The organism is Streptomyces sp. NPDC002926 (assembly GCF_053591755.1).
Genome location: NZ_JBSFUK010000004.1, coordinates 1 through 55,990 on the forward strand (window position 1 = coordinate 1; position 55,990 = coordinate 55,990).

At 69.3% G+C, this 55,990-nt stretch carries 54 protein-coding genes (1 of these 54 cut by a window edge); 19 read left to right on the top strand and 35 right to left on the bottom strand.

Going from position 1 to position 55,990, the window contains the following annotated elements; genetic code table 11:
* Positions 1-158: 158 nt before the first annotated feature.
* The gene (locus ACWDZ6_RS09080; protein WP_389178056.1) at positions 159-1,136 is read right to left on the bottom strand and encodes a tetratricopeptide repeat protein; all 978 of its coding nucleotides are present in this window, start codon (positions 1,134-1,136) and stop codon (positions 159-161) included.
* A gap of 220 nt (positions 1,137-1,356) precedes the next feature.
* Here ACWDZ6_RS09080 and ACWDZ6_RS09085 point away from each other — a divergent pair, with 220 nt between their 5' ends.
* On the top strand, positions 1,357-2,004 hold the full coding sequence (locus ACWDZ6_RS09085; protein WP_406733745.1) for a TetR/AcrR family transcriptional regulator: 648 nt from the start codon (positions 1,357-1,359) through the stop codon (positions 2,002-2,004).
* Positions 2,005-2,053: 49 nt separating this feature from the next.
* Here the strand turns inward: ACWDZ6_RS09085 and ACWDZ6_RS09090 are convergent, their stop codons facing one another.
* The 4 genes from ACWDZ6_RS09090 to ACWDZ6_RS09105 all read right to left on the bottom strand — a co-directional run bounded on the left by ACWDZ6_RS09090 (position 2,054) and on the right by ACWDZ6_RS09105 (position 6,092).
* Positions 2,054-3,754, bottom strand: coding sequence for an acyl-CoA mutase large subunit family protein (locus ACWDZ6_RS09090; RefSeq protein WP_451502355.1), 1,701 nt, complete (start codon positions 3,752-3,754; stop codon positions 2,054-2,056).
* 86 nt (positions 3,755-3,840) lie between these two features.
* Positions 3,841-4,167, bottom strand: a complete 327-nt coding sequence (locus tag ACWDZ6_RS09095) for a DUF3817 domain-containing protein (RefSeq protein ID WP_326652673.1) — start codon at positions 4,165-4,167, stop codon at positions 3,841-3,843.
* A gap of 64 nt (positions 4,168-4,231) precedes the next feature.
* Positions 4,232-4,741: a MarR family winged helix-turn-helix transcriptional regulator gene (locus ACWDZ6_RS09100; protein WP_451502356.1), complete on the bottom strand. Its 510-nt coding sequence runs from the start codon at positions 4,739-4,741 to the stop codon at positions 4,232-4,234.
* A 10-nt stretch (positions 4,742-4,751) separates the two neighbouring features.
* On the bottom strand, positions 4,752-6,092 hold the full coding sequence (locus tag ACWDZ6_RS09105) for an MFS transporter (protein WP_451502677.1): 1,341 nt from the start codon (positions 6,090-6,092) through the stop codon (positions 4,752-4,754).
* A gap of 317 nt (positions 6,093-6,409) precedes the next feature.
* On the opposite strand from ACWDZ6_RS09105, the gene ACWDZ6_RS09110 reads away from it, so the two are divergent.
* Entirely contained in the window at positions 6,410-7,405 is a 996-nt protein-coding gene (locus ACWDZ6_RS09110) for a DUF5937 family protein (protein WP_451502357.1), read from the top strand.
* A gap of 26 nt (positions 7,406-7,431) precedes the next feature.
* Here the strand turns inward: ACWDZ6_RS09110 and ACWDZ6_RS09115 are convergent, their stop codons facing one another.
* A complete protein-coding gene (locus ACWDZ6_RS09115; RefSeq protein WP_451502358.1) occupies positions 7,432-7,725 on the bottom strand; it encodes an MTH1187 family thiamine-binding protein in 294 nt (97 codons plus the stop codon).
* A complete protein-coding gene (locus ACWDZ6_RS09120; protein WP_451502359.1) occupies positions 7,722-8,066 on the bottom strand; it encodes a DUF3817 domain-containing protein in 345 nt (114 codons plus the stop codon). The genes ACWDZ6_RS09115 and ACWDZ6_RS09120 overlap by 4 nt, the downstream gene beginning before the upstream one ends.
* A 181-nt stretch (positions 8,067-8,247) precedes the next feature.
* On the opposite strand from ACWDZ6_RS09120, the gene ACWDZ6_RS09125 reads away from it, so the two are divergent.
* The 4 genes from ACWDZ6_RS09125 to ACWDZ6_RS09140 all read left to right on the top strand — a co-directional run bounded on the left by ACWDZ6_RS09125 (position 8,248) and on the right by ACWDZ6_RS09140 (position 10,913).
* Positions 8,248-8,880, top strand: coding sequence for an AIM24 family protein (locus tag ACWDZ6_RS09125; protein ID WP_326655404.1), 633 nt, complete (start codon positions 8,248-8,250; stop codon positions 8,878-8,880).
* Positions 8,880-9,530, top strand: coding sequence for an AIM24 family protein (locus ACWDZ6_RS09130; RefSeq protein WP_451502360.1), 651 nt, complete (start codon positions 8,880-8,882; stop codon positions 9,528-9,530). The genes ACWDZ6_RS09125 and ACWDZ6_RS09130 overlap by 1 nt, the downstream gene beginning before the upstream one ends.
* Positions 9,527-10,309, top strand: a complete 783-nt coding sequence (locus ACWDZ6_RS09135; protein ID WP_366733201.1) for an AIM24 family protein — start codon at positions 9,527-9,529, stop codon at positions 10,307-10,309. The genes ACWDZ6_RS09130 and ACWDZ6_RS09135 overlap by 4 nt, the downstream gene beginning before the upstream one ends.
* Positions 10,310-10,436: 127 nt before the next feature.
* Complete coding sequence (locus ACWDZ6_RS09140) at positions 10,437-10,913, top strand: MarR family winged helix-turn-helix transcriptional regulator (RefSeq protein ID WP_366733202.1); 477 nt, start codon at positions 10,437-10,439, stop codon at positions 10,911-10,913.
* A gap of 128 nt (positions 10,914-11,041) precedes the next feature.
* On the opposite strand, the gene meaB is transcribed toward ACWDZ6_RS09140, so the two are convergent.
* Together meaB and ACWDZ6_RS09150 are read right to left on the bottom strand one after the other, a co-directional pair.
* Complete coding sequence (meaB, locus tag ACWDZ6_RS09145; protein ID WP_366733203.1) at positions 11,042-11,998, bottom strand: methylmalonyl Co-A mutase-associated GTPase MeaB; 957 nt, start codon at positions 11,996-11,998, stop codon at positions 11,042-11,044.
* A gap of 32 nt (positions 11,999-12,030) precedes the next feature.
* A complete protein-coding gene (locus ACWDZ6_RS09150) occupies positions 12,031-13,233 on the bottom strand; it encodes an acetyl-CoA C-acetyltransferase (protein WP_451502361.1) in 1,203 nt (400 codons plus the stop codon).
* Between the two features lie 136 nt (positions 13,234-13,369).
* Between ACWDZ6_RS09150 and mce the strand changes: the two genes are divergently transcribed.
* The 7 genes from mce (at position 13,370) to ACWDZ6_RS09185 (ending at position 23,037) form a co-directional block, all read left to right on the top strand.
* Complete coding sequence (gene mce / locus ACWDZ6_RS09155) at positions 13,370-13,798, top strand: methylmalonyl-CoA epimerase (RefSeq protein ID WP_351455594.1); 429 nt, start codon at positions 13,370-13,372, stop codon at positions 13,796-13,798.
* 166 nt (positions 13,799-13,964) lie between these two features.
* Complete coding sequence (gene scy, locus ACWDZ6_RS09160) at positions 13,965-17,921, top strand: polarized growth protein Scy (protein WP_451502362.1); 3,957 nt, start codon at positions 13,965-13,967, stop codon at positions 17,919-17,921.
* 114 nt (positions 17,922-18,035) lie between these two features.
* On the top strand, positions 18,036-18,974 hold the full coding sequence (locus ACWDZ6_RS09165; protein ID WP_326652660.1) for a coiled-coil domain-containing protein: 939 nt from the start codon (positions 18,036-18,038) through the stop codon (positions 18,972-18,974).
* 100 nt (positions 18,975-19,074) lie between these two features.
* Complete coding sequence (locus ACWDZ6_RS09170; protein WP_326652659.1) at positions 19,075-20,058, top strand: ABC transporter ATP-binding protein; 984 nt, start codon at positions 19,075-19,077, stop codon at positions 20,056-20,058.
* 3 nt (positions 20,059-20,061) lie between these two features.
* Positions 20,062-20,841 carry an ABC transporter permease gene (locus ACWDZ6_RS09175; protein WP_451502363.1) on the top strand — a complete coding sequence of 260 codons (780 nt, stop codon included), beginning with the start codon at positions 20,062-20,064 and terminating at the stop codon, positions 20,839-20,841.
* Positions 20,842-21,037: 196 nt separating this feature from the next.
* Entirely contained in the window at positions 21,038-22,213 is a 1,176-nt protein-coding gene (locus ACWDZ6_RS09180; RefSeq protein ID WP_451502364.1) for an ABC transporter ATP-binding protein, read from the top strand.
* On the top strand, positions 22,210-23,037 hold the full coding sequence (locus tag ACWDZ6_RS09185; protein WP_326652653.1) for an ABC transporter permease subunit: 828 nt from the start codon (positions 22,210-22,212) through the stop codon (positions 23,035-23,037). Before ACWDZ6_RS09180 ends, ACWDZ6_RS09185 begins: the two co-directional genes overlap by 4 nt.
* A 5-nt stretch (positions 23,038-23,042) precedes the next feature.
* Here the strand turns inward: ACWDZ6_RS09185 and ACWDZ6_RS09190 are convergent, their stop codons facing one another.
* Positions 23,043-23,372 (bottom strand): ATP/GTP-binding protein, encoded by a 330-nt coding sequence (locus ACWDZ6_RS09190; protein WP_389178020.1) that lies wholly within the window; start codon positions 23,370-23,372, stop codon positions 23,043-23,045.
* A gap of 214 nt (positions 23,373-23,586) precedes the next feature.
* On the opposite strand from ACWDZ6_RS09190, the gene ACWDZ6_RS09195 reads away from it, so the two are divergent.
* A complete protein-coding gene (locus ACWDZ6_RS09195; RefSeq protein WP_451502365.1) occupies positions 23,587-24,618 on the top strand; it encodes an LLM class flavin-dependent oxidoreductase in 1,032 nt (343 codons plus the stop codon).
* 74 nt (positions 24,619-24,692) lie between these two features.
* Here the strand turns inward: ACWDZ6_RS09195 and ACWDZ6_RS09200 are convergent, their stop codons facing one another.
* The gene (locus ACWDZ6_RS09200; protein WP_366733212.1) at positions 24,693-25,085 is read right to left on the bottom strand and encodes an SCO5389 family protein; all 393 of its coding nucleotides are present in this window, start codon (positions 25,083-25,085) and stop codon (positions 24,693-24,695) included.
* A 242-nt stretch (positions 25,086-25,327) separates the two neighbouring features.
* Between ACWDZ6_RS09200 and nucS the strand changes: the two genes are divergently transcribed.
* On the top strand, positions 25,328-25,999 hold the full coding sequence (gene nucS / locus ACWDZ6_RS09205; protein ID WP_366733213.1) for an endonuclease NucS: 672 nt from the start codon (positions 25,328-25,330) through the stop codon (positions 25,997-25,999).
* Positions 26,000-26,069: 70 nt separating this feature from the next.
* Here the strand turns inward: nucS and ACWDZ6_RS09210 are convergent, their stop codons facing one another.
* From ACWDZ6_RS09210 to ACWDZ6_RS09220, 3 genes are all read right to left on the bottom strand, one after another.
* Positions 26,070-28,535 carry an ATP-binding protein gene (locus ACWDZ6_RS09210; RefSeq protein ID WP_451502366.1) on the bottom strand — a complete coding sequence of 822 codons (2,466 nt, stop codon included), beginning with the start codon at positions 28,533-28,535 and terminating at the stop codon, positions 26,070-26,072.
* Between the two features lie 260 nt (positions 28,536-28,795).
* Positions 28,796-29,119 (bottom strand): STAS domain-containing protein, encoded by a 324-nt coding sequence (locus ACWDZ6_RS09215; protein WP_366733215.1) that lies wholly within the window; start codon positions 29,117-29,119, stop codon positions 28,796-28,798.
* A gap of 169 nt (positions 29,120-29,288) precedes the next feature.
* Positions 29,289-30,137: a 3-hydroxyacyl-CoA dehydrogenase family protein gene (locus ACWDZ6_RS09220; RefSeq protein ID WP_326652644.1), complete on the bottom strand. Its 849-nt coding sequence runs from the start codon at positions 30,135-30,137 to the stop codon at positions 29,289-29,291.
* 353 nt (positions 30,138-30,490) lie between these two features.
* On the opposite strand from ACWDZ6_RS09220, the gene ACWDZ6_RS09225 reads away from it, so the two are divergent.
* On the top strand, positions 30,491-31,063 hold the full coding sequence (locus ACWDZ6_RS09225) for a cob(I)yrinic acid a,c-diamide adenosyltransferase (protein ID WP_366733216.1): 573 nt from the start codon (positions 30,491-30,493) through the stop codon (positions 31,061-31,063).
* Positions 31,064-31,149: 86 nt separating this feature from the next.
* Here ACWDZ6_RS09225 and ACWDZ6_RS09230 read toward each other — a convergent pair whose 3' ends face one another.
* Positions 31,150-31,716: a hypothetical protein gene (locus tag ACWDZ6_RS09230; protein WP_451502367.1), complete on the bottom strand. Its 567-nt coding sequence runs from the start codon at positions 31,714-31,716 to the stop codon at positions 31,150-31,152.
* Positions 31,717-31,867: 151 nt separating this feature from the next.
* On the opposite strand from ACWDZ6_RS09230, the gene ACWDZ6_RS09235 reads away from it, so the two are divergent.
* From ACWDZ6_RS09235 to ACWDZ6_RS09245, 3 genes are all read left to right on the top strand, one after another.
* A complete protein-coding gene (locus ACWDZ6_RS09235; protein ID WP_451502368.1) occupies positions 31,868-33,070 on the top strand; it encodes a sensor histidine kinase in 1,203 nt (400 codons plus the stop codon).
* Positions 33,067-33,708 carry a response regulator gene (locus ACWDZ6_RS09240; RefSeq protein WP_451502369.1) on the top strand — a complete coding sequence of 214 codons (642 nt, stop codon included), beginning with the start codon at positions 33,067-33,069 and terminating at the stop codon, positions 33,706-33,708. Before ACWDZ6_RS09235 ends, ACWDZ6_RS09240 begins: the two co-directional genes overlap by 4 nt.
* Before the next feature lie 322 nt (positions 33,709-34,030).
* Positions 34,031-35,797, top strand: a complete 1,767-nt coding sequence (locus tag ACWDZ6_RS09245) for a glycosyl hydrolase family 18 protein (protein ID WP_451502678.1) — start codon at positions 34,031-34,033, stop codon at positions 35,795-35,797.
* 196 nt (positions 35,798-35,993) lie between these two features.
* Here the strand turns inward: ACWDZ6_RS09245 and ACWDZ6_RS09250 are convergent, their stop codons facing one another.
* The 20 genes from ACWDZ6_RS09250 to rho form a co-directional block, all read right to left on the bottom strand.
* Positions 35,994-36,440: a DUF2550 domain-containing protein gene (locus tag ACWDZ6_RS09250; protein WP_326652639.1), complete on the bottom strand. Its 447-nt coding sequence runs from the start codon at positions 36,438-36,440 to the stop codon at positions 35,994-35,996.
* Between the two features lie 133 nt (positions 36,441-36,573).
* Complete coding sequence (locus ACWDZ6_RS09255; protein ID WP_326652638.1) at positions 36,574-36,948, bottom strand: F0F1 ATP synthase subunit epsilon; 375 nt, start codon at positions 36,946-36,948, stop codon at positions 36,574-36,576.
* A gap of 109 nt (positions 36,949-37,057) precedes the next feature.
* Entirely contained in the window at positions 37,058-38,509 is a 1,452-nt protein-coding gene (atpD, locus tag ACWDZ6_RS09260; protein ID WP_451502370.1) for a F0F1 ATP synthase subunit beta, read from the bottom strand.
* On the bottom strand, positions 38,510-39,427 hold the full coding sequence (locus ACWDZ6_RS09265; RefSeq protein WP_389177992.1) for a F0F1 ATP synthase subunit gamma: 918 nt from the start codon (positions 39,425-39,427) through the stop codon (positions 38,510-38,512). It lies immediately after the preceding gene.
* Between the two features lie 20 nt (positions 39,428-39,447).
* Positions 39,448-41,043 (bottom strand): F0F1 ATP synthase subunit alpha, encoded by a 1,596-nt coding sequence (gene atpA / locus ACWDZ6_RS09270; RefSeq protein ID WP_326652633.1) that lies wholly within the window; start codon positions 41,041-41,043, stop codon positions 39,448-39,450.
* A gap of 140 nt (positions 41,044-41,183) precedes the next feature.
* Positions 41,184-41,999 (bottom strand): F0F1 ATP synthase subunit delta, encoded by an 816-nt coding sequence (locus ACWDZ6_RS09275; protein ID WP_451502371.1) that lies wholly within the window; start codon positions 41,997-41,999, stop codon positions 41,184-41,186.
* Positions 41,996-42,550: a F0F1 ATP synthase subunit B gene (locus tag ACWDZ6_RS09280; RefSeq protein WP_451502372.1), complete on the bottom strand. Its 555-nt coding sequence runs from the start codon at positions 42,548-42,550 to the stop codon at positions 41,996-41,998. The genes ACWDZ6_RS09275 and ACWDZ6_RS09280 overlap by 4 nt, the downstream gene beginning before the upstream one ends.
* Positions 42,551-42,592: 42 nt before the next feature.
* Positions 42,593-42,823 carry an ATP synthase F0 subunit C gene (atpE, locus tag ACWDZ6_RS09285; RefSeq protein ID WP_351455642.1) on the bottom strand — a complete coding sequence of 77 codons (231 nt, stop codon included), beginning with the start codon at positions 42,821-42,823 and terminating at the stop codon, positions 42,593-42,595.
* A 74-nt stretch (positions 42,824-42,897) separates the two neighbouring features.
* Complete coding sequence (gene atpB, locus ACWDZ6_RS09290; RefSeq protein ID WP_451502373.1) at positions 42,898-43,719, bottom strand: F0F1 ATP synthase subunit A; 822 nt, start codon at positions 43,717-43,719, stop codon at positions 42,898-42,900.
* A gap of 225 nt (positions 43,720-43,944) precedes the next feature.
* Positions 43,945-44,382 (bottom strand): hypothetical protein, encoded by a 438-nt coding sequence (locus ACWDZ6_RS09295; protein ID WP_326652626.1) that lies wholly within the window; start codon positions 44,380-44,382, stop codon positions 43,945-43,947.
* Positions 44,383-44,646: 264 nt separating this feature from the next.
* On the bottom strand, positions 44,647-45,978 hold the full coding sequence (locus tag ACWDZ6_RS09300; RefSeq protein WP_451502374.1) for an MraY family glycosyltransferase: 1,332 nt from the start codon (positions 45,976-45,978) through the stop codon (positions 44,647-44,649).
* A gap of 106 nt (positions 45,979-46,084) precedes the next feature.
* Positions 46,085-47,356: a serine hydroxymethyltransferase gene (locus ACWDZ6_RS09305; protein WP_451502375.1), complete on the bottom strand. Its 1,272-nt coding sequence runs from the start codon at positions 47,354-47,356 to the stop codon at positions 46,085-46,087.
* Positions 47,357-47,552: 196 nt separating this feature from the next.
* Positions 47,553-48,224, bottom strand: a complete 672-nt coding sequence (locus ACWDZ6_RS09310; protein ID WP_389177971.1) for an arsenate reductase/protein-tyrosine-phosphatase family protein — start codon at positions 48,222-48,224, stop codon at positions 47,553-47,555.
* The gene (locus tag ACWDZ6_RS09315; protein ID WP_366733228.1) at positions 48,221-48,868 is read right to left on the bottom strand and encodes an L-threonylcarbamoyladenylate synthase; all 648 of its coding nucleotides are present in this window, start codon (positions 48,866-48,868) and stop codon (positions 48,221-48,223) included. Before ACWDZ6_RS09315 ends, ACWDZ6_RS09310 begins: the two co-directional genes overlap by 4 nt.
* Positions 48,869-48,924: 56 nt before the next feature.
* Positions 48,925-49,806 (bottom strand): peptide chain release factor N(5)-glutamine methyltransferase, encoded by an 882-nt coding sequence (gene prmC / locus ACWDZ6_RS09320; protein ID WP_326652622.1) that lies wholly within the window; start codon positions 49,804-49,806, stop codon positions 48,925-48,927.
* A 34-nt stretch (positions 49,807-49,840) separates the two neighbouring features.
* Complete coding sequence (gene prfA, locus ACWDZ6_RS09325; protein WP_451502376.1) at positions 49,841-50,920, bottom strand: peptide chain release factor 1; 1,080 nt, start codon at positions 50,918-50,920, stop codon at positions 49,841-49,843.
* A gap of 114 nt (positions 50,921-51,034) precedes the next feature.
* The gene (gene rpmE, locus ACWDZ6_RS09330; RefSeq protein ID WP_326652620.1) at positions 51,035-51,259 is read right to left on the bottom strand and encodes a 50S ribosomal protein L31; all 225 of its coding nucleotides are present in this window, start codon (positions 51,257-51,259) and stop codon (positions 51,035-51,037) included.
* A 140-nt stretch (positions 51,260-51,399) separates the two neighbouring features.
* The gene (locus tag ACWDZ6_RS09335; RefSeq protein WP_451502377.1) at positions 51,400-52,512 is read right to left on the bottom strand and encodes an LCP family protein; all 1,113 of its coding nucleotides are present in this window, start codon (positions 52,510-52,512) and stop codon (positions 51,400-51,402) included.
* 184 nt (positions 52,513-52,696) lie between these two features.
* Positions 52,697-54,454 carry a trypsin-like serine protease gene (locus ACWDZ6_RS09340; protein WP_451502378.1) on the bottom strand — a complete coding sequence of 586 codons (1,758 nt, stop codon included), beginning with the start codon at positions 54,452-54,454 and terminating at the stop codon, positions 52,697-52,699.
* A gap of 307 nt (positions 54,455-54,761) precedes the next feature.
* A protein-coding gene (gene rho / locus ACWDZ6_RS09345) for a transcription termination factor Rho (RefSeq protein ID WP_451502379.1) crosses the window boundary here: on the bottom strand, positions 54,762-55,990 show its 3' portion. 817 nt of this gene lie beyond the right edge of the window; only the last 1,229 of its 2,046 coding nucleotides appear in the window; its start codon lies beyond the right edge, outside the window; it ends in the stop codon at positions 54,762-54,764.

Below are 55,990 nucleotides of genomic sequence, written 5' to 3' on the forward strand. Positions count from 1 at the left end.
GTCAAAAAAACCGCGTGTTTAAAAATTTTTTTGTAACGGGCGGGGGTTTTACGGCCCCTTGCCCCCCACCCGGGGGCCGCCCCCCCCGCGCCCCCCCCGCCGCAAAACCCTCAGACCTGGCAGAACGGAACGTTCAGTGCAGGACTTTCAAACATGACTCAGAACAGCACCCGCGCCAGCGCCGAACGCGCCGCGGTCACCCGCGGGTCGTCCGGGCCGACGACCTCGAAGAGGTCGAGCAGCCGCACCCGCGCCGCGTCCCGGTCCTCGCCCGCCGTGCGGCGCACCGTCTCGACGAGCCGGCCGAAAGCGTCCTCGACATGACCGCCGACCAGATCGATGTCGGCCGCGGCGATCTGCGCGTTCACATCGGCCGGGTTCTCGGCCGCTTCCTGGCGGACCTTCTGCGGGTCCATGTCCCGTACGCGGGCGAGGAGCTCGGCCTGGGCGAGGCCCAGCTTCGCTTCCGTGTTGCCGGGATCGTCGGAGAGCACGTTCTTGTACGCCTGGACCGCACCGCCGAAGTCGCCCGCGTCCAGCGCCTGTACGGCGGCTTCCAGCAGGGCGTCGTACGGCCCTTCGGGCACCGGGGCGGGGGCCGTCGGCGTCTGGGCACCGGAGGCGTCCTGGTCGACCGCGACACCGGTGAGCCCGAAGCGCTCCTCGGCCACCTGGATCAGCTGGTCGAGGGTGCCGCGGATCTGGGTCTCGGGCGCCGCGCCCTGGAAGAGCGGCAGGGCCTGGCCGGCCACCACCGCGAAGACCGCCGGGATGCCCTGGATCCCGAACTGCTGCATCAGCATCTGATTGGCGTCGACGTCGATCTTGGCGAGGACGAACCGGCCGTTGTACTCCTGCGCCAGCCGCTCCAGCACCGGGCTGAGCTGCTTGCACGGCTCGCACCACTCGGCCCAGAAGTCGATGACGACCGGGACCTCGGCGGAGCGCTGGAGGACATCGCTCTCGAAGCCCGCCTCATCGACATCGATCACCAGGCTGGAAGGGGGTACGGCTTGGCCGCCGCCCTGGCGGGCGGCCTCGGCGCGCGCCTGTTCCGCCTTTGCCTTGGCCTCACCGGCCGCCTTCACCGCGGCGAGGTCGACGACGCCGCTCATGGACATGTTCCTAGGCTGCATGAGTACATCCTCCCCCCTCCACGCGCGCATGTGAAAAATACGGCCAAGAGACCGCTGTACTGGCCAAAATGTTCGACACTGGGTCCCCACCCGGTGTCAGTGGTTGTCGCTCTGAGCCGGTCAAGGCTTTCGCTACGAGTCGTAGCGTATCTGCACCAGCCCGGCGGCGTGTGAGAAACCTCCGGTGAACTGGCTCACAGCGAAACACCTACCCGCCGGTATGGTCGCCGTCATGTGCAGCCACACCAGCCCCAAAGCCATGCGTAGGGGCCGTACGGGACGCCCCCGCAGCGCCGAGGCCGACGTCGCGATCCTCGACGCGACCCGGGCGGCGCTCGTCGAGCTGGGCTGGTCGAAGCTGACGATGGGCGATGTGGCCACCCGTGCGGGAGTCGCCAAGACCACGCTCTACCGCCGCTGGACCAACAAGAGCGAGCTTGTCGTCGACGCCGTCGCCATACTCTTCGACGAGCTCGAACTCCCCGACCTCGGCAGCCTGATGGCCGATGTGGAGGGCGTGGTGCTGCAGTTCGCCGCACTGCTCGCGAGGCCCGAGGCCAAGACCGCGCTGATGGCGGTGGTCGCGGAATCGACGCGGGACGACGCGCTGCGCGGCCGTATCCGCTCGGCGATCGTCGACCGGCAGAAGCGGCTGGTCCTGGAGGGCCGGGCCCGCGCACAGGCCCGCGGCGAGCTGCCTTACGAGGAGGACCCGGAAGCGGCGGCCCGCAACGCGGACCTGATCTTCGATGTGATCGCGGGTGCGGTCGTCCACCGGGCACTGGTCAGTGCCGAGCCCGTGGACGAGGAGTGGGCGCGCACCTTCACGACACTGCTGGTGTCGGGGCTGGGCTCACTTCGGGGCTGAAGCCCGAGGGCCCGGACCGCCATTGGCCCGGGCCCTCGGTTCTCGGCTGTCAGAAGCCGGGCGGCTCGGTGTACGTGCCCCACTCGTCCCGCAGCGCGTCACAGATCTCGCCCAGCGTGGCCTCCGCGCGGACCGCGTCCAGCATGGGCGCGATCATGTTGGAGCCGTCCCGCGCGGCGGTCAGCATCGCGGCCAGCGAGGACCGTACGCGGGCGTCGTCCCGGCCGGTCCTGCGGTCCGCCAGGACCCGTACCTGCTCGCGCTCGACCTCATGGCTGACCCGCAGGATCTCCAGGTCTCCGGTGACAGAACCGTGGTGGACATTGACGCCCACGACCCGCTTGTCGCCCTTCTCCAGGGACTGCTGGTAGCGGAAGGCTGACTCGGCGATCTCGCCGGTGAACCAGCCGTCCTCGATACCGCGCAGGATGCCGGAGGTGATGGGACCGATGGGGTGCTGACCGTCGGTGTGCGCCCGGCGGCCGCGCTCCTTGATCTGGTCGAAGATCTTCTCGGCGTCCGCCTCGATGCGGTCGGTGAGCTGCTCGACGTACCAGGAACCGCCCAGCGGGTCGGCGACGTTGGCGACGCCGGTCTCCTCCATCAGCACCTGCTGAGTACGCAGCGCGATCTCGGCGGCCTGTGCGCTCGGCAGCGCGAGGGTCTCGTCCAGGGCGTTGGTGTGCAGGGAGTTGGTGCCGCCGAGGACCGCGGAGAGGGCCTCGACCGCGGTGCGGACCACGTTGTTGTAGGGCTGCTGCGCGGTGAGCGAGACACCCGCGGTCTGGGTGTGGAAGCGGAGCCACTGCGCCTTGTCGGTCTGCGCGCCGTACTCCTCCTTCATCCAGCGCGCCCAGATCCTGCGTGCCGCACGGAACTTGGCGATCTCCTCGAAGAAGTCGAGGTGCGCGTCGAAGAAGAAGGAGAGGCCGGGCGCGAAGGTGTCCACGTCCAGGCCGCGGCTCAGGCCCAGTTCGACATAGCCGAAGCCGTCGGCGAGCGTGTACGCGAGCTCCTGCGCGGCCGTCGCTCCGGCTTCGCGGATGTGGTAACCGGAGACCGACAGCGGCTTGTACGCGGGGATGCCCTGCGCGCAGTGCTCCATCAGGTCGCCGATCAGGCGCAGATGCGGCTCGGGCTGGAAGAGCCACTCCTTCTGCGCGATGTACTCCTTGAAGATGTCGGTCTGCAGCGTGCCGTTGAGCACGGCAGGGTCGATGCCCTGGCGCTCGGCGGCGACGAGATACATGCAGAAGACCGGGACGGCGGGCCCCGAGATCGTCATCGAAGTGGTGACATCACCGAGCGGGATGTCCTTGAAGAGGACCTCCATGTCGGCGGCGGAGTCGATGGCGACGCCGCAGTGGCCGACCTCGCCCAGCGAGCGCGGGTCGTCGGAGTCGCGGCCCATGAGTGTCGGCATGTCGAAGGCGACGGAGAGCCCGCCGCCGCCGTTGGCCAGGATCATTTTGTAGCGCTCGTTGGTCTGCTCGGCATTGCCGAAGCCGGCGAACTGGCGGATGGTCCAGGTGCGGCCGCGGTAGCCGGTCGGGTAGAGCCCGCGGGTGAAGGGGTACTCACCGGGCCAGCCGATCCGCTCGAAGCCGTCGTACGTGTCGCCGGGCCGGGGCCCGTATACGGGCTCAACCGGGTCACCGGAGAGCGTGGTGAAGTCCGCGTCCCGCTTGCGGGCCTTGTCAAAACGGGCCTGCCAGCGTCGGCGGCCTTCCTCGATGGCGTCAGCGTCCATACTCTGAATTTACTAGGACGTCCTAGTAAATGTCGATGGGAGACGGCCGCGAGCCTTGCTCGCGGCCGTGGGAATGCCGGTGCCGGTTACGCCTCGGCGGTCGCCGCTTCGGCGTCCATGACCAGGGGACGGATCTCGCGGGTGACCTTCGGCTCGACGAAGAAGGAGGCCACGGGGATGCAGCCGGCGGCCAGCACCCAGAGCAGCTTGCCGAACGGCCACTTCGCCTTGGAGCCGAGATCGAAGGCGAAAATCACGTAGATGATGAAAAGCACACCGTGGATCTGCGAGATCAGCATGGTGTCGCCGACCTCGAACCCGTACTTCGCGATGATCGCCGCGGTGAAGACCAGCAGCCACACGGCGGTGACGTACGCCATCACCCGGTAGCGGGACAGCACGCTCTGTTTCATGGCAACGAGCGTAACCGGACGCAAAGGGCGATCTTCGTCCGGGTGGTGCGGGCCGCCGCTCGCTCTACTTCTCGTCGAAGTCCTGGGCCGAGACCCGCAGCGGGCGCAGCATCGCGAAGATCTCCGCGCACTCCTCGGCGTCGTACGCGCCGAGCCCGAAGTCCATCTCCATCAGCGCGCGGGTGGCCGCCTCCACGACCTCCCGGCCCTTCTCCGTGATGGAGGCGAGCGTGCCGCGCCCGTCGTTCGGGTTGGGCCGCTTGTCGACGAGACCGGACCTGACCAGCCGGTCCACCGTGTTCGTCACCGAGGTCGGGTGGACCATCAGCCGCTCGCCGATCTTGGACATCGGCAGCTCACCGGCCTTGGAGAAGGTGAGCAGCACCAGCGCCTCGTACCGCGCGAAGGTCAGTCCGTACGGCTTGACGACGGCGTCGACCTCCGCGAGCAGGATCTGGTGCGCGCGCATGATCGAGGTGATCGCGGCCATCGAGGGCACAGGACCCCATCGCTGCCGCCAGAGCTCATCGGCTCGGGCGATGGGATCAAAGGGAAGACTGAGCGGCTTCGACACGGCACCGACCCTACCGACTGGTCATATGGCGGTCAGCCCCGTCTCGCACTTCGGTCCTCCTGGCCTCGGCGACCAGGAGCAGACAGCAGAGAGTCCCGACCGCCCCGGCCCCGGCGACCACCGTGCCCACGGAGAAGAACTCCGCCGCGACCCCGGCCAGCACCATGCCGACGCCCTGGATCGTCATCAGTCCGGCGGTGAGCAGGGTCATGGCCCGGCCGCGCAGCTCCGGGGGGACCGCCTCGATGAACCATCGGTCGACTCCCAGGGTGTACGCGGAGCCGGCGCCGGCCGCCACCAGCACGAGCAGCGCCCAGCCGAGACCGGGTGTGAGGACGTAGGCGAGGAGTGGCAGCAGGGTGACGGCTGCGAGGGGCAGAGCGATACGGGCACGGGAGGCGGGGCCGAGCGCGGACCCGGCGTACAGCTCACCGGCGATCGTGCCGACCGGCAGCGCGCACATGAGCAGCCCGAGGCCGGCCGGACCGATGCCGATCTCGTCCGCGTACGGGGTGGCGAGAACCTCCGGCGCGACGCTGAACATGGGCGGCACCCAGAAGAGCAGCATCAGCACGCGGAGCCTGCGGTCGGCGAAGATCTGCCGCGCACCGGAGAGCGAGGACCGCAGCAGGGCGCCGCTGTCGCCGCCTCTGGCCGGGCGCCTCCTCGTACCGAAGCGGAGGAGCAGCGCCGAGCCCAGGAAGGTGCACACGGTGACGACGAGGGCGCCGCGCGGGGGTACGACTGCCAGCAGCAGCCCGCCGAGCCCGAACCCGGTGAGCACGGCGCTCTGCGACACGATGCGCAGCAGCGAGCGGCCGAGAACGTAGAGGTCGCCGTCGCCGAGGATGTCGGCGAGGGTCGCCGTGCGGGTGCCGTTGAAGACGGGTGAGACCGCGGCGATGAGGCAGCGCAGCACGAGCAGTGCGGCGACGGGCGTCACGGGCAGCGCCATGGCGGCGGCGCACGCCGCGCACAGCAGATCGCACACGACGAGCACCCGCCTGGCGGGGTACTTGTCGGCGACCCCGGCGAGCAGGGTCCCGCCGACGAGGTAGGGCAGAAACCCGAGCGCGAAGGTGAGGGAGCTGAGCAGGGGCGAGGCGGTGAGCCGGTAGACGAGGACGGTGAGCGCGATCTCGCTGACGACGACGCCGAGGAGCGACATGAGATGCGCGACGAATACGGCGCGGAACTCGCGTACCTCAAACACGGCCCGATAGCCGGGGCCGGTACCGGAGCTCCCGTGCCGCGAACCCCCGTTGCCGGCCGGACGCTCGGCCTTCGCCGCACTGGTGCGGGGCGCGGCACCTTCCGGCGGGGCGAAGCCTCCGCCGTCCGGTTCGGACATCTGCACCTCGGGCCGGGCGGAGACGGCACCGGGGCGGGGCACGCCGGGGTCCGGGCCGGTGGAACCGGGGTCCTGCGGCGCGGCGGCGCCGCGGGGGGCCGGGAGCCCGGCGACGGGTTCGGGGAGGGGCGGCAGGGCGAGAGGCGTCGGCCCGCCCCCTTCCCGGGGCACTGCGGCGGCGGCCCCCGCGGGACCGCCCTCGGGGGCCGGCGGCGGCGGGTCTTCCGTGAGGTTCTCTTTCGGCATGGCCCACAGCCTGCCGATGCCCTCGCGCCCCGCCTAAACTTTCGGCAGCAGCCGAATCTTCCGAGGTGATCATGCCGTCCTACATGCACTTCGGCGAAGACGATCTGCTGCGGATCCGGTTCGCCGTCTCCCCCCTCTGGGAGACTCAGAGCGCCGTACGCATCCTCAAACGGCCCGACCGGCACGGATATCACCTGCCCTGGCTGCGCCGGATCCGCCGGACCGCCGACGAGCTCGATCTCACCGCCCTGTGGCTGCTGATGCCGCAGCGCGGGCACAGCCCGGACTTTCTCGGGCCGCCGCCCATCGGGCCCGCCGCCTCCTTCGAGGAGGAGATCGCCGCCGTACGCCGCGCCGATCCCGAGGCCGCGCGGCACGACATGGCGTGGGCGCTCTCCTGCACCCCGGGGGCGTCGGACTCACCACAGGGGCGGGCCTTCGTCGCCGATCCGGCGCGGGCCGTCCGGGAGCTCGCCGATGCCATGGAGTGCGCCTGGCACACGCTCGTCGAGCCGGACTGGCCGCGGCTGCGCGCACTTCTCGAGGCCGATGTGGCATTCCATTCGCGGCGGTTGGCGGAGACCGGCCTCGAGGGGCTCTTCGCCGATCTCCACCCCCGGCTGCGCTGGAGCGAGGGCACTCTGGTCCTGACCACGCCCGGCGACCATGTTCGCGACCTCGGCGGGCAGGGCCTCATGCTGCTGCCCAGTGTCTTCTGCTGGCCCGACGTCGTGACCGGATTCGAACCGCCCTGGCAGCCGACCGTCGCCTACCCCGCACGCGGTATCGGCGCGCTGTGGGCGCAGCCCACGGGCTCCGCGCCCGAGGCGCTGGCGCGCCTGCTCGGCGCCAAGCGCGCCGCCGTGTTCCTCGCGCTCGACGAACCCGCGGGGACGACCGCGCTCGCGCAGCTCCTCGGCCTCGCGCCGTCCTCCGTGTCGGCGCACCTCTCGGTGCTGCAGGACGCGGGGCTGCTGACGGCCCGCCGCTACGGCCATCAGGTGCTGTACGAGCGAACGCCGTTGGGTATCGCGCTCGCGGTGTCGTCGCACCCCGTGGCGCCCTGACCGTCGGCCCGGCGCTCCGCGTGGTTTCAGGCGGAGAGGTGTCGTTCGACGGTCTCCACCTTGGAGCGGAGACCGTCGGTGACGCCGGGGCGGATATCGGCCTTGAGGACGACGGAGACGCGTGGCGCGCGGGCCTCGACCGCGGCGACGGCGCGCTTGACGACGTCCATCACCTCGTCCCAGTCACCCTCGACCGAGGTGAACATCGCGTCGGTGCGGTTGGGCAGGCCGGATTCACGGACGACCCGGACGGCGTCGGCGACATACTCACCGACGTCCTCGCCGACACCCAAGGGCGTGACGGAGAAGGCGACGATCACGCGTCGACCACGCTCTCGCGGCGGGCACGGGAGGCGATGACCTCGTCCTCGGCCGCGCGCTTGAGCTTGCGCTCGGCGAGGAAGCCCCCGAAGGGGAGCACGGAGAGCACGAAGTAGAAGGCCGCGGTCTTCGCCTCCCACTTGGTGCGGTTCCAGGCGTCCAGCCAGAAGATCACGTACAGGATGAAGAGCACGCCGTGGACCGCGCCCATCACCGGGACCGCGTTGAACTCCGTTGTGCGCTTGAGCACCGAGCAGACAAGGAGCAGGAGGAAGGAGACGGCCTCCGGCGCGGAGACCAGACGGAGGCGGTGGAGGGACGAGGCGGTCTTGATGTCCACGGAAACACCTTCTGGGAGGGGGGCATTGATCTTGTGAACGCGCTCACAAGCGCTCCCCCATTGTGGCAGCCATCTTCGCGAGGACCTTGCCGGGGTCCGTGTCGGGGTCAATGTCGGGGTCCGGATCCTCCCAAAGGAGCTGTTCGCGCAGCGCACCGGCCGATAACGTCGCTCCGTGGCAATGTTCCGACTCCAAGGCAGCAAGGTGCTCGCCGTCGATATGACCGGCGACGCCGTCAAAGCGAAGAACGGCTCGATGGTCGCCTACGACGGCCAGATGGCGTTCAAAAAGATGTCCGGCGGCGGTGAGGGCATCCGCGGGATGGTGACCCGCCGACTGACCGGCGAACAGATGACGATGATGGAGGTGAAGGGGCAGGGCACCTGCTACTTCGCCGACCGGGCGTCCGAGATCAACCTGGTGAACCTGCACGGCGACAAGCTCTATGTCGAGGCGAGCAATCTGCTCTGCACCGACGCCGGGCTGCGCACCGGGACGACCTTCACCGGGCTGCGCGGCGGGGCGAGCGGCAACGGCCTGTTCACCACGACCGTCGAGGGCACCGGCCAGGCGGCGATCATGTCGGACGGCTCGGCCGTGGTGCTGCGGGTGACACCCCAGTACCCGCTCTCCGTCGACCCCGGCGCCTACATCGCGCACCAGGGCAATCTGCGGCAGGACTTCCAGTCCGGCGTGACCTTCCGGACCATCCTGGGCGAGGGCGGCGGCGAGGCGTTCCAGATCCGCTTCGAGGGCGACGGACTCGTCTACGTACAGCCCAGCGAGCGCAACACCATCGGGGGCGACGTCTGATGCCGTTCCGCGAGATCAACTCCAAGATGGTCGAGGCGACGGTCGCCCCCGGCCAGAAGATGTTCAGTCAGCGCGGCGCGATGCTCGCGTACAAGGGCGAGGTTTCGTTCACGCCGAATATCCAGGGCGGCCAGGGCGGCCTGGCCTCGATGATCGGGCGGCGGGTGGCCAATGAGGCCACGCCGCTGATGACGGTCGAGGGCAGCGGCACGGTGATGTTCGGCCACGGCGGCCATCACATCCAGGTGATCCAGCTGACCGGCGACACCCTGTACGTCGAGGCGGACCGGCTGCTCGCCTTCGACGGGACGCTGCAGCAGGGCACGATGTTCATGGGCTCGCAGGGCGGGGTCATGGGCATGGTGCGCGGCCAGGTGACGGGCCAGGGCCTGTTCACCACGACGCTCAAGGGCCATGGCGCGGTCGCGGTGATGGCGCACGGCGGGGTGATCGAGCTGCCGATCACTCCGGGGCGGGCGGTCCATGTGGACCCGCAGGCGTATGTCGCGCACCACGGCGACGTACGCAACAAGCTCTCCACCGCGCTGGGCTGGCGCGACATGGTGGGGCGCGGCTCGGGCGAGGCCTTCCAGCTGGAGCTCAGCGGCAGCGGTGCGGTGTACGTCCAGGCGTCGGAGGAGAAACTGTGAGCGCGCCCGTGATTTTCGACCCGATGACGCTGCCGAGCGACGACAACGTCAACGCGTACACCTTCTGCGTGGAGCTCAAATCCAGCCAATGGTTCCTGCAGAAGGGGAAGATGATCGCCTACTACGGGCGCATCGACTTCAACGGCATCGGCCACGGCCGGCTCGACCGGCTGCTGCGGACCTCATTCCACTCGCCGCTGCACGCGAGCGACTGGGTGGTGGCGGAGGGCAGCGGCAAGATGCTGCTCGCCGACCGCTCCTTCGACGTCAACTCCTACGATCTGGACAACGGCAATCTCACGATCCGCTCCGGCAATCTGCTGGCGTACCAGCCGACGCTGGCGCTGAAGCAGTCGATCGTGCCGGGCTTTCTGACGCTGATCGGTACGGGCAAGTTCGTGGCCGCCTCCAACGGCCCCGTCGTCTTCATGGAGCCGCCGATCAGGGTGGATCCGCAGGCGCTGGTGGGCTGGGCCGACTGTCCGTCACCCTGCCACCACTACGACCACGGCTATATGACGGGCGTGATGGGCGGGGTGCGGGCGCTGACGGGGATCGGCGGGGCCTCGGGCGAGGAGCACCAGTTCGAGTTCGTCGGAGCCGGCACGGTACTTCTGCAGTCGACGGAGGCGCTGATGGCCGAACAGGCGACGGGCGCCGTGCCGCAGGCCGCGGGAGTTCCGGGCGGCCACGGCGGGGCGGGCGCGCCCGGTCAACACGGGGCGGCACCGCGCCTTCCCGGCCAGCTGGGGGACCTCCAGCGTCGCTTCGGCCTGTGAACGGTAGTCTGCGGAGTGTGACGTCGAACGCCTGCACCCTTGTTCGCGACTCCGGTCGCGCGCCGGGTGCCGGGCGTCACACTCCCTGTTTTCGTCCGTCTTTCAACTTCTTAGGTAGAATCCATATATGGAGACCGAGACGGCCACCAGCTGGCTTACCGACGACGAGCAGTGCGCCTGGCGCACCTATCTGGACGTCAACCGACTGCTGACGTACCAGATGGAGAAGGACCTCCAGCCGTTCGGCCTGACCAACAACGACTACGAGATCCTGGTCAACCTCTCCGAGTCTGCCGACCGGCGGATGCGGATGAGCGACCTCGCCGCGGCCACGCTCCAGTCCAAGAGCCGCCTCTCGCACCAGATCACCCGCATGGAGAACGCGGGGCTGGTACGCCGGGAGAACTGCGAGTCGGACCGGCGCGGGCTGTACGCGGTCCTGACCGATCAGGGCATGGAAACGATGCAGAAGGTCGCGCCGCACCATGTCGCGTCCGTGCGCAAGCACTTCATCGACATGCTCTCGCCGGAGGCGCTTGCGGATCTACGCGAGTCACTCTCGCCGGTCGCCGAGAACCTGCGCGGGCGGCGCGGCAAGCCGTAGCCCCTCGGGCCGGTCGGGAGCGGGCCTGTGGGGTGCGAGCCCGTCGTGTGCGGGCCTGCCGGGAGCGGGCCTGTCGGGTGCGGCGGGTGGCTCGAACAGCGCACCGCCCGCCGCCGGTTGACAGCCGTTCAGCCCTCGGTGATGCCCGCCACCAGTTCGTCCGCGGCGCGGTACGGGTCCAGCTCACCCGCCACGATCCGTTCCGCCAGAGCGCCCAGGCGGCGGTCGCCGTGCAGGTCTCCGATCCGTTCCCGCAGCGCCGTCACCGCGATGGTCTCCACCTCACCGGCCGCGCGGCGCGCACGGCGTTCGGCGAGGACGCCGCGCTCCTCCATCCACGCGCGGTGCTTCTCCAGCGCCTCGACGACCTCGTCGATGCCCTCGCCGCGCGCCGCGATCGTCTTCACGATCGGCGGCCGCCAGTCGCCGGGGCCGCGGGACTCGCCCAGACCGAGCATGTGGTTCAGCTCGCGGGCCGTCGCGTCCGCGCCGTCCCGGTCCGCCTTGTTGACGACGTACACATCGCCGATCTCGAGGATGCCGGCCTTCGCCGCCTGAATGCCGTCGCCCATACCGGGCGCCAGCAGCACCACCGAGGTGTCCGCCTGCGAGGCGATCTCCACCTCCGACTGCCCCACACCCACGGTCTCGACCAGGATCACGTCACAGCCTGCCGCGTCCAGTACCCGGATCGCCTGCGGGGCGGCCCAGGCCAGACCGCCGAGGTGTCCGCGCGTGGCCATCGAGCGAATGTAGACGCCCGGGTCGGACGCGTGTTCCGACATCCGGACCCGGTCGCCGAGCAGCGCCCCGCCCGAGAAGGGCGAGGAGGGGTCGACGGCCAGGACACCGACCCGCTTCCCGGCCCGCCGGTACGCGGACACCAGCCCCGACGTGGACGTCGACTTGCCGACACCCGGCGAACCGGTCAGGCCGACGACATACGCCCCGCCCGCCAGCGGAGCGAGCGCCGCCATCACCTCACGCAGCTGCGGTGACGCCCCCTCCACCAGCGAGATCAGCCGGGCGACAGCCCGCGGCCGGCCTTCCCGCGCCTGGGCCACCAGCTCGGGGACGTCCACCATTGCCGCTCCGTTCGATCGGTTGTGTACGAGGGTTACTTGCCCGGGACGCGCACGATCAGCGCGTCACCCTGCCCGCCACCACCGCACAGCGCGGCCGCGCCGACGCCGCCGCCACGGCGCTTGAGCTCCAGCGCCAGGTGCAGGACCACCCGCGCGCCGGACATGCCGATCGGGTGACCGAGCGCGATCGCGCCGCCGTTGACGTTCACCTTTTCCGGGGACACCCCGAGGTCCTTCATTGACTGCACGGCAACCGCCGCGAAGGCCTCGTTGATCTCGATGAGGTCGAGGTCCTCGACGCCGAGACCCTCCTTGGTCAGCGCGTGCTGGATGGCGTTGGACGGCTGCGACTGGAGGGAGTTGTCGGGTCCGGCCACGTTGCCGTGGGCGCCGATCTCCGCGATCCACTCCAGGCCCAGCTCCTCGGCCTTGGCCTTGCTCATCACCACGACCGCGGCGGCGCCGTCGGAGATCTGCGAGGACGTACCCGCGGTGATCGTGCCGTCCTTGGCGAACGCGGGACGCAGCTTGCCCAGCGACTCGACCGTCGTCTCGGCGCGGATGCCCTCGTCCTTGGCGAAGACCACCGGCTCGCCCTTGCGCTGCGGAATCTCGACGGGCGTGATCTCCGCCTCGAAGATGCCGTTCTTCTGAGCGGCCGCGGCCCGCTGGTGCGACAGCGCCGCGATCTCGTCCTGCTCCGGGCGGGCGATGCCGAGCCTGGTGTTGTGCTTCTCCGTCGATTCGCCCATGGCGACGTTCTCGAAGGAGTCGGTCAGACCGTCGTACGCCATCGAGTCGAGCATCTCGATCGCGCCGTACTTGAAGCCCTCGCGCGACTTCGGCAGCAGGTGCGGCGCGTTGGTCATGGACTCCTGGCCGCCGGCGACGATCACATCGAACTCACCCGCGCGGATCAGCTGATCGGCCAGTGCGATGGCGTCGAGCCCGGAAAGACAGACCTTGTTGATGGTGAGCGCGGGGACGCTCATCGGGATGCCGCCCTTGACCGCGGCCTGCCGGGCCGGGATCTGGCCCGCGCCGGCCTGCAGCACCTGGCCCATGATCACGTACTGCACCTGATCACCGCCGATGCCCGCACGGTCCAGCGCCGCCTTGATGGCGAAGCCGCCGAGATCGGCTCCGGAGAAGGACTTGAGCGAGCCGAGCAGCCTGCCCATGGGCGTTCGGGCGCCCGCGACAATCACTGAAGTGGTACCGGTCGTTCCAGACATGAGGCACGGCCCCTTGGATGAGGAGTGAACGAGGGTTTACTTCAATGTACTGAGCGGTACGGTCCCCGGTCACCGGGCAGCCGGTGTGATCGCGCGCACGTTGCGTAACCACCGTCCGGGGCGTTGCACTGGAGCCATGCTGACGCGAATCGACCACATCGGGATCGCCTGTTTCAACCTCGACAAGACTGTGGAGTTCTACCGGGCCACATACGGCTTCGAGGTCTTCCACTCCGAGGTCAACGAGGAGCAGGGCGTAAGGGAAGCCATGCTCAAGATCAATGAGACGTCCGACGGCGGCGCCTCCTACCTCCAGCTCCTGGAGCCGACCCGCGAGGACTCGGCCGTCGGAAAGTGGCTGGCCAAGAATGGTGAGGGCGTCCACCACATCGCCTTCGGCACCGCCGATGTGGACGCGGACGCGCAGTCCATCCGGGACAAGGGAGTACGCGTTCTCTACGACGAGCCCCGTATTGGCTCCATGGGCTCCCGTATCACTTTTCTCCACCCCAAGGACTGCCACGGCGTTCTCACCGAACTCGTCACCTCTGCAACGGAGCACTGACCTCCGGATTCCCGGCCCGGTAGAGTAGGCGGTTCCGGGCCGGGGCCGGGCCGGGGCCGTGCCGCGTCCCCTCCGTTGATCTGTCACCATTCCCCGGGGGGCCGTTCGCCGGCGAACGGTGCTCGTACGGAGACAGTTGCGACCAGGGGACGGATGGGACCGCGCAGTGCGGGGCTACGAACGCCAGGAGAGCCACCGAGCTGACGACGACCACCTCTCGCGGTTCGAAGCCGAGATGGACCGGCTGAAGACCGATCGGGAGAAGGCCGTCCAGCACGCCGAGGACCTCGGCTATCAGGTCGAGGTATTGCGCGCCAAGCTCCATGAGGCGCGCCGCAACCTCGCGTCTCGTCCTGCCTACGACAGCGCCGACATCGGCTACCAGGCCGAGCAATTGCTCCGTAATGCCCAGATTCAGGCCGACCAGCTGCGCTCGGACGCCGAGCGCGAGCTGCGAGACGCCCGCGCGCAGACCCAGCGCATCCTCCAGGAGCACGCCGAGCACCAGGCACGCCTCCAGGCAGAACTGCACTCCGAGGCGAACCAGCGCCGCCAGCGCCTGGACCAGGAGCTGGCCGAGCGCCGGCAGACCGTCGAGGCGCACGTCAACGAGAACGTCGCCTGGGCCGAGCAGCTGCGCGCCCGCACCGAGGCACAGGCCCGCCGGCTCCTCGACGAGTCCCGCGCCGAGGCCGAGCAGTCCCTGGCCGCGGCCCGCGCCGAGGCCACCCGGGTCGCCGAGGAGGCCCGCCAGCGGCTCGGTTCCTCGGCGGAGGCCGCCCGTGCCGAGGCCGAGACGATCCTGCTGCGCGCCCGCAAGGACGCCGAACGCCTGCTGAACGCCGCGTCGAACCAGGCGCAGGAGGCCACCTCCCACGCCGAGCAGCTGCGCTCCTCCACCTCGGCCGAGTCCGACCAGGCCCGCCAGCAGGCCGCCGAACTGAGCCGCGCCGCCGAGCAGCGGATCCAGGAGGCGGAGGAGAAGCTGCGCGAGGCCCGCGCGGAGTCCGAGAAGCTCCTGGCCGAGGCCAAGGAGTCGGCGGCCAAGCAGCTGGCGTCGGCCGAGTCGGTCAACGAACAGCGCACCCGTACCGCCAAGGCGGAGATCGCCCGGCTGGTCGGCGAGGCCACCAAGGAATCCGAGGCGGTCAAGACCGAGGCCGAGCAGGCGCTCGCGGATGCCCGCGCCGAGGCCGAGAAGCTGGTCGCCGAGGCGGGCGACAAGGCTCGTACGATCGCGGCCGAGGATTCCGCAGCGCAGCTGGCCAGGGCGGCCCGCAGCGCCGAGGAGGTACTGACCAAGGCCTCCGAGGACGCCCGGCAGACCACCCGCAAGGCGGGCGAGGAGGCCGAGCGGATCCGCCGCGAGGCCGAGGCGGAGGCGGACCGGCTGCGCGGCGAGGCCGCCGAGCAGGCCGACCAGCTCAAGGGCGCGGCCAAGGACGACACCAAGGAGTACCGCGCCAAGACCGTCGAGCTGCAGGAGGAGGCGCGCAGGCTGCGCGGCGAGGCCGAGCAGCTGCGCTCCGAGGCGGTCGCGGAGGGCGAGCGGATCCGCGGCGAGGCCCGCCGCGAGGCCGTGCAGCAGATCGAGGAGGCGGCGAGCACCGCCGAGGAGCTGCTGACCAAGGCGCGGACCGACGCGGACGAACTGCGTTCCACGGCGACCACCGACAGCCAGCGGGTCCGTACCGAAGCGATCGAGCGCGCCACCACGCTGCGCAAGCAGGCCGAGGAGACCCTGGAGCGCACCCGCGCCGAGGCCGACCGGCTGCGCGCCGAGGCCGAGGAGCAGTGCGAGGGCGTCAAGTCCGCGGCCGAGCAGGCGGCGGCCGATCTGCGCGAGGAGACCGAGCGCGCCATCGCGGCCCGGCAGGCCGAGGCCGCCGACGAGCTGACCCGGCTGCACACCGAGGCCGAGTCGCGCCTCGCCGCCGCCGAGCAGGGCCTGAGCGACTCCCGCGGCGAGGGCGAGCGGATCCGCCGCGAGGCCGCGGAGGAGACCGAGCGGCTGCGCGGCGAGGCGGCCGAGCGGATCCGTACGCTCCAGGCGCAGGCCGAGCAGGAGGCCGAGCGGCTGCGCAACGACGCCGCCGCCGACGCCTCGGCCACCCGCGCCGAGGCCGAGAACGTCGCGGTACGGCTGCGCACCGAGGCCGCCACCGAGGCGGAGCGGCTCAAGACCGAGGCACAGGAGAGCGCCGACCGTCTGCGGGCGGAGGCCGCCGCCGCCGCCGAGCGCGTGGGCGCCGAGGCCGCCGAGGCGCTCGCCGCCGCCCAGGAGGAAGCCTCCCGCCGCCGCCGGGAGGCCGAGGAGATCCTCGACTCCGCACGCAGTGAGGCGAATCAGGAGCGCGACCGGGCCCGGGAGCAGAGCGAGGAGCTGCTGGCCTCGGCCCGCAACCGGGTCGAGGAGGCGCAGACCGAGGCGCATCGCCTGGTCGAGGAGGCCGACCGGCGCGCCACCGAGATGGTGTCCGCGGCCGAGCAGACCGCCCAGCAGGTCCGGGACTCCGTCAATGGGCTCCACGACCAGGCCGAGCAGGAGATCGCCGGGCTGCGCTCGGCCGCCGAGCACGCCGCGGACCGCACCAGGACCGAGGCCCAGGAGGAGGCGGACCGGGTCCGCGCCGACGCGTACGCCGAGCGCGAGCGGGCCGCCGAGGACGCGGGCAGGCTGCGCGCCAGGGCCCAGGAGGAGACCGACGCCGCCAACGCGCTCGCGGAGCGGACCGTCGGGGACGCGATCACCGAGACTGACCGGCTGCGCGCCGACACCGCGGAGTACGCGCAGCGGGTACGTACCGAGGCGGCGGACGCCCTCGCCTCCGCCGAGCAGGACGCCTCGCGCGCCCGCGCCGAGGCCCGCGAGGACGCCAACCGCATCCGCTCCGACGCCGCCGCCCAGGCCGACCGGCTCATCGGCGAGGCGACGAGCGAGAGCGAGCTGCTGCGCACCGAGGCGGCGGAGGCGCTGTCCGGCGCCGAGTCGGCCGCGGCCCGGCTGCGCGCCGAGGCCGAGCAGGTCAAGGCCCAGGCCGAGGCCGAGGCGGAGCGGCTGCACGCCGGGATCCGTGCCGACGGCGAGCAGATTCTGGACGACGCGCGTCAGGCCGCCGACAAGCGCCGCGGTGACGCGGCCGCCCAGGCCGACCAGCTGATCTCCGAGGCGAGCGGTGAGGCGGAGCGGCTGCGCGCCGAGGCCGCCGAGACGGTGGGCTCGGCCCAGCAGGCCGCCGAGCGCATCAAGTCCGAGGCCCGGAAGATCGGGGCGGACGCCGAGGAAGCGGCCGAGCGGATGCGTGCGGAGGCCAGGGCGGAGGCGGACCGGACGGTGGACGAGGCGCGCGAGGCCGCGGCCAAGCGCCGTGCCGACGCCGCGGAGCAGGCCGACCAGCTCATCAACAAGGCTCAGGAGGAGGCACTGCGCGCGGCCACCGAGGCCGAGGCGCAGGCCGACACCATGGTGGGTGCGGCCCGCAAGGAGGCCGAGCGGCTGGTCGCCGAGGCGGTCGTCGAGGGCAATTCCCGGGTGGAGAAGGCCCGTACGGACGCCGACGAGCTGCTGGTCGGCGCGCGCCGGGACGCGACCGCCATCAGGGAGCGGGGCGAGGAGCTGCGGGCCCGGGTCGAGGCCGAGATCGAGGAACTGCACGAGCGCGCCCGCCGCGAGACCGCGGAGCAGCTGAAGTCGGCCGGCGAGCGCGTCGACAAGCTGGTGAAGGCCGCGACCGAGCAGCAGGCCGAGGCCGAGGCGAAGGCCAAGGAGCTGTTGTCCGAGGCCAATTCGGAGGCCGGCAAGGTCCGGATCGCCGCGGTGCGGAAGGCTGAGGGGCTCCTCAAGGAGGCCGAGCAGAAGAAGGCCGACGTGTTCCGGGAGGCCGAGCGGCTCAAGGCGGAGTCCGAGGCCGAGGCCGAACACACGGTTACGGAGGGCAAGCGGGAGCTCGACGTGCTGGTGCGCCGCCGCGAGGACATTCAGGCGGAGATTTCCCGTGTCCAGGATGTGCTCGAAGCGTTGGAGTCCTTCGAGGCGCCGTCCGGGGGCAACAAGGAGAATGGCGTCAAAGCGGGCGCGACAGCGGGGGTTACACGTTCGAGTGGCAAGTCATCCGAGACCTAGCCACTCAAAAGGCTGGACATTCTCCAGATCAAACCGGCATCCGCTCGATGACACGCCGCTTCGGCCCCTAGGATTCCCCCTATCACCTCACCGGTCTCATTCGACAGGAACCCCATGAGCGACACTTCCTCCCCCTTCGGCTTCGAGCTCGTGCGGCGTGGTTACGACCGCGGTCAGGTGGATGACCGCATTACCAAACTCGTCGCCGACCGTGACAGTGCTCTCGCCCGAATCACCTCTCTGGAAAAGCGCATCGAGGAGCTACACCTCGAGACGCAGAACGCCCAGGCCCAGGTCACCGACGCGGAGCCGTCGTACGCCGGTCTCGGTGCGCGCGTCGAGAAGATCCTCCGCCTCGCCGAGGAGGAGGCGAAGGACCTGCGCGAGGAGGCCCGTCGCGCCGCCGAGCAGCACCGTGAGCTCGCCGAGTCCGCCGCCCAGCAGGTGCGCAACGACGCCGAGTCGTTCGCCTCGGAGCGCAAGGCGAAGGCCGAGGACGAGGGCGTCCGTATCGTCGAGAAGGCGAAGAGCGACGCCTCTACACTGCGTACCGACGCGCAGAAGGACGCGCAGTCCAAGCGCGAGGAGGCGGACGCGCTCTTCGAGGAGACCCGCGCCAAGGCCGCCCAGGCCGCCGCGGACTTCGAGACGAACCTCGCCAAGCGCCGCGAGCAGTCCGAGCGCGACCTGGCCTCGCGTCAGGCGAAGGCGGAGAAGCGCCTGGCGGAGATCGAGCACCGCGCCGAGCAGCTGCGCCTGGAGGCCGAGAAGCTGCGTACGGACGCGGAGCGCAGGGCCCGTCAGACGGTGGAGACCGCGCAGCGCCAGGCCGAGGACATCGTGGCCGACGCGAACGCCAAGGCCGACCGGATCCGCAGCGAATCGGAGCGCGAGCTGGCGGCGCTCACCAACCGCCGCGACTCGATCAACGCGCAGCTGACCAACGTCCGCGAGATGCTGGCCACGCTGACCGGTGCGGCTGTGGCCGCCGCCGGCTCCCCCGCCGACGACGAGCCGGTCTCCCGCGGCGTCCCGGCGCAGCAGTCCCGCTGAGTACGCACTCACTCATCGGGTACGCCGCGTAGGTCAAGGACCTGTCGAGCCCCCCGCCACTCCAGTGGCGGGGGGCTTTGCGCGCCTTTAGCGTGGCCGCATGATTGAGCTCGAGGGCCTCACCAAACGCTTCGGCAGCCTGACCGCGGTCGACCATCTGTCGTTTCAGGTGAGACCTGGTGTGGTGACGGGTTTCCTGGGCCCGAACGGCGCCGGCAAGTCGACGACGATGCGGATGATGCTCGATCTCGACAACCCGACCAGTGGCTCGGTGCGGATCGACGGCAGGCACTACCGCGACCTCGAGGAACCGCTGAAGTACATCGGCGCGCTGCTGGACGCCAAGGCGATGCACGGCGGGCGGAGCGCGTACAACAACCTTCTCTGTCTCGCCCAGTCGAACCGCATCCCCGCCTCGCGGGTCGCCGAGGTCCTGGACACCGTCGGACTGACCCAGGTGGCGAAGAAGAAGTCCAAGGGCTTCTCGCTCGGTATGGGCCAACGGCTGGGAATCGCCTCCGCGCTGCTCGGCGATCCGGAGATCCTGATGTTCGACGAACCTGTCAATGGTCTGGACCCCGAAGGAATTCACTGGATCCGCAATCTGATGAAGACCCTTGCATCGGAAGGACGGACGATCTTCGTCTCTTCGCATCTGATGAGCGAAATGGCCCTCACCGCCGACCACTTGATCGTGATCGGGCAGGGAAGACTTCTGGCCGACACATCAATGGCGGATTTCATCCATGAGAACTCCCGCAGTTACGTGCGGCTCCGTTCACCGCAGCAGGAGCGGTTGCGCGATGTGCTGCACGAGTCGGGGTTCATTCCGGTCGAGTCGGGCAACGGCATGCTGGAGGTCGACGGCGCGACCACCGAGCAGCTCGGTGAGCTGGCCGCCCGGCATCAGCTCGTTCTGCATGAACTGAGCGCCCAGCGCGCTTCCCTGGAGGAGGCCTTCATGCGGATGACCGCGGGCTCGGTCGAATACCACGCGCACTCGACCGACGAAGGAGCGCCGCCGCCGGTCCGGCAACCGGGTCTCCAGTGGGGCCGGAGCTACCAGAGCAGCAAGGGGGCCTGACCCATGGCCTCGGTACCCGCCGTCCTGCAGTCCGAGTGGACCAAGATCCGTACGGTCTCCTCGACCACCTGGACGCTGGTGAGCGCCCTCGTCGTCACTGTCGCGATGGGCGCCGCGCTCAGCGCGCTGCTGAAGTCGACCTTCGACGATCTGCCGAGGCAGGAGCAGCTCACGTTCGACCCGACCTTCATCAGCTTCTCCGGGATGGTCCTGGGCCAGCTCGCGATGGTGGTCTTCGGGGTCCTGGTGGTCGGTACGGAGTACAGCTCCGGCATGATTCGTACCTCGCTCGCCGCCGTACCGCAGCGCGCCACCTTCATGTTCAGCAAGATCACGGTGGCCACGGGGCTGGCGCTGGTGGTCGGCATGGCGACCAGCTTTCTCTCCTTCTTCCTGGGCCAGGCACTGCTGGGCGATCTCCGTACGGACATCGGTGCCGACCATGTACTGCGCGCGGTCATCGGCGGCGGGCTCTACATGGGGTTGATCGCGCTCTTCTCGATGGGCGTGGCGACGATGCTGCGCAGCTCGATGCTCTCGCTCGGCATCCTTATGCCGTTCTTCTTCCTGGTCTCGCAGATCCTCGCGTCCGTGCCGAAGGCGAAGACGGTCGCTCGCTACTTCCCCGACCAGGCCGGCTCCAAGATCATGCAGGTGGTGCCGGATGCGATGGGCAGCGACAGGGCCCCGTACGGGCCGTGGGGCGGGCTGGGCATCATGGTCCTCTGGGTGGTCGCGGCGCTGCTGGGCGGCTATCTGGTGCTCAAGAAGCGGGACGCGTAGGCGGCTGCGGGCGGGTTCACGCAGCTCACGGCCCCGCTGGAGGCTCGCCCCGGCCACGCCGACCGATCAAAACCCGACACCATAGCGTTACGGCTTGGCCGGAACCGTCAAGGCACGGATATCCTCCTAACTCTTACGGGGGTGTACGGCCGGATGGCCTGGGCCCCGACGACCCGAAAGTCGATGGGGCTGGAGAATGATCGAGGCAGTCGGCCTGACAAAGCGCTACGGCGCCAAGACGGCCGTGTACAACCTTTCCTTCCAGGTACGACCCGGTGCCGTCACCGGGTTCCTCGGCCCCAACGGCGCCGGCAAGTCGACGACGATGCGGATGATTCTCGGGCTCGACCAGCCGACCGAGGGCCAGGTGACCATCGGCGGCCGCACCTTCCGGCAGCTGCCGAACGCGCCCCGCCAGGTCGGTGCGCTCCTCGACGCCAAGGCCGTGCACGGCGGCCGGAGCGCGCGCAACCACCTGCTCTCGCTCGCGCAGCTCTCCGGCATCCCGGCCCGCCGGGTGGACGAAGTGCTCGGCGTCGTCGGTCTCCAGGAAGTCGCGAAGAAGCGCTCCAAGGGCTTCTCGCTCGGTATGGGCCAGCGGCTCGGGATCGCTGCTGCGCTGCTCGGCGACCCGCAGGTGCTGCTCTTCGACGAGCCGGTCAACGGTCTGGACCCGGAGGGCATCCTCTGGGTCCGCAATCTGATGAAGCAGCTGGCCTCCGAGGGCCGTACCGTCTTCGTGTCCTCGCACCTGATGAGCGAAATGGCGCTCACCGCCGATCAGTTGATCGTGATCGGCCGGGGGCAGCTGCTCGCGGACATGAGCGTCAAGGACTTCATCTCGCACAACTCCGCGGACTTCGCCCGGGTGCGGACGCCGCAGACCGATCCGCAGCAGCGCGAGAAGCTGTCCGCGGCGCTGACCGAGGCCGGCGGGCAGGTCATGCCGGAGCCGGACGGCGCTCTGCGGGTCACCGGGCTGCCGCTGCCGCAGATCAGCGATCTGGCGCACAACGCGGACGTACGCCTGTGGGAGCTGTCGCCGCACCAGGCCTCGCTGGAGGAGGCGTACATGCGGATGACACAGGGCGCGGTCGACTACCGCTCGACCACGGACCAGAAGTCGGGTCTGATGCAGCAGCCGCCGATGGGCTACCTCCCGCCGCCGCAGCAGATTCCCGAGGTGCCGCAGCAGGGCTGGTACGCCCCGCCGCCGCCCCAGCCCGGCCAGAACCCGTACGCCGGCGCGAACCCGTACGCCGGCGCCCCCATGGCGCCCGCCGCGTCTGCCGGCGCTCCTGCCGCTCCGCCCGTCGTGCCCCCGGCCGCCGCCGCGCCCGCCGACCTGACCAAGCCCGAGGACGCCCGATGACCACCCCGTACCAGCAGCAGGGCGCACCCGCCGCCGCGTACTCCTCGCCGATTCCGGAGCGCAGCGCCCATCTCGGCGACGCGCTCGCCTCCGAGTGGACCAAGATCCGGTCCGTTCGTTCCACCATGTGGACACTCGGCGTCATGATCGTGCTGATGGTCGGCATCGGCGCGCTCTCCGCGGTGGCCGTCTCCGCCTCGGACGCCGATCTGGGAGATCAGTCGATCCTCTCGCTCGGTTTCTTCGGCGTACTGCTCGGCAGCATCTGTGTGATCACGCTGGGCGTGCTGACCATCGCGTCCGAGTACGGCACCGGCATGATCAGGACCACGCTCACCGCGTGCCCGAGCCGGGCCCGGGTGCTGACCGCCAAGGCGATCGTCTTCTTCCTGCTCGTCTTCACGCTCACCACGGTGATCACCGCGCTCGTCGGCGCGCTGCAGATCGCGATCGTGGGCCAGGGCTCGTCCACCGGCGAGGAGTGGTTCCGCGCCACGGTGGGCGTCGGCGTCTATGTCGCGACGCTCGGTCTGCTGTCTCTCGCCGTCGGCACCCTGATCCGGCACTCGGCGGGCGCGATCACCGTCATGATCGGCGTCGTGCTGCTGCCGCTGGTGCTGGCGATGTTCATGTTCTCGGAGTCGCTGCGGGATCTGCAGCAGGCTCTCTTCGAGTACTCCATCCCGAACCAGATCGGGGTGCTCTACGACACCGCGGTGACCGAGTCGGGCCCGGCCGGCTGGGACCCGCTGTGGATCGCGCTGGGCGTGACGGCGGTCGCGCTGGCCGGCGCCTACGCCTCGCTCACCTCACGGGACGTGTAACTGGCTCAGTACTTCGGCGCGTTACGGGACCGCTGCACCCGCGTGGTGCGGCGGTCCTTCGCGTTCCAGCAGGCCTTGTGCCAGTGCCGCCGGTCGTCGACGCCGCCGTGTTCGGGCCAGGCGACCACATGCGGCATCCCGGAGGGGATCTCCTGGTCGCAGCCGGGGCAGCGGTACCGCTTGCCGCCGGCACTTGCGCCGGCGACATGGCGCACCGACCACTCCTCGCCGTGCCAGGACTCGCTCCGTCCCAGGCCGCCGTACCTCTCGCCCGGCTCGCTGGTTCGCTCGGTCGGCTTCTCGCCGCCTCGGGGGCGGTTACGGCGCGGGGACACGTGACACCTCAGGGGGCAAGTCCGGACAGTTCGTCTCCCAGCCTACGGTCCGCGGTGGGGGGTACATGCCCCGCACGGGGTGAGACCGTGGCACCCATAGGGGCCAGTTACCGGAAAATCGCAACAACTTCACGATTGGCCGTGCCTATGGCACGTGTCAGGCGTTGTTGCCAGTAGGGGGAGTGACGCGTCGGCCGCAAGGAGGCAAAAGGCGATGCGCGTGGGAACGTTTGTACTGGCGGCCCAATTCCCGGGCCAGGGACAGGGGGAGGCGCTGCACCGCGCGGTGCGGTCCGCCGAGGTCGCGGAGGAGTCCGGTCTGGACTCCGTCTGGTTGGCCGAGCACCATTTCGTGTCGTACGGCGTGTGCCCGTCCGCCGTGACACTCGCCGCGCTGCTGCTCGGCCGCACCCGGCGGATCCGGGTCGGCACCGCGGTGAGCGTACTGCCGAGCGCCCATCCGGTGGCGCTGGGCGAGCAGGCGGCACTGCTGCACCTCACCAGCGGAGGGAGGTTCTCCCTCGGTGTGGGAAGAGGCGGTCCCTGGGTCGATCTGGAGGTCTTCGGCTCGGGCCTGGACGCGTACGAAAGGGGCTTTCCCGAATCCCTGGACCTGCTGCTGCGCTGGCTGCGCGAACCCCGGGTCGCCGCCAGCGGCGAAAGGTTCGGCTTCCGTGAAGTCCCGGTCGTGCCCAGGCCGGACGAGCTGATCGGCGGGCCGCCCCACGGCCCCGAGGTGATCGTCGCCTGTACGTCCCCGAAGAGCGTGAAGCTCGCCGCCGAGCGCGGGCTGCCGATGCTGCTCGGGATGCACTGCGACGACGAGGAGAAGGCGGAGATGGTCGCCCTCTGGCGTACGCACGCGCTCTCCGCGGGCCGCTCACCCGAGGAGGTCGCGGACGCCGGGCACGTATCGGCCGGAGTGGCCCAGATCGCGGACCGCCGGGCCGAGGCCACGGAAACTCTGGTGAAGGCGATGCCCGGCTGGCTCAAACAGGGACTGGACGCCCATGTGACCGTCGACGGCCGGCCCCGCGCGATGCGGGACCCGGTGGGATACACGGAACTGCTGTGCGGGCTCCACCCGGTGGGCCCGCCGCGGCTCGCCGCCGACCGGATCGCGGCCACCGCCGAACGTACCGGCATCACGCGGTTCGCGCTGCTGGCCGAGGGCTCGGGCGATCTGGCGGCCACGGAGGAGAATGTGCGGCGTCTGGGCACAGAGGTCCTGTCTCTGCTGGTCTGAGTCCGCCGTACGGGAGGTGCTGCCGCTCCGACACCAGTAGCACCTCCCGCGATGCGGAGCGGCAGCAAAAGACTTCAGCAGTCGCGGAATTCGGGCGACTGATTGAGCAACTGAGCCCGAACGGAGGTGAAGCGGGCAAGCCGCTCGTCGACCGAGGAGTCCAGCGGGAACACCGCTACGCGGTGGCAGTTCTGGAATGCGAGGCGCACTCCGAAGTGCCGCTGCAGGGCACCGCGAATAGCGTCACTCGCGAGCGCGCGCAGCAGCTGACCACGTGCCTGCTCGTCCGGCGGGGGCGTCTGGTTGTCGGCGAAGTCGCCGCCGTCCACCTTCAGCTGAGCCACCAGAGAACTGATCATCTCCCATGCGTAGGGCAGGGAGGTCCGGACGCAGTCGACGAAGGCAGCTTCGTCGACCTCGCCTCGCTCGGCCTGATCCAACAGCGCCGGTGAGACGTCGAGCGACATGGGTTCTCCTCTCGCGGCCCCGATGAACGGGGCCTTACGGGCAGGGAAGGAGGGCGACGGACGACGGCGTCGTACGAACGACGTACGACGACGCAGAGTGCACGACCGGCAACCTCCTGCTTCCACGGTAAGTGCGCTGGCCGGAGGGCACCAGGAGATTGGGAACACAACCGGCCAAATAACGAAGGGGGCTTCCGGGGCGAATCGCGCGCAACTGCTTCCGTCGAGTAGCGTTGCCGACCATGCGTCTTGTCATCGCCCGCTGCTCCGTGGACTACGCGGGCCGGCTCACGGCCCACCTGCCCTCCGCCCCCCGTCTGATCCTGGTCAAAGCAGACGGCAGCGTCTCCATCCATGCGGATGACAGGGCGTACAAACCACTGAACTGGATGTCCCCTCCCTGCACTCTGAAGGAAGACGGCGAGGGAACGGACAGTGTGTGGACCGTCGTGAACAAAGCGGGCGAGAAACTGATCATTACGATGGAGGAAATCCTCCATGACTCGTCGCACGAGCTCGGCGTGGACCCCGGCCTCATCAAGGACGGCGTGGAAGCCCACTTGCAGGAACTGCTCGCCGACCGCATCGAGACACTGGGCAAGGGCTACAGCCTGATCCGGCGCGAATACCCCACGGCCATCGGCCCGGTGGACATCCTGTGCCGGGACTCGGACGGCGCGACGGTGGCGGTGGAGATCAAGCGACGCGGCGAGATCGACGGCGTGGAGCAGCTCACGCGCTACCTGGAGCTGCTGAACCGGGACCCGCATCTGGCGCCGGTGAAGGGCGTGTTCGCGGCACAGGAGATCAAACCGCAGGCGCGGGTGCTCGCGACGGACCGCGGGATCGGGTGTGTGGTGCTCGACTACAACGCGCTGCGCGGGATCGAGGACGACAAGCTCAGGCTGTTCTGACCATCACGAGAAGTGTGTGTACGGCCCCGGGCGGCGATGCGGTCCGGGGCCGTACCGCGTCCTGTGACGGTCAGATCACCGGCGAGGCGGCGGCGCTGGAGCCGGACGGACCGGACGCCCCGGGAGCGCTGCTGTTCGTGACCGGGGCGCTGGCCGAGTTCGGTGTCGACGGCGTGCTCGACGACGGGCTGGTGGACGGAGTGGACGGCGTGCTCGAAGGCGGGGACGTGGTCGGAGTCGGGCCCGGCGAGGAAGAGGACGGCTTCGGCGTCGGTTTCGTCGTGGGCCTGCCCGACGTCGACGGCCTGCCCTCCGGCGTCGCCGGACTGGACGCCGGCCTGCCGCCGGGCGTGGACTGCGCACCCGACGAAGAGGGCGCGCCCGGCGTCACCTTGTCCGGGTCCTTCGGGGCGCCGCCGCCACCACCGCCGGGCCTGCTGGTCGAGCCGTCGGCCGGCACGTCCGCGTCCAGGCCGTTCTGCGAGTCGTCCTCGTTCGCGGACTGGCCGTTCCTGACCTTGTTGCCCGGGACGTCGTTGTTGTCGGAGGTCGCGCCGAGCGTCACCACCGTGCCGAGCACCGCGGCGAGCAGCGCCCCCGCGCCCGCGGCGACGAGGTTGCGCCGAGCGCCGCCGAGGAGCGAACGGCCGCGGCCCGGCCACCCACCGCCCGCGGGCGTCTCGCGCCGCGACACAGTCGTCGCGGGCTCGTCCGAGGGCTTGCGCAGCCCCACAGAACCCAGTCCGGAAAGCCTTCCCAGCCCCGTGAGCGGTACGGCCGCCGGTACGCCTCCGGGCGGCGACGCCGACTCCTCGTGGCGCGCCGCAGGCACCTCCTCGCCCGCCGGGGTGCGGCCGCCCGGCACCGGGGTGCCCGAGCGGTCCGTCACGAGCGCCAGCGCCCTGCGACCCGCCACGGTGCCGCGCTTGTCGGCGAGCGCCCCGCGCATGCCGATCGAGGCCTCGAGCTCGGCGCGCGCCCGGTCCAGGTTGCCGTTGCAGAGCGCCAGAACGCCCAGTTCGTGGTGGAAATACGCCTCTTCGGCCACTTCGCCCGCCAGCCGGGCCGCTTCGGAGCCGACCCGCAGGGTCTTCTCCCAGGCGCTCCAGTGCTGCCCGGCTGCGAAGGCGGGCGCCGCGCTGCGGGCCAGCAGTACAGCCGTGCTGGGGTGTCCGGACTCCTGGCCGGGCACGAGCGCGGTGAGCGCCGCGAGCACGGCGTCCGCCTCGGCCACGGCCCGCTCGGGCGTCACCGAGGGATGCCCGGCCCACCAGGCGTAGTGCTGGGCGGCGGTGTGGGCGTGGGCCGCCGCGTCGGTCGCGTAACCCTTCTCCGTCAGCTGCGCGATCACGCCCGCCGCCAGCCGGTAGCGCGTGCCGACCGGGGTGAGCAGCCCGCAGCTCATCAGTTCGCCGACGGCGGCGTCCGCGTGGGTGTCCCCCACCAGCGCCGGCAGATGCGCCTGGTGCGGGACCTCGCCACCGAGCGCGACCGCGAAGCGCAGCGTCTCGCGAGCCGACTTGCTCAGCCGGGAGGCGAGCAGCGCGGCGGGCGCGGCACCCTCCGCCAGACTCGGCAGCGGTATGTCGCCCCCCTCGACGCGGTCGGCGGGCATGTACGGGTCGAAGTCCTCCGGGTCGGTACGCAGGGCGTCGCACTGCCGCAGCAGCGCGCCCGCCTGTACGAAGCGCAGCGGCAGTCCCTCGGACTCGAACCAGAGGTCGCCCGCCCAGTTCGCCTCGTCCTCGGTGAGCGGCCGGTCCACGCCTCGCTGCAGCAGCTCCAGCGAGGCACTGCGGCCGAGACCGCCGAGGAAGACCTCTTCGAGGTGTGAGTCAGCGGCGGGCGCGGCGACGTCGGGTGTGGCGGCGACCAGGAAGGCGCATTCGGGTGCGGAGTCCAGCAGCTCGCCGAGCGCGGCACCGCCGAACTCCAGGTCGTCGAGGAGCACGATCGCACCGATGTCACGGACGAGCGTGAGCAGCCCGGCCCGGTCGGGCCGGTGCTGAGGAGCCTTGTGGACGATGGCGTAGAGCTCGTACAGCAGCTCCGTGGGGGTGCGGCGGTGGCCGTTGAGGCGGACGACACCGTCGGGCGCGAGATCCGCGCACTCCTGCGCGACGGTGTCGAGCAGTGCGCTGCGTCCGGAGCCCGCGGGGCCGGTGAGCCGCACCGAGCGGCCTCGGCCCAGCAGCCGTACGAGCCGCCGGCGCTCCTCGTCGCGCTCCAGCAGCGGGAGCCGCGGCGCGGCAGGTCCTGCGGGTACGGGCGGCTGCGCCGCGCGCTGCAGCTCGGTGCGCTCGGCGGCGCTGTGCCGGGCCCGCGGCGCGGTCCGCTCTCCTCCGGCGGGGCCCCCACCGGGCGGGCAGGGCTCGATCTCGCTGCCGTCGACGGGATTGACGGTGAGCAGGAAGTCGCCCGAGACGAGCTGGACGGTACGGGCGAGCGTCGGCGCGGACTGTCCGAAGTCCGGCGTGGTGGCCTCGCGCGGCGTACGGGCCTGGCCCGCGCCCTCGCCGAAACTGTCGTTGTCCATGGTCCAAGCCCCCCAGATGCGCTTCGCTTAGCTTCGTCCCCGCCAGGATCGTGTGACTTCTGGTGGCGGAGCCGCGTGCGGATGTGTCCCTCCCGGCTCTCTGCACGCCCCGCTGTAGCTTCGGTCCGGTGCCCGCCGCGTGGGTACGTCGAAACGGCGGGCGACCGAACCTTAGACCTTCGCTCAGTATCTATGAACCGGGGGGGTGCAGCCCCGCCCGTGACGTCACAGTCTCGTGAGGATTGCGCGCGTCGTACGGTTCACACCCGGGGAAGCGTTTCGGCCGCGATGCCGCCCTCGATGGCAAGGATGCGATGCAGCCGGGTGGCCACCAGCAGTCGCTGCATCTGCGGCGGAACTCCGCGCAGCACGAGTCGGCGGCCGCACCGGCCGGCCCGGCGATGTGCGCCCATGATGACCCCGAGCCCGGTGGCGTCCCAGGAGTCGAGCTCGGTCAGGTCGAGCACCAGGTCGCCGACTCCGCTGTCGACCGCCGCATGCAGGACCGTACGGGCGTCCGCCGCGCTGCGGACGTCGAGGCGGCCCCCGACGACCAGCTCGGCATGGTCGCCCCTGATGTGCATATGCGCTCCCCGAGAGTGCTTCAGTGCCCTGTGTCTGTCTGTTCTGGTCTGCTTCTGTCTTGTTCCGTCTTGCACCAACTGACTGCCGTGCAGGCAGCGCGGTTGCTGCTTGTAAGCGAACCGATACCGAATTCACCCTGTGGGGTGATACCAAAACGGTCGATGAAGGTCAGTGCTTGTAGAAGCCCTGCCCGCTCTTGCGGCCGATGTCACCGGCATCCACCATCCGGCGCATCAGCTCCGGCGGCGCGAACTTCTCGTCCTGGGACTCGGTGTAGATGTTGCTCGTGGCGTGCAGCAGGATGTCCACGCCGGTCAGGTCGGCGGTGGCGAGCGGCCCCATGGCGTGGCCGAAGCCCAACTTGCAGGCGATGTCGATGTCCTCCGCGGAGGCAACGCCCGATTCGTACAGCTTGGCGGCCTCGACGATGAGCGCCGAGATCAGGCGGGTGGTGACGAAGCCGGCGACGTCGCGGTTGACGACGATGCAGGTCTTGCCGACCGACTCGGCGAACTCCCGCGTGGTGGCGAGCGCTTCGTCGCTGGTCTTGTAGCCGCGCACCAGCTCGCACAGCTGCATCATCGGGACGGGCGAGAAGAAGTGCGCGCCGACGACCCGCTCCGGACGCTCCGTCACTGCCGCGATCTTCGTGATCGGGATGGCGGAGGTGTTCGAGGCGAGGACGGCGTCGTCCCGTACGAGCTTGTCGAGCGTACGGAAGATCTCGTGCTTGATCTCGAGCTTCTCGAAGACCGCCTCGACGACGATGTCCGCGTCGGCGACGGCGTCCAGGTCGGTGGTGGTGGTGATGCGCGCCAACGCCGCGTCGGCGTCGGCCGCTTCGAGCTTGCCCTTCGAGACGAACTTGTCGTACGAGGCCTTGATGCCGTCCGTACCGCGGGTCAGGGCCGCGTCGGTGACATCACGCAGCACGACCTCCCAGCCCGCCTGGGCCGAGACCTGCGCGATACCGGACCCCATGAGTCCGGCCCCGATGACGGCGAGCTTCCTGGCCACTGCGGCACTCCTTAACACCCGTTTACATGTGGACTCTCTGCGGGAGGTTAGCGCTCGTGAGGGGCCGTGTGGTGGTGAAGAGATGCGCGTCACGTCTCGTATTACGGACATCACACCGGTGCGACCCATCAGGCGTCTCATACGGCGCACTTGAGGATCTTCTCCCCCAGGACCTCCGCCCTGTGGTCGGGGATGACGAGAAGCCCGCGGGAAGACCCCCTACGGGAAGCGGCACGGCCACCACGTCGCGGCCGTGCTGTCCGGCGCGATCATGGCGATCACCTTCGCGCAGGTGGCCGTGACGGTCGGCACACGTGTCGTCCGCCGGGCCGGTGCGTAACTAGGCTGGTCGCATGGTCAACCTCACGCGCATCTACACCCGCACCGGCGACCAGGGCACGACGGCCCTCGGCGATATGAGCCGGACGGTCAAGACCGATCTGCGGATCGCGGCGTACGCCGACGCCAATGAGGCCAATGCCGCCCTGGGCACGGCCGTCGCGCTCGGACAGCTGGACGCGGAGGTCGTACAGGTCCTCGTCCGGGTCCAGAACGACCTCTTCGACGTGGGCGCGGATCTGTGCACCCCCGTGGTCGCGGAGCCGGAGTATCCGCCGCTGCGGGTCGAGCAGTTCTACATCGACAAGCTGGAGGCGGACTGCGACCGCTTCAACGAGGAGCTGGAGAAGCTGCGCAGCTTCATCCTGCCGGGCGGTACGCCCGGGGCGGCGCTGCTGCACCAGGCCTGCACGGTCGTACGGCGCGCGGAGCGCTCGACCTGGGCGGCGCTGGAGGTGCACGGCGACATCATGAACCCGCTGACAGCCACCTATCTCAACCGGCTCTCCGACCTCCTGTTCATCCTCGCGAGGACGGCGAACAAGGACGTCGGCGACGTGCTCTGGGTGCCCGGCGGCGAGCGCTAGGCCACTGTCCCGGCGGCTTTGCCCCGGACCGCGCCCGCCCGGCGGGCATGGAAGGGGCGGGGCGCGGAACAAGCTCCGCGAGCGGGCTAGCGCTCGACGCCGACCCGTTCGCGCTCCGCCGCCGGTGCCTTCTTCGGGAAGAGGGTGTAGCTCCCGGCGATGATCACGTTGATGCCGATGACGAAGAGCATCTTCTGCTGCCACATGCGCAGCGAACCGATGTCGCCGTCGCCGCCGACGTACCAGATCGCCCCCTGCAGCAGGCCCATGGCGACCACCGCGGCGACGGTCCAGCGGGTGGCCGTCTTCCACTCGTGGATGACGCGGGCGGTGCCGTACTTCGGCGGCCCGACGGGCGGCGGACCGCCGGCGAAGCGGTGCGCCACCCGGGCGTCGACCCATTTGATCGTGTGGTGGCCCAGGCCCACGGTGAAGCCGATGTAGACCGCGGCAAGTCCGTGCTTCCAGTCCGGCGCGGCGCCGTTCTTGAGGTCGATCGCCGTCACGGCCAGCAGGACGACCTCCAGCAGCGGCTCGCAGAGCAGCACGGCCGCGCCGAGCCGCGGCATCCTCGCCGGATAGCGCAGGGCCAGTCCGGTGGCCAGCAGCACCCAGAAGCCGACCTCGCAGATCACAATCAGCGTGACGATCACGGCACTCTCCCTTCGTTCCTGCTTCACACTCCCGTCCCTGCGGCGGTGAATCGTCGTCGGCAGTGACGACGCGGCACTGCATCCTTCGATGTACTCGGCCTTCACCCGCGACGTGGAGGCTCGCGCGCCGCCTGCCGTGTTTGATGGGTCCGTGACCGCTCTCCCCCGCCCCCACCGCGACGATGTGCTCATCGCCGTGGCCGGTTTCCTCGGCGGCCTGCTGCTCTGGTCGCTGGGTCTGGACACCCGCCGCGGTCAGGGTTTCGACCCGCGCTGGCTCTCGCTGCTGCCGCTGGCGGTGATGTGCGGCGCGGAGCTGCTGCGCCGGACGATGCCGAACACCGCGCTGGCGATCGGCTGTACGGCGATGCTGGCCGACCAGTTCACCGACGGGAACGTCGCGACGATCGCGCTGTTCACGGACCTGGTCTACGCGGCGGTCCTCTACGGCACTCCGGCCGCCGCTCGGCGCATCCCCGCCGTGTCCATGGTGGCCACCGCCGCCGTCACCGTCACCGCACTCGTCGTCTTCCAGGACGCGCAGGCCGTGCTGCTCGGTCTGCTCTTCGCGGTGGTCACGGTGGCCCCCGCCTGGACCGGCGTGAGCGTACGCACCCACCGCGACGCCGCCGAGGCGGCCCGGCTGCGTGCCGAGCAGACCGCACTGCTCGCCGAGATCGACCGCACCCAGGCGGTCACCGCCGAGCGCGCCCGGATGGCCCGGGAGCTGCACGACATGGTCGCCAATCACCTCTCGGCGATCGCCATCCACTCCACGGCCGCGCTCTCCCTCGACGATCCGAGGACCTCCCGCGAGGCACTCGGCGTCATCCGCGAGAACAGCGTCGACGGACTCGCCGAGATGCGGCGGCTGATCGGGCTGCTGCGGGAGAGCGGCGGCGAAACGTCGACGTCCGCCGTGCCCAGGCTGGCCGGCGTGGACGCGCTGCTGGAGCAGGCACGGACGAACGGCGCCTCCAGCGGCCTGGAGTTCACGCTCACCGACACCCGCGGGGAGAACCTCCCCCTGCCCGCGCCGGTCGAGCTCGCCGCCTACCGCATCATCCAGGAATCGCTGACCAATGCGCTGAAGCACGCCTCCCCCGGCGGGATCACGGTCGCTCTCGGCCGGGACGGACAGATGCTGACGGTGGGCGTCACCAGCCCGTACGGAGAGGCCGACGGGCCCGGACCGCGCGCCCCCGGCTCGGGAGCCGGTCTGGTCGGTATGCGCGAGCGCGTGGCGCTGCTGGCGGGGACCTTCGACTCCGGGCCGGTCACCGCTGCGGACGGCGCCAGGATGTGGCAGGTACGGGCGGAGCTGCCCCTCGACGAAGGGAACGGGAAGGCATGACGATCCGGGTACTGGTCGCGGAGGACCAGGGCGCCGTACGCGCCGGTCTGGTTCTCATCCTGCGCAGCGCGCCGGACATCGAGGTGGTCGGCGAGGCTGCGGACGGCGAGGAGGCGGTACGGCTCGCCCGCGAACTGCGCCCGGATCTCGTCCTGATGGATGTTCAGATGCCACGGCTTGACGGGGTGTCGGCGACCCGGCAGGTCGTCGCCGAAGAGCTTGCCGATGTCCTCGTGCTGACCACGTTCGATCTGGACGAGTATGTCTTCGGGGCGTTGAGAGCGGGGGCGGCGGGCTTTCTGCTGAAGAACACCGAGGCCCACGACCTTCTCGAGGCGGTACGCACAGTGGCGCGCGGCGAGGGGCTCATCGCTCCGGCCGTCACCCGTCGGCTGATCGCGGAGTTCGCGGCGCCACGGTCCGCCAACGCGCGCGGCCCCGCCGTCCTCGACCCACTCACCAGACGCGAGCGCGAGGTGCTCTCCTGTATCGGTGAGGGGATGTCGAACGCCGAGATCGCGGGGCGGCTCGACATGGCCGAGGCCACGGTGAAGACCCATGTGAGCCGGCTGCTGGGCAAGCTGGCGCTGCGGAGCCGGGTCCAAGCCGCCGTACTGGCACGGGAGTTGGGCATCTGACCCACTTCTGACTCGCCGTCCGGTACACGTCCGGCCCGCGCGGGACCCGGACCTCACCCGCAAACCGGCCCGCGACCGATCCCGCCCTCCGGCCCACCCACCACCGCTTTGGTCTGGACCTATTGACGATTGGTCCAGACCTTCCTACTCTCACCGCACACGCTGCGGTGAGCCGTCGCAGGGTGCGCAGTTCACGGACCACCCCGATTGTCCGTCCGCAACTCGAGGAGCACCCTTGAGCACCCAAGCCCCCCTCCACCGAGATAAGTTCAGATCCAGAGCGGTCGCGGGTCTGACTGCGCTGCTGCTCCCCCTCGCCGCCATGGTCGGCCTCGCCTCGTCCGCCCAGGCCGCCGCATCGGCCACCGCAAGCTACGTCAAGGTCTCCGACTGGGGATCCGGCTTCGAGGGCAAGTGGACGGTGAAGAACACCGGCACGACCTCCCTCGGCTCCTGGACCGTCGAATGGGACTTCCCCTCCGGCACCTCCGTCACCTCCGCATGGGACGCCGACGTCACCAGCTCCGGCACCCACTGGACCGCCAAGAACAAGAGCTGGAACGGCACTCTTGCGCCCGGCGCCTCCGTCTCCTTCGGCTTCAACGGCGCGGGCCCCGGCGCCCCCTCCGGCTGCAAGCTCAACGGCACCTCCTGTGACGGCGGCAGCGTCCCCGGCGACAACCCGCCCTCCGCCCCCGGCACCCCGAGCGCGTCCGGCATCACCGACACCGCGGTGACGCTGAGCTGGACCGCCGCCACCGACGACAAGGGCATCAAGAACTACGACGTGCTGCGTGACGGCGCCAAGGTGGCGACCGTGACCGGCACGACGTACACCAACACCGGGCTCACGGCCGGCACCGACTACTCGTACACCGTCCAGGCGCGTGACACCGCGGACCAGACAGGACCGGCCAGCGGCGCCCGCGCGGTCCGCACCACCGGCGGTGGCGGCGACCCGGGCCCCGGCCCGGGCTCCACGGTCAAGCTCGGCTACTTCACCGAGTGGGGCGTCTACGGGCGCAACTACCACGTGAAGAACCTGGTGACCTCCGGCTCCGCCGCCAAGATCACGCACATCAACTACGCCTTCGGGAACGTCACCGGCGGGCGCTGCGCGATCGGTGACGCCTACGCCGACTACGACAAGGCCTACACCGCCGACCAGGCGGTCGACGGCGTCGCGGACACCTGGGACCAGCCGCTGCGCGGCAACTTCAACCAGTTGCGCAAGCTCAAGGCGAAGTACCCGAACATCAAGGTGCTCTGGTCGTTCGGCGGCTGGACCTGGTCCGGCGGCTTCGGCCAGGCAGCGGCCAACCCGGCGGCCTTCGCGCAGTCCTGCTACGACCTGGTCGAGGACCCGCGCTGGGCCGATGTCTTCGACGGTATCGACCTGGACTGGGAGTACCCGAACGCCTGCGGTCTGTCCTGCGACACCAGCGGCGCCGCCGCCTTCAAGAACGTGATGCAGGCGATGCGCGCCAAGTTCGGTACGAACAACCTGGTCACCGCTGCCGTCACCGCGGACGCCTCGTCCGGCGGCAAGATCGACGCGGCCGACTACGGCGGCGCGGCCCAGTACGTCAACTGGTACAACGTGATGACGTACGACTTCTTCGGTGCCTGGGCCGCACAGGGCCCGACCGCCCCGCACTCCCCGCTCACCTCGTACCCGGGCATCCCGCAGGCGGGCTTCAACTCCGCCGAGGCGATCGCCAAGTTCAAGGCGAAGGGCGTGCCCTCGGCCAAGCTGCTGCTGGGCATCGGCTTCTACGGGCGCGGCTGGACCGGAGTGACCCAGAGCGCGCCGGGCGGTACCGCGACGGGACCGGCCCCCGGCACCTACGAACAGGGCATCGAGGACTACAAGGTCCTCAAGAACAGCTGCCCGTCCACCGGAACGATCGCCGGCACGGCGTACGCGAAGTGCGGCAGCAACTGGTGGAGCTACGACACCCCGGCCACCGTCGGCTCGAAGATGAGCTGGGCGAAGGGCCAGGGCCTGGGAGGCGCGTTCTTCTGGGAGTTCAGCGGTGACACCACGAACGGAGAGCTGGTCGGCGCGATCAACAGCGGCCTGAACTAGCCGTCCGGACCGGCACGGCGCACAGCGAAGCCCGGGAGGCCTGCTCTCCCGGGCTTTGTCACACTCTCAAGCTACGTTCGCTCTTCCCCGGACTTCGTCCAGGGGGACCCCCACCCAACGAGAGAGCCTATCTATGCCACATTGACCCTCCCCCAGACTCCGTCCAGGGGCACCCCCACCCAACGAGACAGCCCATCTATGCCACATTGACTCGTTGGCCGGGCGGGGCCGCCTCCAGCCAGGCGAGGAAGCCGGTGAGCGCGTCCTCACTCATCGCCAGCTCCAGGCGTGTCCCGCGGTGGCGACAGACGAGCACGACCGCGTCGGACAGCAGCGCCAGCTCCTCCTCGCCCTCGGGCGTACGGCGTGCCACGACCTCGATGGCCGAGCGCTCCAGGAAACGGCGCGGGCGCGGGGCGTACGAGAAGACCCGGAACCACATGATCCGGTCACCGCTGTAGCGGGCGACGCCGTACACCCATCCCTTGCCGGAGACATCGGTCTCCTCCGGGATGTTCCAGCGGAGGCTGCAGTCGAAGGTGCCGCCGGAGCGCTGGATCAGCCGCCGGCGCAGTCCGAAGACGAAAAGCCCGATCACCACCAGTGCGACGACCAGGCCGCCCACAAGAAGAGCGAGGAACATCTCCACCGACCTCCTCGCATCGTCCAGTAACGGGAATTCCGCTCGTACCTTCACCTGCATTGCCTCAGCCGCGGCACGCTCTGGAGAGTTCCAGGCCGGGCCGCGGCTGAGACGGAAACTGTCGGCGGGGCGCCTAGCGCACCGCCACCGCGCGCAGACGGACGTCGGCGCGCCGCTCCGCGGCGGCGTCCTCGTCCGACTTGGCGCGCTCCAGCGCCCGCTCGGCGCGCTGTGCGTCGATCTCGTCCGCGAGCTCGACGATCTCCGCCAGCAGAGAGAGCTTGTTGTCCGCGAAGGAGATGAATCCTCCGTGGACAGCAGCGACGACGGTCCCGCCTTCGCTCGTACGAATGGTCACCGGGCCCGATTCCAGCACACCGAGCAGCGGCTGGTGACCGGGCATGACGCCGATATCGCCGGACGCGGTGCGCGCGACGACCAGGGTGGCCTCGCCGGACCAGACCTGTCGGTCGGCGGCGACCAGCTCGACATGCAGCTCAGCAGCCAAGGGTGGCTCCTCGGGTCACCACCCGGCGGTTCTGCCGGGTGTTGGGTCAAATTCTAGTAGGCGTAGTGAGAGGGGCGGGACACCCGCCCCTCTCACGGAGTCACGGGACTCAGGAGACGCCGAGCTCCTTGGCGTTGGCCTTGAGGTCCTCAATGCCACCGCACATGAAGAACGCCTGCTCGGGGAAGTGGTCGTACTCACCGTCGCAGATCGAGTTGAACGCGGCGATCGACTCGTCGAGCGGCACGTCCGAACCGTCCACGCCGGTGAACTGCTTGGCGACGTGGGTGTTCTGCGACAGGAAGCGCTCGACGCGACGGGCACGGTGGACAACGAGCTTGTCCTCCTCGCCCAGCTCGTCGATACCGAGAATCGCGATGATGTCCTGGAGGTCCTTGTACTTCTGGAGGATCCCCTTGACGCGCATGGCGGCGTTGTAGTGGTCCGCCGCGATGTACCGCGGGTCCAGGATGCGGGACGTCGAGTCCAGCGGGTCGACCGCCGGGTAGATGCCCTTCTCCGAGATCGGACGCGACAGAACGGTCGTCGCGTCCAGGTGGGCGAAGGTGGTCGCCGGCGCCGGGTCGGTCAGGTCGTCCGCGGGGACGTAGATCGCCTGCATCGAGGTGATCGAGTGACCGCGGGTCGACGTGATGCGCTCCTGCAGCAGACCCATCTCGTCAGCCAGGTTCGGCTGGTAACCCACCGCGGACGGCATACGGCCGAGCAGCGTGGAGACCTCGGAGCCGGCCTGGGTGTAACGGAAGATGTTGTCGATGAAGAAGAGCACGTCCTGCTTCTGCACATCGCGGAAGTACTCCGCCATGGTCAGACCGGCAAGCGCGACACGGAGACGGGTGCCCGGGGGCTCGTCCATCTGACCGAAGACAAGCGCCGTCTTGTCGATGACGCCGGACTCGGTCATTTCCTCGATGAGGTCGTTGCCCTCACGGGTACGCTCACCGACGCCCGCGAACACCGACACACCGTCGTGGTTGTTGGCGACGCGGTAGATCATTTCCTGGATCAGAACGGTCTTGCCGACACCGGCACCACCGAACAGACCGATCTTTCCACCCTTGACGTACGGGGTGAGAAGGTCGATGACCTTGACGCCGGTCTCGAACATCTCGGTCTTGGACTCGAGCTGGTCGAAGGCGGGCGCCTTGCGGTGGATCGGCCAGCGCTCGGTGACCTCGACCGTGGACGGGTCCACGTTCAGGATCTCACCGAGGGTGTTGAAAACCTTGCCCTTGGTGATCTCGCCGACCGGCACCGTGATGCCGTTGCCGGTGTCCGTCACCGTGGCCTGGCGGACCAGACCGTCGGTGGGCTGCATCGAGATCGCGCGGACCAGGCCCTCGCCCAGGTGCTGGGCGACCTCGAGGGTCAGCTTCTTGAGCTTTCCGTCCTCGGCCGGGTCGGCGACCTCAACGGTCAGCGCGTTGTAGATCTCGGGCATCGCGTCGACGGGGAACTCCACGTCGACGACCGGGCCGATGACCCGGGCGACGCGGCCCGTGGCGGCGGCCGTCACTTCGTTCTCGGTAGTCGTCGTCACTTACTTGTCACTCCCCGCGGTCGCGTCGGCCAGGGCGCTGGCGCCACCGACGATCTCGCTGATTTCCTGGGTGATTTCGGCCTGGCGGGCCGCGTTGGCAAGCCGGGAGAGGGTCTTGATGAGCTCTCCGGCGTTGTCGGTCGCCGACTTCATCGCGCGGCGGGTGGCAGCGTGCTTGGAAGCAGCGGCCTGAAGCAGCGCGTTGTAGATCCGGCTCTCGACGTACCGCGGCAGCAGGGCGTCGAGGACGTCCTCCGCCGACGGCTCGAAGTCGAACAGCGGAAGGATTTCGCCCTTCGTACCGGACTCCTCGGCCGCCTGCTCGAGGCTGAGGGGCAGCAGCCGGTTCTGTACCGGCGTCTGCGTCAGCATCGAGATGAACTCGGTGAAGACGATGTGGAGCTCGTCCACGCCGCCCTCGGCCGTGTCCTGCTGGACGGCCTCGATGAGCGGAGCCGCGACCTTCTTGGCGTCCGCGTACGTCGGGTTGTCCGTGAAGCCACTCCACGATTCCGCGATCTTGCGCTCGCGGAAGCCGTAGTAGGCGACACCCTTGCGGCCGACGATGTACGTGTCGACCTCCTTGCCCTGCCCACGGAGCCGCTCGGTGAGCTGCTCCGCCGCCTTGATGGCGTTGGAGGAGTAGCCGCCGGCCAGACCGCGGTCGCTCGTGATGAGCAGTACCGCGGCGCGGGTCGGGGCGTCAGCCTCGGTGGTCAGAGGGTGCTTGGTGTTCGACCCGGTGGCCACCGCGGTGACCGCGCGGGTGAGCTCGGTCGCGTACGGCGTGGAGGCCGCCACCTGGCGCTGCGCCTTGACGATGCGCGAGGCGGCGATCATCTCCATCGCCTTGGTGATCTTCTTGGTCGCGGTGACGGATTTGATGCGACGCTTGTAGACCCGGAGCTGGGCTCCCATGAGTCAGGTCCCTTCCGTCGTCACTTGGAGACGTTGACGGCCGGCGCGTCTTCGCCCAGAAGCTTGCCGTCCGAGGTCTCGAACTGCCGCTTGAAGGCGGTGATGGCGTCCGCGATCGACTGCAGCGTGTCGTCGGACATCTTGCCGCCCTCGGCGATGCTGGTCAGGAGCTCCTTGCGCTCGCGGCGCAGGAACTCGAGCAGCTCGGTCTCGAAGCGGCGGATGTCGGCGACCGGGACGTCGTCCATCTTGCCGGTGGTGCCGGCCCAGACGGAGACGACCTGCTCCTCGACGGGCATGGGCTGGTACTGGCCCTGCTTCAGCAGCTCGACCATGCGCTTACCGCGCTCCAGCGAGGCCTTGGAGGCCGCGTCCAGGTCGGAGCCGAAGGAGGCGAACGCCTCGAGCTCACGGTACTGGGCGAGGTCCACGCGAAGCCGGCCGGAGACCTGCTTCATGGCCTTGTGCTGGGCGGAGCCACCGACACGGGAGACCGAGATACCGACGTTCAGGGCCGGACGCTGGCCGGCGTTGAACAGGTCGGACTCCAGGAAGCACTGACCGTCGGTGATGGAGATGACGTTGGTCGGGATGAACGCCGACACGTCGTTCGCCTTGGTCTCGACGATCGGCAGACCCGTCATCGAACCGGCGCCCATGTCGTCGGAGAGCTTGGCGCAGCGCTCCAGCAGACGCGAGTGCAGGTAGAAGACGTCGCCCGGGTAGGCCTCGCGGCCCGGCGGACGGCGCAGCAGCAGCGACACGGCGCGGTAGGCGTCGGCCTGCTTCGACAGGTCGTCGAAGATGATCAGGACGTGCTTGCCCTGGTACATCCAGTGCTGGCCGATGGCCGAACCGGTGTACGGGGCGAGGTACTTGAAGCCGGCCGGGTCGGACGCCGGAGCCGCGACGATCGTCGTGTACTCGAGGGCGCCTGCCTCCTCCAGCGCACCGCGCACGGACGCGATGGTGGAGCCCTTCTGACCGATGGCGACGTAGATGCAGCGGACCTGCTTCTTCACGTCACCGGAGCGCCAGTTGTCGCGCTGGTTGATGATCGTGTCGACAGCCAGAGCGGTCTTGCCGGTCTGACGGTCACCAATGATCAGCTGACGCTGGCCGCGGCCGATCGGCACCATGGCGTCAACGGCCTTGTAGCCGGTCTGCATCGGCTCGTGCACCGACTTACGGACCATGACGCCCGGAGCCTGCAGCTCGAGGGCGCGGCGACTGTCGGTCGCGATCTCGCCGAGGCCGTCGATCGGGTTGCCGAGCGGGTCGACAACGCGGCCGAGGTAGCCCTCGCCGACGCCGACGGAGAGCACCTCACCGGTGCGCTGCACCGGCTGGCCCTCCTCGATACCGCTGAACTCACCGAGGACGATCGCACCGATCTCGCGCTCCTCGAGGTTGAGGGCGAGACCGAGAGTTCCGTCCTCGAACTTCAGCAGCTCGTTCGCCATGGCCGAGGGAAGGCCCTCGACCTTCGCGATGCCGTCACCGGCAACGCTGACCGTACCGACCTCCTCGCGCGAGGCCGCGTCCGGCTGGTACGACTGGACAAAGTTCTCCAGCGCATCCCGGATCTCCTCCGGCCGGATCGTGAGCTCCGCCATCTGGGTTCCCTGCTCTCCTTGTTGGGCCCGAAGTTTCTTAGGGGGTCTGGGGGCCGACCCCCAGGAATCTTCTGCAATCTCTGCACGGCCCAACCGGGCCGCTCGTACTGCTTCGTACTGCTTGTTCAGTTGGTGGCTGGTCAGCCGGCGATGCGGCGGCCAGCCTCGTCGAGACGTGCCGCGGTGGTGCCGTCGATCAGCTCGTCGCCGACGCGCACCTGCACTCCGCCGAGGACCTCGGGGTCCACGTCGAGGTTGAGGTGCATCTCTCGGCCGTAGATGCGAGACAGACGGGCGCCGAGGCGCTGCTTCTGCTCATCGGTCAGCGGCACCGCCGAGGTGACGACCGCGACCATCCGGTCCCGGCGCGCCGCGGCGAGCTTGGACAGGGACTCGAGTCCAGCTTCCAGGCTACGTCCCCGGGGCTGGGTCACAAGACGGACGACCAGCCGCTCGGTGACCGGATTCGCCTTGCCGTCGAGCAGCCCGCGCACCAGGCCGCCCTTGGCGGACGCCGGAGCCGACCTGTCGGTCATCGCGGCACGCAGCTCGACGCTGGAGGCGACGATCCGGCCGAAGCGGAACAGCTCGTCCTCGACGTCGTCGAGGGCACCGGCCCGCTGCGCCGCGGTGAGGTCGGCGGTGGCCGCCAGCTCCTCGACCGCGTCGACCAGATCGCGCGACCGCGACCAGCGGGAGCGGACCATGCCCGCGAGCAGGTCGACGGCTTCGCTGCCCACCTGACCGCTCAGCAGCCGCCCGACCAGCTCGGCCTTGGCCTCGCCGGACTGCGCCGGGTCGGTCAGGACCCGACGCAACGACACCTCACGGTGGAGCAGCGCGGTGACGGCGGCCAGCTCCTCGGCGAGCTTCGCCACGTCGACCGACGTGTTGTCGGTCAGCGCGTCGAGAGACTCGCGTGCGGCAGCCAGTGCCTCGCGGCTCGCTCCGTTCATCGCGTGGCCTCGGCCTTCGAAGCGCCGTCCTCGAGAGCCTCGAGGAAGCGGTCGATGGTGCGGCTCTGTCGGGTGTAGTCCTCAAGGGACTCACCGACGATCTTGCCGGCCAGGTCGGTGGCGAGCTTGCCCACGTCCTGACGCAGTGCCGCGGCCGCGGTCTTGCGGTCGGCCTCGATCTGGGCGTGACCGGCAGCGATGATCTCCTCACGCTGCCGCTGGCCTTCCGCCCTCATCTCCTGGATGATCGCGGCGCCCTGCTCGGTCGCCTCCTGGCGCATACGAGCGGCCTCGTGGCGGGCCTCGGCGAGCTGAGCCTTGTACTGCTCGAGCACACTCTCGGCTTCGATCTTGGCCGCATCAGCCTTCTCGATGCCACCCTCGATAGCCTCTCGGCGCTCTTCCAGAACCTTGTTGATGTTCGGGAGGAGCTTCTTGGCGAGGAAACCGAAGACGATGACAAAGGCGAGCAGGCCGATGACGAGTTCTGGAATCGGCGGGACGAGGGGGTTTTCCGCCTTCTCGGCCGCAAGCTGAACCAGAGGGTTCACATCAGTGCCTTTCGTCTAGTTGGCTGGTCGAGGATCCGAAGATCACGTGCCGTAGACGAACGGCATGACCAGACCAATCAGGGCGAGCGCCTCACAGAAGGCGAACCCGAGGATCTGGTTCTGGCGGATCAGGCCGGCCGCCTCGGGCTGGCGAGCAAGAGCCTGGGTGCCGTTACCGAAGATGATGCCGACGCCGACGCCGGGGCCGATGGCGGCGAGGCCGTAACCGACGGAGCCGAGGGAACCGCTGACGGCAGCAAGGGTCTGGGACATGCCAGTTCTTCCTTCTCTTTCACGGACCGGTGGGGGTTGGCCACCGGACGACAATGGGGTTCAGGGGTGGGCGGTCAGTGGTGCTCGGCGAGCGCGCCCTGGATGAAGCTGCAGGCCAGGAGCACGAAGACGTATGCCTGAACCGCTTGGATGAAAAGCTCGAAGATCGTCATGACCAGGACCATCACGAACGAGACACCGGCGTAGGCAATGCCGATTCCGTTCAGCAGGTACCAGCTGGCGATCGTGAAGAGCAGCAGCAGAGTGTGTCCGGCGAACATGTTCGCGAAGAGTCGGACCGCGTGCGTGAAGGGGCGGACCAGCACGTTCGAGAAGAACTCGATGACCATGACCATCGGGAGAACCGCACCGAGCGACTTGTCGTAGCCGGTCAGATTCTTGAAGCCGCCGACAAAACCGTGGGTTTTGAAGGTGAGGCTCATCCAGACGACATAGACGATGGCCGCGAGAGCCGCCGGGTAGGCGATGATCGAGGTCACCGGGAACTGGGCGAGCGGAATGATCGACCAGAGGTTCATCATCCAGACGAAGAAGAACAGCGAGACCATCAGCGGGACGTACTTCTCGCCGGCCTTCTTGCCGATGATCTCGTAGACGATGCCGCGGCGGACGAAATCGTAGCCGGTCTCGGCGACCATCTGGAGCTTGCCGGGAACAACCTTCGGCTTACGGAAGGCCGCCCAGAAGAAGCTCACCACGATGATGGAACCGAGCAGAGCGAGCAGCATCGGCTTGTTGAAGTAGATGTTGCTGTCCGCGTTACCGAAGATCGGCTCGAAGAGGAACGAGTGCAGGCCCGGAGCGTCGAAGCCACACCCAGAAAAAATGTGACAGTCGGTCTCGAAGGCGAGCACCGTGGTCGGGTCAGCACTCACCGCGGGCTCCTTCAGCGTGGCGCATAGGTACGGCAACCTCGTTGTGTCGGCGCGGCGCACAGCCGCTGATCGGCACTGGACTGGTGTTACGAATGTGGGGGCGGCTGGCAGGCAGGGAGCCTCGCGATTGAGCAGGCGTCAGCTCAGATGCCCGCGCCCGCAGTGCCGCAGTTGGCACCGGACGATAGCAGGATCGCGAACGCCCGCTTATACCGGCCCTACCCCTCACGAGGAAGACCCCTTGTTCTCGGGCTTCTTGCCCTCGGAGGAGTCCGGTTCGACATAAAGGATTTTGGCCTTCATGTGCGCACGGGTCTGCGCGGCGATCCACACGAGGGTCGCTGCGACCAGCGTGATCGCGAAGGCCTTGGGGTTGAACAACGTGGTGTTCTTGAACGCGGCGACAAAGATGAACAGCAGCAGAATCTGTGCCGTATAGAGCATGAGCCCCATGGCCTGGAACAGATGCGGAAGCGACTTGGCCGTCCGCTCCAGGACCACCAGCCCGATCCCCATGAAGAGGATCACGATCAACGTCGCAACGACAGCTCCGAGAGCTCCCTTACCACCGGCAACCAACGCACTGATCCCGACGGCAACAGCGCCGGCGACAGCGGTGGGTACGGCGACTCGAAGGAGAGTCCGGACGTCGTTGGACGGCATGGCGGCAGCTCCGCTTGCTTGGTGGGGGCAGTGGTGTCGTCATGGACGAGCGTAGGCCCGGTCCGAGTTGGGTCCTCGGGGCCAAAGAACCGTCGCACTACGGTCCCTCGGCTCGTCTCCGGGTCTCGTGAACGGTATCACAAACTATTTGATGAGGTCTTTACCTGAGGGGTGTGCTGACTGTCACACATGAGAGTGAGTGCGCGCGTGTGTGCACTCAAACTGGTCGCCATGTCTGGTAATGGGCGGACATGCAGCGACACGTCACCCGCGGGTTCCGGCCTTCCGCCGGTCAGGGAAACGCGAACGGGGGCCGATAGCAGTCGCTCCGTTGACGCCCGCCGGAACCGGGGGCCGCTCCTCGGACGCCCCCTCCGACGCCTCCGGCTCGTACGCAAGCGCCGGAACAGAAGACTCCGGAAGCACCTCGCGGCGCCGGTAACGCGGCGGAACGAAACCCTCCGCCCAGCGCGGGGCGCGCGGAGTGAAGCGCGGCAGCAGCAGAAGCACCAGGCCCACAGCGCTCAGCGCCACAATGAGCAGAACGCTCCACATCGACGCCGAGTGCACCGAGTACGCGACGACACCGAACGCGATCAGCGCCGACCAGAAGTACATGATCAGGACCGCGCGGCTGTGCGAGTGTCCGACCTCCAGCAGCCGGTGGTGCAGATGGCCACGGTCCGCGGCGAACGGCGACTGCCCGTTCCAGGTACGGCGGACGATCGCGAGCACCAGGTCCGCGACCGGGATCGCGATGATCGTCAGCGGCAGCAGCAGCGGGATGAAGACCGGCAGCGCCGCGTGCGTGGCCTGGCGGGTGCTGCCCTCGAAGATCTTCAGGGCGTCCGGGTCCACCTGTCCTGTCACCGAGATCGCGGCCGCCGCGAGCACCAGACCGATCAGCATCGACCCCGAGTCGCCCATGAAGATCCGCGCGGGGTGCATGTTGTGCGGCAGGAAGCCCAGGCACATGCCCATCAGGATCGCGGTGAACAGAGTCGCGGGAGCGGCGGCCTCGATGCCGTAGCTGAACCAGATCCGGTACGCGTACAGGAAGAAGGCCGCGGCGGCGATGCAGACCATGCCGGCGGCGAGGCCGTCCAGGCCGTCCACGAAGTTCACCGCGTTGATGGTGATGACGACGAGGGCGACGGTCAGCAGGGTGCCCTGCCACTGGGTCAGCGAGACGGTGCCGACGCCGGGCACGGGGATCCACAGGATCGTCAGACCCTGCATCACCATCACACCCGCGGCGATCATCTGGCCGCCGAGCTTGATCAGGGCGTCGATCTCGAACTTGTCGTCGAGGACACCGATGATCCAGATCAGCGCCGCGCCGGAGAGCAGTGCGCGCGGTTCGTTGGACAGCTCGAAGACGCTGTTGAGGTTCTGCAGATGGTCGGCGACGAGCAGGCCCGCGCACAGGCCGAAGAACATGGCGATGCCGCCGAGTCTCGGTGTCGGCTCTCGGTGTACATCGCGGGCACGGATCTGCGGCATCGCACCGGTCGCGATGGCGAACTTCCGCACCGGCCCGGTCAGCAGATACGTCACCGCAGCCGTGACACAGAGCGTCAGCAGGTAATCACGCACGGGCTGCCCCACAGGAATCGCTGGCCATCTCAGCCCCACACCCTAGCTCTGGTAGCCACATGCTTGAGGACATACGGGAGCCGACGACGGTTGCACGACGTACCGGCTACCCCTGATAAGGCGGAAATCTACCCGTCAGCTCCCGCACCTCCGCACGGATCTTCCGCGCCTCCTCGCCGTCCTCACGCATCGCCGCCGTGAAGAGTGCCGCGATCCGCGCCATCTCCGCCTCGCGCATGCCCTGGGTGGTGACGGCAGCGGTGCCCAGCCGGATGCCGCGCCCGTCCCCGTACGGCAGTGCGCAGGTGTCGAGGACCATACCCGCCGCGGCGAGACGGCCACGGGCCACCTTGCCCTCCACACCCAGCGGAGCTGGATCCGCGCCGATCAGATGGGTGTCGGTGCCGCCGGTCAGCACCGCGAAGCCCTCCGCCTCGAGTCCCTCGGCCAGTACCCGCGCATTGGCGACGACCTGATGGGCGTACGCCGCGAAGGCGGGCGTCGCCGCCTCACCGAAGGCGACGGCCTTGGCGGCGATCGTGTGCATCTGGGCGCCGCCCTGGGTGAAGGGGAAGACCGCCCGGTCGATGCGTGCGGCCAGGGCGGAACCGCAGAGGATCATCCCGCCGCGTGGCCCGCGGAGCACTTTGTGGGTGGTGGCGCACACCACATCGGCGTACGGGACGGGGCTGGGGGCCGCACCGCCGGCGATCAGGCCCATCGGGTGCGCGGCATCGGCGATCAGATAGGCGTCCGCCTCGTCCGCGATCTCGCGCAGTGCCGCGTAGTCGGGATGGCGGGGGTAGGAGATCGAGCCGCAGACGATGGCCTTGGGCCGGTGCTGCCGGGCCAGGACGCGCACCTGGTCGTAGTCGATCAGTCCGGTCTCGGCGTCGACGCCGTAACCGACGAAGTCGAACCAGCGTCCGGAGAAGTTCGCGGGCGACCCGTGGGTGAGATGCCCCCCGTACGGCAGTCCCATGGCGAGCACGGTGTCGCCGGGCCTCAGCAGCGCCGCGTACGCCGCGAGGACCGCGGAGGAGCCGGAGTGCGGCTGCACATTGGCGTGTTCGGCGCCGAAGAGAGCGATGGCACGCTCGACGGCGATCCGCTCGGCCGCGTCGACCAGCTCGCAGCCGCCGTGGTGGCGGGCGCCGGGGTAGCCCTCGGCGTACTTGTTGGCGAGCGGGGAGCCGAGGGCGGCGAGGACCGCGGGCGAGGTGAAGTTCTCGGCGGCGATGAGCTGGAGGCTGTCGCTCTGGCGTCCCAGCTCTCCCAGGACCACTTCGGCGATCTGCGGGTCCTGTCGGCGCAGGGCTTCGAAATCCGCGCCGGGGGTGGTGATGCGGGCGGCGTCTGGTGCAGCGGTGACCGGCATCTGAGGCTCCAGGCGTGGGCGGGCCGTGGCTGTGTCCTCCCGGGGACGGTGATACCAGCGACCGACGCCGCGGGCCCGGCCCCCGGCCGAGGAGTTCGGCAGGGCTGAGCGGATCGTCCTCGCGAGGGTGAATCCCAGTGGAAACCAATGTAGGCCGGTGCGACGCGCGATGCGCGCCGATCGTCCGGGCGAGCCGTCAGTGCCGCGCCGGGACCCCCGTCAGAGCCGTCACCACAGGGTCCAGCGCCTGGTTGATCTCGTCGCCGATCGAGCGGAAGAACGTGATCGGCGCACCGTAGGGGTCGTAGACCTCGTCGGCGTCCGGGCTCGGGGCGAGCAGCCAGCCGCGCAGCGCCGCCGCCGCCCTGACCAGGGCACGAGCGCGCTCGACGACGCCCTCGTGCGGCTCCGGCAATGTTGTCGGGTCGATCGCCCGTACAAGCCGGGTGAACTCCTTGAGCGTGAAGGTCCGCAGGCCCGCCGAGTGACCCATCGAGATCACCTGCGCGCGGTGGTCCCGCGTCGCGGTGAGGACGAGGTCGGCGCGGATCACATGCTCGTCGAGGAGTTCGCGGCCGACGAAACCGGTCGCGTCCGCGCCGAAGTCGGCCAGGACGATCTCGGCGTTGGCCTCCATCGGGGCACCTTCGTGGCCCCAGGTGCCGGCGCTCTCCACGATCAGTCCGCCCGTCAGCGGATCGCCGAGGCGGTCGCTCAGGGCATGGCGGGTCAGCCGCTCGGTGATCGGCGAGCGGCAGACGTTGCCGGTGCTGACGTGGAGGATGCGGAAAGTGGAGGTGTTTCCCCCAGACTCCGCCCGGGGGGACCCCCAGGATTCCGCTATGCCACGCCCCTCAGGGGCGGTCAATTGGCCACCTCGAGGTCGGGTACGACCTTGCGCAGCTCGTCCGGTGAGAGCGCCCCCTCGCGCAGCAGGACCGGGACCTTGCCGGTGACGTCGACGATCGAGGACGGGACGATGCCCGGCGTCGGGCCGCCGTCCAGGTATACCGAGACCGCGTCGCCGAGCATCTCCTGCGCGGCGTCACAGTCCTCCGGCGCCGGATGTCCGGTGAGGTTGGCGCTGGAGACGGCCATCGGGCCGACCTCGGTGAGCAGCTCGATCGCGACCGGGTGCAGCGGCATCCGGATCGCGACGGTGCCCCGGGTGTCGCCCAGGTCCCACTGCAGCGAGGGCTGGTGCTTGGTGACGAGGGTCAGCGCGCCCGGCCAGAAGGCGTCGACCAGCTCCCAGGCCTGCTCGGAGAAGTCGGTGACCAGGCCGTGCAGGGTGTTCGGGGAGCCGATGAGGACAGGGGTGGGCATATTGCGGCCGCGCCCCTTGGCCGCCAGCAGGTCGGCGACTGCCTCGGAACCGAAGGCGTCCGCACCGATCCCGTACACGGTGTCGGTGGGCAGCACGACCAGCTCGCCGCGGCGAATGGCCGACGCGGCTTCACGCAGACCGGTCGTACGGTCGGTCGCGTCGTTGCAGTCGTATCGCCGTGCCATTTAACGGCCCTCCTCGGACAGGGTCTGGAGATGATGCTGCGGTTCAGGATTGCCGGTCACGGCATGGCCTTGCGTGCGGTCGCGAAGCGCGGCCGCCGGTTCAGGTCGGGATGGTCGGCCGCGTCCGCCCAGCCCGCTTCCTCGTTGAAGATCCACGGCACTTGGCCGCCCTGGGTGTCGGCGTGCTCGATGACCACCAGGCCGCCGGGCCGCAGCAGCCGGTGAGCGGTCCGCTCGATGCCGCGGATGGTGTCCAGGCCGTCCTCGCCGGAGAAGAGCGCCATGCCCGGGTCGTGGTCACGGGCCTCGGGCGCGACATACTCCCACTCGGTGAGCGGGATGTACGGCGGGTTGGAGATGACCAGGTCGACCTGGCCGTCGAGCTCCGGCAGAGCGGTCAGCGCGTCGCCCTGGTGCACGGTGACGCGGGAGCCCTCGGCGTTCTTGCGGGTCCACCGCAGCGCGTCCTCGGAGAGCTCCACACCGTGTACCCGCGAGCGCGGCACCTCCTGCGCCATGGCGAGCGCGATGGCCCCGGAGCCCGTACACAGATCGACGATGAGGGGCTCGACCACATCCATGGCCCGTACGGCGTCTATGGCCCAGCCGACGACCGACTCGGTCTCCGGGCGCGGTACGAAGACGCCGGGGCCGACCTGCAGTTCGAGGAAGCGGAAGAAGGCGCGTCCGGTGATGTGCTGGAGCGGCTCACGGGCCTCGCGGCGGGCGACCGCCTCCCAGTAACGGGCGTCGAAGTCCGTGTCCTTGACGTTGTGCAGCTCTCCCCGCTTCACGCCGTGCACGAACGCGGCGAGCTCCTCCGCGTCGAAGCGCGGCGAGGGCACGCCGGCGTCGGCCAGCCGCTGGGTGGCCTGGGCCACCTCGGCAAGCAGCACAGAACGGGGGGACGGGGGTCGTCCCCCGGGAGTTAGCTGCACGCTGGTCCTCCGGGGCTGGGGCGGTGTACTGGGCTTACTGGGCGGCGGCGAGCTTGGCGGCGGAGTCGGCGTCGACACAGGCCTGGATCATGGCGTCCAGATCCCCGTCGAGCACCTGGTCCAAGTTGTACGCCTTGAAGCCGACGCGGTGGTCGGAGATCCGGTTTTCCGGGAAGTTGTACGTCCGGATCTTCTCGGAACGGTCGACCGTACGGACCTGGCTGCGACGGGCGTCCGACGCCTCCTTCTCCGCCTCCTCCTGTGCCGCGGCAAGCAGCCTGGAGCGCAGGATACGCAGCGCCTGCTCCTTGTTCTGGAGCTGGCTCTTCTCGTTCTGGCAGGAAGCGACGATGCCGGTCGGCAGATGCGTGATGCGCACCGCGGAGTCGGTGGTGTTGACGGACTGGCCGCCGGGGCCCGACGAGCGGTAGACGTCGATCCGCAGGTCGTTGGCGTGGATCTCGACGTCGATCTCCTCCGCCTCGGGCGTCACCAGGACGCCTGCGGCGGAGGTGTGGATACGGCCCTGGGACTCGGTGGCCGGCACCCGCTGCACGCGGTGCACTCCGCCCTCGTACTTCAGCCGCGCCCAGACGCCCTGTCCCGGCTCGGTCGCGCCCTGGCCGCCCTTGGTCTTCACCGCGACCTGGACGTCCTTGTAGCCGCCCAGCTCGGACTCGGTGGCGTCGATGATCTCGGTCTTCCAGCCGACGCGCTCCGCGTAGCGCAGATACATCCGGAGCAGGTCACCGGCGAACAGGGCGGACTCGTCGCCGCCCGCGCCGGCCTTGACCTCGAGGATGACGTCCTTGTCGTCGCTGGGGTCGCGCGGCACGAGCAGCAGCCGCAGCTTCTCGGTGAGCTCGTCGCGCTGCTTGTCCAGCTCCTTGACCTCGGCGGCGAACTCCGGGTCGTCGACGGCCAGTTCACGCGCGGTCTGGATGTCTTCCCCGGTCTGCTTCCAGGAGCGGTACGTGCCGATGATCGGGGTCAGCTCGGCGTAACGCTTGTTGAGCTTGCGCGCGTTCGCCTGGTCCGCGTGGACCGAAGGGTCGGCGAGCCTCTTCTCAAGATCGGCGTGCTCGCCGATCAGTTCCTCGACCGCCTCGAACATCGGGTGCTCCTGGTTTTGTACGCGAGTACACGAAAGGGTTGCTGCTCAGAATGGACAAAGCGCCGGCCTCGGCCACCCCGAGCAGGGGCGGCCAAGGGCCGGCGCAGTGGCTCGCTACTTCTTGGCGGAGCCGGCAGCCTTGCCGAAGCGGGCCTCGAAGCGGGCCACACGGCCACCGGTGTCGAGGATCTTCTGCTTGCCCGTGTAGAACGGGTGGCACTCGGAGCAGACCTCGGCACGGACGTTGCCGGACTCGATGGTGCTACGGGTGGTGAACGACGCGCCACAGGTGCAGCTGACCTGGGTCTCGACGTACTGGGGGTGGATGTCGCGCTTCAAGGGTGTCTCCTAGTTTCGGGAGGGCACCGGGTCGTACACGCGGATTGCTCGTACGTGAACCGGGGCCGACGTACCAGTCTGCCAGGACCGGCCGTATCTCCCAAAACCGGGGTCGGGCCGGAGGTATTCCCTGCCGCGCTTCAGCGGCTCTGTACGAGGGAACCGGCAGCGCCCTTGTCGCCGGCGGAGTCCTTGACGGCGGAGGCGGGGATGGGCTTGTCCTGCTTGAGCGCGGTCCAGACCTGCCGGGAGGCCGTCTTGATCGGGATCACGCGGTTGGGGTCGGCGGGGTCGTACTCCACCGGCATCGTGATCATGTGCACGTCCTGGGGGCCGAGACCGCTGAGCCCCTTGGCGAAGCTCATCAGCTCCTTGACGGAGTCGAGCTCGGAATCGGGCGTGATCGCCTTGGTGCCGGTGTCGGCGACGTCGTAGAGCTTCTTCGGGTCGGTGAAGACGCCGACGTTCCTGACCTGATTGATGAACGCCTTGATGAACGCCTGCTGGAGCTGTATCCGGCCGAGGTCGCTGCCGTCGCCGACGCTCTTGCGGGTCCGTACGAGACCGAGCGACTTCTCCCCGTTGAGGGTGTGCGTGCCGGGCTTCAGGTGCAGATGGCTCTTGGAGTCGTCAATCGTCTTGGTGGTGGTGATCTCGACGCCGCCGAGCTCGTCGATGAGCTTCTTGAAGCCGGTGAAGTCGACCTCGATGTAGTGGTCCATGCGGATGCCGGACATCTTCTCGACGGTCTTCACCGCGCAGGCCGGACCGCCGACCTCGTACGCGGTGTTGAACATGGCGCGCTTCGCGCCGGAGACGGACGCGGATGAGCCCTTCTCGCCGGCACACCGCGGTCGCTCGACAAGGGTGTCGCGCGGGATCGAGACGACGCTGGCCTTCTTGTGGCCCTCGTGGACGTGCACCATCATCGCGGTGTCGGAACGGGCGGCGCCCTCGTCGACGCCGTACTCGGCGTTCGCGCCGGAGCGGGAGTCGGAGCCCAGGACCAGAATGTCCATGGAGCCGTTGTCGACGTTCTCGGGGCGGTCGGGGCCGAGTGCGGCATTGATGTCGACGCCCTGGATGTTGCCGTTGAGCTTGAAGTAGACGTAACCGAGACCGGAACCACCGACCAGCACCAGACCCGCGGCGGACCACGCGGCGATGGTCAGCGCCCGGCGGCCCCCGCTGGGCTGCTTACGGCGCTTGCCGCGGCTGCGTATTCGGCTTTCGGTGCTGCTCTGCTCGCCCATGCTCTCCTCGGCTCTTTGTGGTCCCGCTACCCCCTGCCGTGGTGTTCAGGCGCGGATTGTCGGCACTTGGTCAGACGGTGAAGCACCATGAAGGGTTGCACAGGAGCCTGAGAGCCCCCTGAGAAACGCCTGGTGCCCACCGCGCACTGCGCGGTGGGCACAAGTCGGCGTGTGCGATGGGGCTTTAGCCGAAGAGGTTGTACGCCTGCCAGCCGGTACCGAAGGCGACACGTGTGGCGAAGATCCCACCCGTGGACTTTCCGTTACCGGGGTAGAGCCAGAGCTTGCCGGTGGTGTCACGGGCGAGCAGGTCGGCGTTGCCGTCGCTGTTCACGTCGCCTGTGGTGACCAGGGCGTTCATGCTGCTGAAGGCACCCACCAGCACCCGCGGCGCGAAGGCGGCGGAGACATTGCCGGTGCCCTTGTAGAGGTACGTCTGGCCGTCGGAGGCACGCGCGAGGAGGTCGGCGTTGCCGTCGCCGGTGAAGTCACCGTGACCGCGGACCATGCCGTACTGACCCCAGCCGCTGCCGACCAGGACCGGCGCGGCGAAGCCGCCGTTGCCCTTGCCCGGGTAGATGTAGAGCTTGCCCGCGGAGTTGACCGCCAGCATGTCGGGCAGGTCGTCGCCGGTGACATCGCCGGGCGTCAGGATCTGCTTGTACGAGCCCCAGGCCTTGGCGACCAGCTTGGACTCCCACTCGTCGAGAGCCGGGTTGTAGTGGTCCCAGAACACGTCGCCGTTGCTGACGCGGTACAGCATGTCGCCGAAGTCGTCGCGGTTCAGGTCGTTCTGCGCCATCAGGTTGATGCCGCCGAAGTTGCCGTGGTTGAACGTGCGTGTGAGGCCGGTCACCTTCGAGGTCCAGCCGAAGAGCGTGCTGTCCGAGGCGCGGCGGGCCAGCAGGTCGGCCGTGTGGTCGTTGTTCCAGTTGGTGTCGTCCGCCCGCGACTGGATCTGCGCGGAGTACGTGGACACCTTCGCGTAGACCGTGTACTTGCCCGCGGCCGAGCAGTTCACATCGCCCCAGGACACCAGGCCGACGAGCTTGCCGCCGGCCACCAGCGGGCCGCCGGAGTCGCCGTTGCACGCGGTCTCGGACGTCGCGTCGGAGCCGGTCGGCGGAGCGCCGGCACAGACCATGTGGCCGGCGATGAATCCGCCGGGGTAGGCGGCGCTGCAGGTGCTGTTGGAGTTGATGTCCGCGTCGGCCGTCTTGAGCGTCTGCGAGATGCCCGGCTCGGTGGAGCTGGTGCGGCCCCAGCCGTACACCTTCGCGTCCGTACCCGGCGTGTAGACGGCCGAGTCGGTGGGCTGCACGATCTTCAGCGGCTTGACGGCGACCGGCTCGGTCAGCGTCAGGACGGCCACGTCGTTGTCGATGGTGGCGCTGCTGTATCCCGGGTGGTTCCACTGCCGGTACGCCCCGACGAGCTTGCCGCCGTGGAAGTCCCAGTTGCCGGCGGTGTCCTGCGTGGGGAGCTGGTCGGTGCCGGTGATGATGGCGCCGCCCTGGTAGAACTTGCGGCCCTTGACGCAGTGCGCCGCCGTGGCGACCTTCGTCGGGGCGATCACCACACCACCGCAGAAGTAGCCCAGGTCGTCGCTGGTGTCGTCAGGGGTGCCCATGTCGTCCGTGTAGTGGACCTGGGCCATCCACGGCGCGGTGGAGATGGTCGTCTCGTTGCCGCCGATGATCCTCGGGTCACGCGTCGGAGCGTTGGTCGCTGCCTCACGGGGCGCCTTGGTGTCGCGGGCATCGGCCACCATGGCCCCGATGACGCGCTCGCGCAGCTCCTTGGTGGACGGCGCCGCGGGCTTCGTCGCGTCGTAGCTGATCTTCGGCTGCTGACCGGCCTCCGCGGCCTGGGAGCCGGACATGGCGACACCGGTACCGACCAATGCGATGACTGCGGCGGCGGCCGGGACCGCGATTCTCATTCGGCGCTTGTGCCGACCACCACGGGTGCGAATCTGCACTCGGTAACCCCTCGGGTTGAACCGGCGGAGCGCACGGCGCACCACCGGAAGACAAACGGGTAGCGGTGGGGCTCACGAGTAACAAGGCAGTCCGGATCCGAGGCCCCCCGACCTCTCTCGGTACTGCGGCGGAATTCCCCCCCACCAGTAACCAGGGCATGCTACGCCCGTCAACTGCGGGTTGACCAGCGACTGGTGGGGCGTACGCGAAAACGAGACCGCCCCGTCACTTCCGTGCCGGGGCGGTCTCGTTCACTGCGAAAGGACGTCAGTCGTTGCCGTTTCCGGCGGACGGAGTCGTCTTCTGGATCTGCAGCAGGAATTCGGCATTCGACTTCGTCTGCTTCATCTTGTCCAGCAGCAGCTCGATCGCCTGCTGCTGGTCGAGCGCGTGCAGCACCCGGCGCAGCTTCCAGGTGACGGCGAGCTCGTCGCTGCCGAGCAGGATCTCTTCCTTACGGGTGCTGGACGCGTCCACGTCCACCGCCGGGAAGATGCGCTTGTCCGAGAGCTTCCGGTCGAGCTTGAGCTCCATGTTGCCGGTGCCCTTGAACTCCTCGAAGATCACCTCGTCCATGCGCGAGCCGGTCTCGACCAGCGCGGTGGCCAGGATGGTCAGCGAGCCGCCGTCCTCGATGTTCCGCGCGGCACCGAAGAAGCGCTTCGGCGGGTAGAGCGCGGTCGAGTCGACACCACCGGACAGGATGCGGCCGGAGGCCGGTGCCGCGAGGTTGTACGCACGGCCCAGGCGGGTGATCGAGTCCAGCAGGACGACCACGTCGTGACCCAGCTCGACGAGGCGCTTGGCGCGCTCGATGGCCAGCTCGGCGACGGTGGTGTGGTCCTCGGCAGGGCGGTCGAAGGTCGAGGAGATGACCTCGCCCTTCACCGACCGCTGCATGTCGGTGACCTCTTCCGGACGCTCGTCGACCAGGACGACCATCAGGTGGCACTCGGGGCTGTTGACGGTGATCGCGTTGGCGATCGCCTGCAGGATCATGGTCTTGCCGGTCTTCGGCGGGGCCACGATCAGGCCTCGCTGGCCCTTGCCGATCGGCGCGACGAGGTCGATGATCCGGGTCGTCAGGATGCCGTGGTCGGTCTCGAGGCGCAGTCGGTCCTGCGGGTACAGCGGGGTCAGCTTCTGGAACTCCGGGCGCCCGCGGCCGGATTCGGCCGCCATGCCGTTCGCCGAGTCCAGGCGTACGAGCGCGTTGAACTTCTCACGGCGCTCGCCCTCCTTCGGCTGCCGCACCGCGCCGGTGACGTGGTCACCCTTGCGCAGGCCGTTCTTGCGGACCTGGGCGAGGGAGACGTACACGTCGTTCGGGCCCGGCAGGTAGCCGGAGGTCCGGATGAACGCGTAGTTGTCGAGGATGTCCAGGATGCCCGCGACGGGGATCAGGACGTCGTCCTCGGAGACCTGCGGCTCGTTGCCGAAGGAGTCCTCGCGGCCGCGACGGCCACGACGGTCGCGGTAACGGCCACGGCGTCCAC

What these genes read in the sequence shown, in the direction of transcription:
- ACWDZ6_RS09110 (WP_451502357.1), top strand. Translation starts at nt 6,410, where the DNA reads ATGCCGTCCTACATGCACTTCGGCGAAGACGATCTGCTGCGGATCCGG.
- ACWDZ6_RS09130 (WP_451502360.1), top strand. Translation starts at nt 8,880, where the DNA reads ATGCCGTTCCGCGAGATCAACTCCAAGATGGTCGAGGCGACGGTCGCC.
- ACWDZ6_RS09165 (WP_326652660.1), top strand. Translation starts at nt 18,036, where the DNA reads ATGAGCGACACTTCCTCCCCCTTCGGCTTCGAGCTCGTGCGGCGTGGT.
- nucS (WP_366733213.1), top strand. Translation starts at nt 25,328, where the DNA reads ATGCGTCTTGTCATCGCCCGCTGCTCCGTGGACTACGCGGGCCGGCTC.
- ACWDZ6_RS09150 (WP_451502361.1), bottom strand. Translation starts at nt 13,233, where the DNA reads ATGTCTGGAACGACCGGTACCACTTCAGTGATTGTCGCGGGCGCCCGA.
- ACWDZ6_RS09200 (WP_366733212.1), bottom strand. Translation starts at nt 25,085, where the DNA reads ATGTCGCTCGACGTCTCACCGGCGCTGTTGGATCAGGCCGAGCGAGGC.
- ACWDZ6_RS09265 (WP_389177992.1), bottom strand. Translation starts at nt 39,427, where the DNA reads ATGGGAGCCCAGCTCCGGGTCTACAAGCGTCGCATCAAATCCGTCACC.
- ACWDZ6_RS09315 (WP_366733228.1), bottom strand. Translation starts at nt 48,868, where the DNA reads ATGGCACGGCGATACGACTGCAACGACGCGACCGACCGTACGACCGGT.
- ACWDZ6_RS09125 (WP_326655404.1), top strand. Translation starts at nt 8,248, where the DNA reads ATGTTCCGACTCCAAGGCAGCAAGGTGCTCGCCGTCGATATGACCGGC.
- ACWDZ6_RS09185 (WP_326652653.1), top strand. Translation starts at nt 22,210, where the DNA reads ATGACCACCCCGTACCAGCAGCAGGGCGCACCCGCCGCCGCGTACTCC.
- ACWDZ6_RS09105 (WP_451502677.1), bottom strand. Translation starts at nt 6,092, where the DNA reads ATGTCCGAACCGGACGGCGGAGGCTTCGCCCCGCCGGAAGGTGCCGCG.
- ACWDZ6_RS09295 (WP_326652626.1), bottom strand. Translation starts at nt 44,382, where the DNA reads ATGCCGTCCAACGACGTCCGGACTCTCCTTCGAGTCGCCGTACCCACC.
- ACWDZ6_RS09195 (WP_451502365.1), top strand. Translation starts at nt 23,587, where the DNA reads ATGCGCGTGGGAACGTTTGTACTGGCGGCCCAATTCCCGGGCCAGGGA.
- ACWDZ6_RS09240 (WP_451502369.1), top strand. Translation starts at nt 33,067, where the DNA reads ATGACGATCCGGGTACTGGTCGCGGAGGACCAGGGCGCCGTACGCGCC.
- ACWDZ6_RS09210 (WP_451502366.1), bottom strand. Translation starts at nt 28,535, where the DNA reads ATGGACAACGACAGTTTCGGCGAGGGCGCGGGCCAGGCCCGTACGCCG.
- ACWDZ6_RS09340 (WP_451502378.1), bottom strand. Translation starts at nt 54,454, where the DNA reads ATGAGAATCGCGGTCCCGGCCGCCGCCGCAGTCATCGCATTGGTCGGT.
- ACWDZ6_RS09305 (WP_451502375.1), bottom strand. Translation starts at nt 47,356, where the DNA reads ATGCCGGTCACCGCTGCACCAGACGCCGCCCGCATCACCACCCCCGGC.
- atpE (WP_351455642.1), bottom strand. Translation starts at nt 42,823, where the DNA reads ATGTCCCAGACCCTTGCTGCCGTCAGCGGTTCCCTCGGCTCCGTCGGT.
- ACWDZ6_RS09215 (WP_366733215.1), bottom strand. Translation starts at nt 29,119, where the DNA reads ATGCACATCAGGGGCGACCATGCCGAGCTGGTCGTCGGGGGCCGCCTC.
- atpA (WP_326652633.1), bottom strand. Translation starts at nt 41,043, where the DNA reads ATGGCGGAGCTCACGATCCGGCCGGAGGAGATCCGGGATGCGCTGGAG.
- ACWDZ6_RS09140 (WP_366733202.1), top strand. Translation starts at nt 10,437, where the DNA reads ATGGAGACCGAGACGGCCACCAGCTGGCTTACCGACGACGAGCAGTGC.
- meaB (WP_366733203.1), bottom strand. Translation starts at nt 11,998, where the DNA reads ATGGTGGACGTCCCCGAGCTGGTGGCCCAGGCGCGGGAAGGCCGGCCG.
- ACWDZ6_RS09170 (WP_326652659.1), top strand. Translation starts at nt 19,075, where the DNA reads ATGATTGAGCTCGAGGGCCTCACCAAACGCTTCGGCAGCCTGACCGCG.
- ACWDZ6_RS09085 (WP_406733745.1), top strand. Translation starts at nt 1,357, where the DNA reads ATGGTCGCCGTCATGTGCAGCCACACCAGCCCCAAAGCCATGCGTAGG.
- ACWDZ6_RS09250 (WP_326652639.1), bottom strand. Translation starts at nt 36,440, where the DNA reads ATGTTCCTCGCTCTTCTTGTGGGCGGCCTGGTCGTCGCACTGGTGGTG.
- ACWDZ6_RS09095 (WP_326652673.1), bottom strand. Translation starts at nt 4,167, where the DNA reads ATGAAACAGAGCGTGCTGTCCCGCTACCGGGTGATGGCGTACGTCACC.
- ACWDZ6_RS09335 (WP_451502377.1), bottom strand. Translation starts at nt 52,512, where the DNA reads ATGGGCGAGCAGAGCAGCACCGAAAGCCGAATACGCAGCCGCGGCAAG.
- ACWDZ6_RS09180 (WP_451502364.1), top strand. Translation starts at nt 21,038, where the DNA reads ATGATCGAGGCAGTCGGCCTGACAAAGCGCTACGGCGCCAAGACGGCC.
- ACWDZ6_RS09225 (WP_366733216.1), top strand. Translation starts at nt 30,491, where the DNA reads ATGGTCAACCTCACGCGCATCTACACCCGCACCGGCGACCAGGGCACG.
- mce (WP_351455594.1), top strand. Translation starts at nt 13,370, where the DNA reads ATGCTGACGCGAATCGACCACATCGGGATCGCCTGTTTCAACCTCGAC.
- prfA (WP_451502376.1), bottom strand. Translation starts at nt 50,920, where the DNA reads ATGTTCGAGGCGGTCGAGGAACTGATCGGCGAGCACGCCGATCTTGAG.
- ACWDZ6_RS09090 (WP_451502355.1), bottom strand. Translation starts at nt 3,754, where the DNA reads ATGGACGCTGACGCCATCGAGGAAGGCCGCCGACGCTGGCAGGCCCGT.
- ACWDZ6_RS09175 (WP_451502363.1), top strand. Translation starts at nt 20,062, where the DNA reads ATGGCCTCGGTACCCGCCGTCCTGCAGTCCGAGTGGACCAAGATCCGT.
- ACWDZ6_RS09275 (WP_451502371.1), bottom strand. Translation starts at nt 41,999, where the DNA reads ATGAACGGAGCGAGCCGCGAGGCACTGGCTGCCGCACGCGAGTCTCTC.
- ACWDZ6_RS09245 (WP_451502678.1), top strand. Translation starts at nt 34,031, where the DNA reads ATGGTCGGCCTCGCCTCGTCCGCCCAGGCCGCCGCATCGGCCACCGCA.
- ACWDZ6_RS09080 (WP_389178056.1), bottom strand. Translation starts at nt 1,136, where the DNA reads ATGCAGCCTAGGAACATGTCCATGAGCGGCGTCGTCGACCTCGCCGCG.